This is a genomic window from Streptomyces sp. NPDC048734, assembly GCF_043198675.1.
Taxonomy (GTDB): Bacteria; Actinomycetota; Actinomycetes; order Streptomycetales; family Streptomycetaceae; genus Streptomyces.
This window is the reverse complement of record NZ_JBICUZ010000009.1, coordinates 156,279-210,620: the sequence shown is the minus strand read 5'-3', so window position 1 is coordinate 210,620 and position 54,342 is coordinate 156,279. Positions and strand designations below refer to the sequence as shown.

Here is a 54,342-nt window from a genome sequence, read left to right as displayed (position 1 = left end):
CCGGGCGCCCCCCCCCCCCCCCCCGGGGGCCCCCCCCCCCCGCGGGGGGGGGGGGGGGGCCCCCCGGGGGGCCCGGGGGGGGCGGGGGCCCCCGGGCCCCCCCCCCCCCCCGGGGGGGGCCCCCGCCCGTCTCCCTCGTCTCAGTCCTCGTCGCCCGCCTGGACCACGACGAGGAAGGCGTCCGACTTCAGGTCCATCACCACGGTGGCGGGCTCCCCCTCGGCCCGCCGCCGGGCCGCGGACTCCTCCGCCGGCCACGATCCGCGCGGGGCTCCCGCGGGGAAACGCTCCAACACCTTCGCGCCCATAGCGGCAGACACCTCCCGATTCGATACGAACACGTCCGTCACCTACGCCTGCCCGCTGCCGGCCGAAGCATGTTCAGGACGCGTCCACCCGGGCGACATCCGGGCGGTCGCGGTCCCGGCCGCGGTCGTCGTGACGGCCGAGCCGTCCCGGCCACCAGGCGCGGGCGCCGAGGTCCCGCACCAGGGCGGGCACCAGCAGCGAACGCACCACGAGCGTGTCGAGCAGCACGCCGAAAGCGACGATGAAGGCGATCTGCACGAGGAAGGCCAGCGGGATCACGCCGAGCGCGGCGAAGGTGGCGGCCAGCACCACCCCGGCGGAGGTGATGACACCACCGGTGCTGATCACGCCCCGCAGCACGCCCTCGCGGACCCCGTGCCGCAGGGACTCCTCGCGCACCCGGGACATGAGGAAGATGTTGTAGTCGACGCCCAGCGCCACGAGGAAGACGAACCCGTACAGCGGAACGGACGGATCCGTGCCGGTGAATCCGAAGACGTGCTCGAAGACGAGGCCGGAGATCCCCAGGGTGGCGAGGAAGTTCAGCCCCACGGTGGCCACCAGCAGGGCGGGCGTCAGCAGGGAGCGCAGCAGCACGGTCAGGATGACGAAGATGATGGCGAGGACCACCGGCACGATCAGGGTGCGGTCGCGCTCGGCGGTGCGCAGGGTGTCGTACTGCTGGGCCGTGTAGCCGCCCACCAGGGCGTCCGCGCCGGGGACGGCGTGCAGCGCGGTGCGCAGCCGCGCCACCGTGTCCTTGGCCGCGTCGCTGTCCGCCGCCGCCTTCAGGGTGACGTCGACACGGGTCCGTCCGTCGACGACGAGCGGCTCCCCGCCGGGCGCTCCGGACGCGCTCACCGCCGCGGCCGAGGCCACGCCGTCGGTCGTACGGGACGTCTCGACCACCTTCGTCAGCCGGTCGGCGTCGGCGATGACCACCACCGGGTTGCCCGCACCGCCCGGGAAGTGCCGGGCGAGCGTCTGCTGGGCCGCCACGGACGGGGCGTCGTTGACGAAGGTCTCGTCCAGCGGGACGCCCTTGGAGGTGAGGGTGGGCGCGAACGCGGCGCAGGCGAGCAGTGCGGCCAGCGACACCGCCCACACCTTGCGGGGGGCCCGGTCCACCAGGGCCGCGACCCGGTGCCACACCCGTCCTCCGGCACCCTGCCCGTCGGCCTGCCGCGGCTTGGCGGGCCAGTAGGCGGCGCGGCCGAGGAGAACCAGGACGGCGGGGAGGAAGGTCAGCGTGCTCACCACGGCGGCGATGATGCCGATGGCCCCGACGGGCCCCAGCGCCCGGTTGTTGGTGAGGTCGCTGAGCAGCAGGGCGAGCAGCCCCAGGGCGACGGTCGCGGCACTGGCCACCACGGTGCTCCAGGAGCGGCCCAGCGCGGCTCGCATGGCCGCGAACCGGTCCGTGCGGGAGGCGATTTCCTCGCGGAAGCGGGCGGTCAGGAGCAGGGCGTAGTCGGTGGCCGCGCCGATGACGAGGATCGACAGGATGCCCTGGACCTGCCCGTCCACGCGCACCACGTCGTGGTCGGCGAGCACGTAGACGACGGCGCAGGCGAGGCCGAGCGCGAGGACGGCGCCGACGATGATCACCAGGGGGAGCAGCACACTGCGGTAGACGAGCAGCAGGATCACCAGGACGGTCACCAGCGCGACGGCGAGGAGCAGGCCGTCGATGCCGGCGAACGCGTCGGAGAGGTCGGCCTGGGTCGCGGCCGGTCCGGCCAGCTGGACGGTGGTGCCGGGGACCCGCTCGGCCGCGGCGCGGATCCGCTCCAGGGCCGGGGCCAGTTCCTCCCCGAGGTCGGGGCGCAGCGGCACCACGCCCTCCAGGGCCTTGCCGTCCTCGGAGAGCAGCGCGGGCGAGACCCGGCCCGCCACCCCCGGAGCGTCGGCGAGGGAGGCGAGGGCCTGGGCCGCGGCCTCGCGCCGGTCCGCCACCCGGGTGTCCCGGTCCGACGTCCACACGACGATGGCCGGCAGGGTCTCGTCCTGGCGGAAGGCCCGCTGGGCGCTGATGACCTCGGTCGATTCGGCGCTGCGCGGCAGGAAGGCGGCCTGGTCGTTCGTGGCGACCTCGCCCAGGCGCCCGGCGAACGGGCCGAGGACGCCGCCGAGGACGAGCCATACGGCGACGAGCAGGACCGGGACGAGCCGTCGGGCGCGTCGAAGGGTGGTGGACATCGTTCTCCTGCTGCGAAGGGACAGATATCTCGATGACTAACAATCTCAATCATTGAGTCATCGTGGACGGGGCGATCCTAGACTGCGTCCGTTCTTCTGCCCCTGCGGGGTCGGCGGATGCGCCGGGGCGCGCCCGGTTCTCAGCGGCCGAGGGAGCTGTTCCCCCTCAGCGGCTGAGAGGGGCTGTTCCCGTTCAGCGGCCGAGGGTGGCTATCCCCGAGAGTTCCTCGTTCATCGCCGCCAGGAAGCGCAGCACCACCGACAGCTCCTCCTCGGTGAAACGGGACCGGGCGGCCTGCGTGGCCTCGGCCAGGGGCCGGAAATGGGCCCGCGCCGCGGACCGGGCGTCCGACACGTAGTGCAGGTGCACCACTCTGCGGTCGGCGCTCTCACGGACCCGCCGGACGTGACCGGCGCGCTCCAGCCGGTCGACGCACGCGGTGACGGCACCGGAGGTCAGCCCGAGGTGCTCGCGCAACCGCTTGGGGGTCATGGGCTCCTCGGCGTCGAGGATCGCCGCCAGCGCCTGGACGTCCGTGGCATGCAGCCCCTGGTCGCCCGCGAACCCGTGCACCAGCCGGTTGATCTCGCCGTTCATCCGCCGCAGCCGGACCGCGAAGGCGTACAGGTCGGTCGGTGGCGCGGGCGCGTCCGCGTCCCGTCCCCGTTCGTGCTGCTCCCGATCGTTCCCTGTGGCCACGCGATCAGCGTAGCCGCTGCCCGCGATCACCCGATCGTGCCCTCGGACCGCGTCGCGCATCCGCGGCCCGCCCCCACGGGGAAGACACCCGGGGAAGGCACACCGGGTGGGGACGTCGACGCGAAGGACCGAGGACTCATGACAGCACAGGGCCAAGAGCACGGCCGGGAATCCCTCCGCTGCCTGGTCACCGGCGCCACGGGCTACATCGGCGGCCGGCTCGTCCCGGAACTGCTGGCGGCCGGCCACCGGGTGCGCTGCCTGGCCCGCTCCCCCGAACGGCTGCGCGACCACCCGTGGGCCGGGGAGGTGGAGGTGGCGCGCGGGGACGTCACGGACGCCGCGTCGGTCGCCGAGGCGATGCGGGACGTCGACATCGCCTACTACCTGGTGCACGCCCTGGGCTCGGGCCGGGACTTCGAGGAGACCGACCGGCGGGCGGCGCACGTCTTCGGCGAGCGGGCCCGCGCCGCCGGGGTGCGCCGCATCGTCTACCTCGGGGGCCTCACCCCGCCCGGTGTCCCCGAGCGGGAGCTGTCGCCGCACCTGCGCTCGCGCGCCGAGGTCGGCCGCATCCTGCTGGCCTCGGGGGTGCCGACCACGGTGCTGCGGGCGGCCGTGGTCATCGGCTCGGGCTCGGTCTCCTTCGAGATGCTCCGCTACCTCACCGAACGCCTGCCCGTCATGGTCACGCCGAGCTGGGTGCGCACCAGGATCCAGCCCGTCGCCGTCCGGGACGTGCTGCGCGCCCTGGTCGGCAGCGCCCTGATGCCCGAGGACGTCAACCGGGCCTTCGACATCGGCGGGCCGGAGGTGCTGACGTACCGGGAGATGATGATCCGCTACGCCGCGGTGGCGGGTCTGCCGCGCCGGATCATCGTCCCGGTGCCCGTGCTCACCCCCCGGCTCTCCAGCCACTGGGTGGGTCTCGTGACGCCCGTGCCCGCCTCCATCGCGCGGCCGCTCACCGAGTCGCTGCGCCACGAGGTGGTGTGCCAGGAGCACGACATCGCCCGGTACGTGCCGGACCCGCCGGGGCATCCGGTGGGCTTCGACGAGGCGGTACGGCTGGCGCTGCGGCGGGTCCGCGACGCGGAGGTCGTCACCCGCTGGTCCTCCGCCTCCCTGCCCGGCGCCCCCAGCGACCCGCTGCCGACCGACCCGGACTGGGCGGGCGGCAGCCTGTACACCGACTGCCGGGAGGTGCCCGTGCGCGCGTCCCGGGAGGCGCTGTGGCGGGTGATCGAGGGCGTGGGCGGCGACAACGGCTGGTACTCCTTCCCACTGGCCTGGGCGGTGCGCGGCTGGCTGGACCGGCTGGTCGGCGGGGTGGGACTGCGCCGGGGCCGGCGCGACGCGGCGCGTCTGCGGGTCGGCGACTCGCTGGACTTCTGGCGGGTCGAGGAGATCGAGCCCGGACGCCTGCTCCGGCTGCGGGCCGAGATGCGGCTGCCCGGTCTGGCCTGGCTGGAGATGTCCGCGGAGACGGACGAGGCGGGCGGCACCCACTACCGTCAGCGGGCCCTGTTCCATCCGCACGGGCTGCTCGGCCAGGCCTACTGGTGGAGCGTCTCCCCCTTCCACGCGGTGGTGTTCGGCGGCATGGCCCGCAACATCGCCCGGGCCGCGGCGGCCCAGGCTCCCGGCCGGACGTCCGCCGCGTGAGCGCGCATCCGCCGGGCGCCTCGTCCCGGAAGCACCCGGTGGCCCCTCACCCCCGTCGGAAGTCAACGTCATGAACGTCTCCGTCGTCCTGTTCACTTCCGACCTGCGGCTGCACGACCATCCGCCGCTGCGGGCGGCTCTGGAAGGGGCCCGGGAGGTGGTCCCGCTGTTCGTGCGCGACCGGGCCGTCGACGCCGCCGGGTTCGCCGCGCCCAACCGGCTGGCCTTCCTCTCCGACTGTCTGCGGGATCTGGACGCGGGGCTGCGCGAACGGGGCGGGCGGCTGGTGCTCCGGTCGGGGGACGTGGTCGAGGAGGTGTGCCGGGTCGCCGGCGAGGCGGGCGCCGACGAGGTCCATCTGGCGGCCGACGTCAGCCGGTACGCGCAGCACCGCGAGGAGCGGCTGCGGCACGCCCTGGAGGCGAGGGGCGTACGGCTGCACGTGCACGACGCCGTGACGGCCGCCGTCGCGCCGGGGGCGGTGACACCGGCCGGGTCGGACCGCTTCGCCGTGTTCACGCCGTACTTCCGGCGCTGGTCGCAGGAAGGGCTGCGGGGGGTGCTCGACGCGCCGCGCGCCGTCACCGTCCCGGACGGCGTCGGCTCGGAGGAACTCCCGGCGTACGACGGCGTGTCCGAGGGACTGGCGGCGGGCGGCGAGCGCGAGGGACGGGCACGGCTGGCGGCCTGGCTGCGCCACGGGATCACCGCGTACGAGGACCGGCACGACGACCTGGCCGGCGACGCCACCTCCCGGCTGTCGCCCCACCTGCACTTCGGCACCCTCTCCCCCGTGGAACTGGTGCGCCGGTCCCGCGCGGCGGGCGGCGCGGGCGCCGAGGCGTTCGTACGGCAGGTCGCCTGGCGCGACTTCCACCGTCAGGTGCTGGCGGCCCGTCCGGCGGCCGCCGTCGCCGACTACCGGCCCCGGCACGACGACTGGCGCACCGAGCGGACCGCCCACGACGACATCGAGGCGTGGCGGGAGGGTCGTACCGGCTACCCGATCGTGGACGCGGCGATGCGGCAACTGCGCCACGAGGGCTGGATGCACAACCGGGGCCGGCTGCTGACGGCGAGTTTCCTCACCAAGACGCTGTACGTCGACTGGCGGATCGGCGCGCGCCACTTCCTGGAACTGCTCGTCGACGGGGACCTGGCGAACAACCAGCTCAACTGGCAGTGGGTCGCGGGCACCGGCACCGACAGCCGCCCCAACCGGGTCCTCAACCCGGTGACACAGGCCAGGCGGTACGACCCGGACGGGGCGTACGTGCGGCGCTGGGTGCCGGAACTGGCGGGGATCGAGGGTGCGGCGGTGCACGAGCCGTGGAAGCTGCGCGGCCCGGACCGGGCGGCGGCCGGCTACCCCGACCCGGTGGTCGAGCTGTCCGAGGGGCTGGCCCGCTTCCGGCGGGCGCGCGGACTCGACTGAGGCGCGGGCGGTGCCGGTGGACGGACGGCGGCGCGGGGCGTCGCGCCGTGGGACCGTCGCCGTGTGTGCGGCCCGGTGGCCGCGGCGGCGCCGGCTTCCGTGGTCGTCCGTCTCCCGCCCGGGCGTGCGGATCCGCTCACCACGTGCGGCCCGCGTCCAGCAGCAGTTCGCGGACGCGGGTGACGTCCGGGTTCCCCACCGCTCCGGGCCGCTGGACGAGGAAGGCCGTGTTGATCGGCGGGTCCTCCGGCTCGTGCAGGGCGACGAGGGCGCCCGAGGCCAGCTCGTCGAGGCAGAGATAGCGGGGCAGGACGGTGAAACCCGCGCCCGCGACGACCGCGGCGAGCACACCGCGCAGGTCGGGCACGGTCACGGCGGCGGAACCGGACAGCCGCCGGCCGAAGACGTGCCGCCAGTAGCGGCGGGCGATCGGCAGGTCCTGCGCGTAGGTGACCAGCGGGACCGGGTGCAGGGCCGCCGGCAGTTCGGCGGCCGGCCGGTCGCCGAGCCGCTCGGCCCAGACGGGAGCGGCGACCAGGACGAACTCCTCGTCCATGAAGGGCGTCGAGGTCAGGGTGCGGCCGCGCGGGCGGGTCGTGGCGATGACCAGGTCGTGCCGTCCGGCCCGCAGCTCGTCGAGCAGCGGCTCGGTCAGGCCCGGTGCCACGCGCAGCCGGACGCCCTCGGCCGCCAGCGGCGCGAGGGCGGGCAGTACGCGCAGGCACAGCAGTTCCGCGGGACCGGCGAGGTGCACGGGATCGGCGCGCCCCGCCGTGGCCGGGCCGGGCCCGGCCACCGTGGCCAGCTCGTCGAGCGGCGCCGCGATCCGCGCGGCCAGCGCGTCGGCGACGGCGGTCGGGGCGACACCCCGCGGAAGCCGCTCGAACAGCTCCCGTCCGGCCTGCCGCTCCAGGGTCCGCATCTGTGTCGTCACGGTCGGTTGCGAGAGTCCGAGCAGTTGGGCGGCGCCGGTGAACGACCCCGAGCGGTAGACCGCGAGGAAGGTCCGCAGCAGGTTCAGGTCCAGGTGGTGACTTTGGTCCACCGTGTGCAGTATTCCGTGTGGGCCATCGGGATTCACATACCTGGCATGGGAATTCTCATTGGTCGCCTATGGCTTGACGGCTTAGGTTCGGGGCATCGACACACCGACGCTCCGCACCCTGACGCTCCGCACCCGGAACGTCGGGAACGATCCCTTGGAGAGACCACCATGGCAAAGATCCTTTTCGTGATGACCGGCGCGGACCACTGGACGCTCGCCGACGGCAGCCGGCACCCCACCGGCTTCTGGGCCGAGGAGGCCGTCGCCCCGTACGAGGCGTTCCGCGCGGCGGGCCACGAGGTGGTCGTCGCCACGCCGGGCGGTGTGGTCCCCCCGGTGGACAAGGGCAGCCTCGCGGCCGAGTCGAACGGCGGCCAGGAGGGGGCCGACCGTGTCGCGGCCGGGCTCGAGAAGATGACCGAGCTGCGGCGTCCGGTGCGTCTGGAGGACGTGGACCTCGCCGACTACGCGGCCGTCTTCTACCCCGGCGGGCACGGCCCGATGGAGGACCTGGCCGTCGACGCCACCTCCGGCCGCGTCCTCGCGACGGCCCTGGAGTCCGGTACGCCGCTCGGCGTGGTCTGCCACGGCCCGGCCGCCCTGCTGGCCGCCGTGAGGGAGGACGGCACCAACGTCTTCGCCGGCCGCCGTGTCGCCGCCTTCACCAACGACGAGGAGACGCAGGCAGGCCTCGCCGACAAGGCCAAGTGGCTCCTCCAGGACCGGCTGACCGAGGCGGGCGTCGACGTGCGGATCGGCGAGCCGTGGGCGCCGCACGTGATCGTGGACGGCAACCTCGTCACCGGCCAGAACCCGGCCTCCTCGGCCCCGCTCGCCGCCGAGCTGCTGAAGAAGCTGGCCTGACCCAGCCGTCCGGGCGGCTCCGCGAGGCCCCGGACACCACCTCCGGGTGCCCGCACCAGCCGGATCCGACCTGTCCGGCGGCTCGCGGGCGCCTCCGCGCGTCCCGTGAGCCGCCGGACGCGCAGGGGCCGCCGAGAGGGGAAGGGCCACCGAGACGGAGAAGGCCACAGAAGCGGACGGGCCGCCCTCTCGGCACGGTCGCCGGTCCGGAGGGCGCGCCTGACACCCACCGCCCGGACCCGGCGGGGACCCGCCGGGTCCAGCCGGTCCGCAGCGGTCCTCACCTGCCCGACAGCAGGGTCAGGGCCTCCTTCAGCCCCGCCGGTCGCGGCAGCCCCCGCGCGGAGCGCCCCGCCCACCCGGGGCCACCGAGCACCACCGTCGGCCCGCGCCGCGCGCCGCTGACGCCCCACCGCATGTCCGCGACCTGCCGGGCGAGCGCCGGACTCGCCGTGGAACGGGCCTGCGCCCACAGGACCACGGCGACCGGGCCCAGCCGGCCGACCGCTGCGGCGAGCGCCTCGGCCGGGACGGCCGCCCCGAACATGCGGGTGGCCGTGCCGCTTTCGAGCAGGGCCGCGTTGAGCGCCTCCAGCGGCAGGGTGTGCTGCTCCCCCGGCACGCACGCCAGCATCACGGGCCCGACGCCCTCCGTGCGCCGGTCCGCCGCGGGCGGACCGGTGACGCGGCGCAGGGTGGTCGAGACGTGCCAGGACAGCAGGTGCTCGACCTCCACGTACCGGTCGCCGGAGGACGCCCACTTGCGTCCCACCGCGTGCAGGGCCGGCACCATCACCTCCTCCCAGGCGACGGGCAGCCCGTGCCGTTCGACGGCCTCGGCCAGCAGCTCCTCCACGGCGGGCGCGTCCAGCCGTACCGCGGCACGGGCCAGGCCCCGGCACTCCTGGCGGACGTCGGCGCCCAGGGGCAGCGCACCGGCCGCGCGGGAGCGCGCCGACGGAGCCCCGGCCGGCCGGGGCGGCGCGTCGGCACCCGCCCTCGCGGCTCTGGCCGCCTCCGCGGGCGGCACACCGGCCGACGTCAGCCGGCACATGGCCTCGACCACGGCCACGTCGTCCGGGCGCCAGCGGCGGTGCCGTCCGCCGTCGCGCTCCACCGGTCCGAGGCCGTAGCGGCGGTCCCAGGAACGCAACGTGGTGGGTGCCACGCCCAGCCGGCGAGCCAGCGTGCCGGTCGTCAGGCCGACGTCGTCGGGGTTCGGGGACTCTCGCATGAGCCGACGATACGACGCCGGAACGACGCGGGGTGCGGCGCACCCGCGGACAGGAGCCGGCGGTGCGCAAGGAGCTGCGGCGACATGGCGGGAGCTGCTGCCGTGCGCGCGGGACGGCGGGCGCGAAGCCCTACACATAAAGGAAAAATAAGAGCAGAATGGGATAGCGCGGCGTATACCGCACACCGCATCGAAGCGGTCAGGCCAGCAAGTCGAAGGAGATGGGTCATGGCCAACGTCTCGCACTCCAGAGGCGACATGTCGACTCACCCGGATGTCCCCGAGATGCGGACGAGGTACGACCGCATGCTCGGCGGTCGCGATGTGGCGCTCGTGGACGGACCGGTGTTCCTGCTCGGTCTGTACTGCGCCGTGTCCCCGTGGATACTCCACTACACCGCCAGCCAGCCCGCGCTCGTGACGCACAACCTGATCGTCGGCATCGCGATCGGTCTGCTCGCGCTCGGATTCACCGCGGCTCCGGCCCGTATGTACGGACTGAGCTGGGCCATGTGCGCGCTCGGCACATGGATGATCGTCGCTCCGTGGATCGTCGGCGACAGCCCGGACGCCGGTGTCATCGTCAACAACATCGTCATCGGGGCCCTGGCACTGGTCCTCGGGCTGGTGTGCGCCGGTACGGCGGCGAAGAGCGTCCCTCGCGCGTGACCCCCGTGGCACGAACGGGGGACAGGAAGGCGGTCCGGCCGGGCCGCCTTCCGTCGTCCGCCCTCCGTCATCAGCGCGGCCGGCGGCCGGGCGACGGCCGCGGGTCAGCGGCGGCCGGCCGCCACCGTGGCGTGAGGCGGTGGCAACAGCCCGGAGACGACCTCCGGCGGCCAGACACCGTACGCCGGCAGCAGCGGCTCCGGCGGGCCGGGCGGCGGCCCGGTCCTCGTCGGCGTCGGCGTACCGGTCCTCGTCGGCGTCCCGGCCGAGGCGGGCAGCGCCGTGGGCTCCGGGCCCCGCTCGACGAACGGCGGAAGGTCCTGGGCGCAGCGCACGCCCACCGGCGGCAGCGCACCGGTCAGGAAGTAGCGCACCACGTGCCGCCCCACGCAGGCGCTGGGGTTGTCCAGCGCGGTGTGCCCGTACCCGTCGACCGTCAGCAGGCGCGCACGGCCCAGCTCCATGGCCATCGCGCGGCCCGACCGGTACGGGGTCGAGGGGTCGTGGGTCGAGTTGACCACCAGCACCGGGTGGGCGGTCGGACGGTCCCACGGACCGGTGTACGCCCGCGCCGCCCGGGCCGGCCACCCGGCACACGGCTCGTTGGCCCAGGCCCACCAGCTGCCGAGCGCACCGGCCTCCGCCACCGCCCGTCGTTCCAGGGCGGGGTAGCGGTCCGGCGAGCGCGGGTTGGGGCTCTCCGCGCACAGCACCGCGACCGACTGCTCGAAGCCCGGGTACCGCACCGGTTCCGCCGGCGTGGCGCCGGTTTCGACGGGCGCCCGGCCGTCCCACAGCCCCTGGAGCGTGTCCGCGATCCCGGCCCAGCCGGGGTGCACGGTGTAGAGCCCGCCGCGCACCTCGCTCACCGTCCGCGCGTACGTCCACCCCCCGACCGGCCGCTTCGCCAGGCGTCGCAGCAGGGAGTGGTACTTGGCCCGGGTGGCCGCCGGGCTGCCCGCCGAGAACACGCACTCCGTCACGGGCGCCCGGCCGCAGTGGCCGAGGAACTGCTCCAGCGTGTCGGCCGAGCCCACGTGGGAGCCGAGCCGCAGGAAGGTGTTCGGCCCGGGCTCGCCGGTCGCGCCCCGGTCCACCCACGCCCGCGGGTCCACGTTCCCGTCGAGCACCAGGCGTCCGACCCGCTCGGGGAACAGGTTCGCGTAGGTCGCGCCGAGCAGCGTGCCGTAGGAGATGCCCCAGTAGTCCAGCCGTTCCTGCCCCGTCGCGCGGCGCAGGAGCTCCAGGTCGCGGGCGGTGTCGGCGGTGGAGATGTGGCGCAGCAGCTCCGGGTCGCGCTGTTCGCAGCGCCGCGCGAGGTCGGCGTGGGCGGCGGTGAACGCGCGCTGTTCCCGCTCCCCCACCGGGAACGGGGGCACCTCGGTCTGCCGGGCGGCGGCCTCCTCGGCGGTGGCGAAGCAGCGCACGGCCGTGCTCTCGCCGACGCCCCGCGGGTCCCAGCTGACGATGTCGTAGCGGTCGCGCAGTTCGCGGGGGAACTTCTCGTACAGCTCCGGCAGTCCGACGGTGCCCGGGCCGCCCGGACCGCCGGGGTTGAAGAACAGCGTGCCGGCCCGCCCGGCCGGTTCGGCGGCGCGGTGACGGATGACGGCCAGCTCGATGGTGCGGTGCCCGGGGCGGGTGTGGTCGAGCGGCACGTTCGCCACGGCGCACTCGAACTCGGTCTGCGCCTCCCCCTCACAGGGCTTCCACCGCAGGACGACGCCGACGTCACCGCCGGGGCCGCCCGCGGACGCCGGGCCGACCGCTCCGAGCAGCATCACCAACGCCCCGGCCGCCGCACCGGCGGTTCCTCTGAGCGGCATCCGTACGACGGTCCGTGGCATGGGCGGGCCCTTCCCTGGCGACTGACGGGAGCCGGGCCCTGCGACAGCGGCCCCGCCGCCATACCATCGGCGACCCGGCCTCCGGGCAACCGACACGCGTCCGAACGGGCGATACGGCGTCGTGGTGCGGGCGTCGAGGGCACCGTTGGGTCAGCGGCCCCGGGCCGGGCGCGCCGTCGGTGTGGTCCGGGGCGCACGGCGAAGGTCCGCCGGACGGACGGCCCTACGGCGTGTACACGTACGGCGTCGTCGTGGTCAGGGGCGTGAAGCCGAGGCGCTGGAGGATGGGCCGGCTCTGGTCGGAGGCGTCGACCTGGAGGTGGCGGTAGCCGCGGTCGGCGGCGATGCGGGCGCGGTGGGCGACCAGGGCCCGGTAGATGCCGCGGCCGCGCCAGGCCTCGGAGGTGCCGCCGCCCCACAGACCGGCGAACCGCGTGCCGGGGACGAGTTCCATGCGGGCCGAGCTGACCGGTTCGTCGCCGGCGAGGACGACGAGGGCGACGACGTTGTCCGGGTCCGTGGCGAGACGGTCCCGCATCAGGTCCCGCAGCCAGCCGGCGTCCTTGCCGAACGCCCTCTCGTTCGCCTCGGCCATGAGATCGACGCCCGCCCGGTCGGTGACGGGCACGACGCGCAGCCCCTCGGGCAGTTCGGCGCCGACGAGCTGGTCGGCGGTCTCACCGATCATCAGGGTCTCCTCCGCCTCGGGCACGAACCCGGCCGCCACGAGGCGGTGTCCCAGGTCGGCGGGCCGGTCGTGCCCGTAGAGCTTCCACTCGAAGTCCCGGCCGAGTCCGCCGAAGTACGCGATCTGCCCGGCGATCGCCGCGTCCGCGTCCGCGGCGTCCAGGCCGGACCACACGACGCCGTTCCAACCGCCCTCGGAGCCGATGTGACGGACCACCCGCCCCACGCGTTCGACGCGTGCGCCGGGGCTCTCGGGGAGCGCGCCTTCGCGCATGTCCCGGTCGTACAGGGCGAGTACCGCGGCGTTGTCCATGGGGACACTCCAGCAGCGCGCCCCGGTGCGATCAACGGATTTACCGGGGGCCGACGGTCCTACCCTGGGGCCGGAGAACCGCACGAGGACGAGGAGAGCCGCACACCATGCCGAAGGACGACGAACTCCCGCATCTGTGCCGCTGCGTCGCGCTCGCCGAGGAGGCGTTGCGGGCCGGGGACGAGCCGTTCGGCTCGGTGCTGGTGGGGGCCGACGGGACCGTGCTCGCCGAGGACCACAACCGGGTGGCGTCCGGCGACCGCACCCGCCACCCCGAGTTCGAGCTGGCCCGCTGGTCCGCGGCACACCTGTCGCCCGGGGAACGGGCGGCGGCCACGGTGTACACCTCCGGCGAGCACTGCCCGATGTGCGCGGCCGCCCACGCCTGGGTCGGCCTCGGCCGCATCGTGTACGTCGCCTCGTCCGCCCAGCTGACGACCTGGCTCTCCGAGTGGGGCGTGCCCGCGGCACCCGTACGGGCCCTGCCGGTCCAGGAGATCGCTCCCGGCGTGGCGGTGGAGGGGCCGGTGCCCGCGCTGGTGGAGGAGGTGCGGGCGCTGCACCGGCGGTTCCACGGCGTGCTGGCGGAGCCGGAGCGGCCGTAGGGCCGCGCGGGGCCCACGGCCGCGCGGGGCCCACGGCCGCGCGGGGCCCACGGCCGCGCGGGGCCCACGGCCGCGCGGGGCCCACGGCCGCGCGGTGGCGGCCGGTCAGCGCTCCGCGCCGGGGCGGAACCGGCGGTGGAGGACCGCTCCGCCGAGGATCAGCGCCGCGGCGCCCGCGAGAGCGGGGGCGGTGGCGTCGGTGCCCGTGCGGACGAGGGCGGTGGCCCGCCGCCCCTCCCCAGAACGCGGTGGAACCATGCGGGTCATGGCCGAACGGCCTTTCATCCCCACGGGTGTCGTTCCTGTCGAACCGGTTGTCGAACCGGTGACGGAGCACGTCGTGCCGTCGCCGCCCGCGCGGGACGCGGGCGGGCACCGCCCCCTCGCGCCGTCCGCCCGGCAGGCCTCGCGTGGGGCCGCCCGGCGTCCGAAAGGCGGGTCCCGGGGAGCCCGCCTATCGTGGGCCGGGGCACCGGTCCCCGGTCCGCTGCAAGGCGTCTGGGAGGCATTGATGCTGGCCAAGCTGTCGACGCGACCCGCACTGCGACGTGGCGCGCTCGCCGCCGTCGCCACCCTGGCGCTGCTCGGCGCGGGGCTGCCCACGGCGGCCACGGGCACGGACGCCGTCCGCCCCGCGGACCTGTCCCGGTTCCACGACCAGAGGATCAGGTGGGGGAAGTGCACGGGCGAGGACATGCCCGACGACCTCCAGTGCGCCAAGGCGACCGTCCCCGTGGACTACGCGCGTCCCGACGGCGCCACCCTCGACCTGGCACTCGCCCGTTACCGCGCCACCGGCGACAAGCGCGGGTCCGTCCTGCTGAACTTCGGCGGGCCCGGCGGCCCGGGTGTCCCCGAACTCGCCTACGGCGGAAAGGAGTTCATGGACCTCACCGACGGCTACGACGTGGTGACATTCGACCCGCGGGGCGTCGGCCGGTCCTCCCCGGTCAGCTGCGGGGACGCCGAGGACGACGCGTACGCGGCCGTCGACGACGACCCGGACGAGCTCGACGATCCGCGGGCGCTGCTGGCACGGCTGAAGAAGGCCGCCGCCGCGTGCGCCGAGCACTCCGGGCCGGTCCTGCCGCACATCGGCACGGTGGACGCGGCGCGGGACATGGACGTGATCCGCGCGGCCCTCGGCGACCGGAAACTCAACTACCTGGGCTTCTCCTACGGCACCCGGCTCGGCGCGGTGTACGCCGCCCAGTTCCCCGACCGGGTGGGACGGCTCGTCCTGGACGGCGTGGACACGCTCACCGAGCCGCTCGCCGAGCAGGGCATCGCGGGCGCCCGGGGGCAGCAGGTGGCGCTGGACGACTTCGTGGACTGGTGCGTGAAGGACATCGCCTGTCCGTTCGGGCAGGACGCGCGCACCGCCCGCGAGGAGGTGCGGCGGCTCGTCCGGTCGATGGACGAGGACCCGGTGCCGACCGACTTCGGTGAGGCGTTCACGGGGCAGGACCTGGTGGGCGCGATCGGACAGGGGCTCTACAGCAAGCAGTTGTGGCCGTCCCTGCAGCGGGCGCTGGCCCAGCTCGTCGAGAGCGGGGACACCAGCGGCGTCATGGCGTTCGCGACCGGCGGTCTGTCCCTGCCGGTGCGTGATCCGGGGGGCGGTGATCCGAGCGGGGGGCTGGCCGACGAGGAGGAGATCCCCCTGGACAACCTGCCGGCGGCGCTGATGGCGATCAACTGCGCCGACGACCCCGACCGCCCCACCGCCGAGCGGATCACCGCCGACCTCGGACGGCTGCGCGCCGCCTACGAGGAGGCGTCGCCGGTCTTCGGGCAGTACCGGCTCACCCAGGTCCTGATGTGCTACGGCCGCCCCCCGGGCACGGACTACATACGCGACGAGGTGAAGAACCTCGACACCCCGAAGATGCTGCTCGTCGGCACCCGCGGGGACCCGGCGACGCCGTACCGCTGGACCGTGGAGACGGCGGAGCGGCTCGGGTCGTCGGCCGTGGTGCTGGACAACCGCAGCGAGGGACACACGGGGTACGGCTCCTCGAAGTGCGTGCACCGCAAGGTCGACGACTTCCTCCTCTACGGTTCCCTCCCGCCGAGCGGCAGCTCCTGCGGGGCCGACGAGGACGACTGAGTGGGCCGCCATCTGCCGCTGCTGCTGGTCGCCGTCGGCGCGGCGGGGACGGCACTCGCCGCGTGCGCCGGTTCGGCGTGGTGGTGGCCGGCGGCCGGGCCGCTGCTGGCGCTCACCTGCGCCGGCGTCCGCGATCTGGTGCAGCGCCGCGACTCGCTGCTGCGGGCGTACCCCCTCACCGGGCGTCTGCCGTGGGTGCCCGGGCGCGGTGCCGTCGAACCGGCCGGTGTCGTGGGCGAGTTCCTCGTGTCGTCCCTCGGCCCGGTCGAGCCGCCCGAGGAGACTCCCGTGGTGCGGGTGGGCGGCCCCGACTGCCGGCTGCCGTACGACATGGCGCTGCTGAACGTGTCCGCGATGAGCTTCGGGGCGCTCTCGGCCCGCGCGGTGCACGCCCTCAACCGGGGCGCCGCGCTGGGCGGGTTCGCGCAGGACACCGGCGAGGGCGGGCTGACCGAGCACCATCTGCGCGGCGGCGGCGACCTCGTCTGGGAGATCGGGACGGGCTACTTCGGCTGCCGGACCGACGACGGGGCGTTCGACGCACGGGAGTTCGCGGACAAGGCGGCACTGCCCGAGGTGCGGTGCGTGTCGCTGAAGCTGTCGCAGGGGGCCGCGCCGGGCGGCGGCGCGCTGCTGCCCGGCAGCAAGGCGAGCGCCGCGGTCGCGCGGGAGCGCGGGGTGCCGGTGGGCGAACCGGTGGTGTCGCCGCCAAGACACCGGGAGTTCGCCACGCCGCGGGAGCTGGTGCTGTTCCTGGCGCGGCTGCGGGAGCTGGCGGGCGGCAAGCCGACCGGGTTCAAGCTGTGCGTGGGCTCGCGCCGGGAGTTCCTCGCGGTGTGCCGGGCGATGGTCGCGGAGGGCGTCGCGCCGGACTTCGTGGTGGTGGACGGGTCGGAGGGCGGCTCCGGCGCGGCGCCGCCGTACGCCGGTGAGGTCGGGCTGCCGCTCACCGAGGGGCTGATCACCGTGCACAACGCGCTGGTCGGCGCCGGGCTGCGGGACCGGGTCCGGATCGGGGCGAGCGGCCGGGTGGCCACGGGCACGGACGTGGTCCGGCGGCTCGCCCAGGGCGCCGACTTCACCAACGCGGCGCGCGCGATGATGCGGGCCGTCGGCTGCGTGGAAGCCGGCCGGTGCGCCGCCGGCACCTGCCCGGTCGGCGTCGCGACACAGGACCCGCTGCGGATGCGCGCCCTCGACGTGGCCGACAAGGCCCGGCGGGTGCACCGCTACCAGCGCGAGACGGTCCGCGACGCCGTGCGGGTCATGGCCGCGATGGGCGTCCGGGAGCCTGCCGGGCTCACGCCCGCCCACCTGGTGCGGCGGACGGGCCCGGGGAGGCTCCGGTCGTACGCGGAACTGTACGAGTGGCTGGAGCCGGGAGCGCTGCTGTCCGGGCCGCCGGAGTCCTGGGCGGCGGACTGGAAGGCGGCGGACCCGGACGGTTTCCGCTAGGACCTGTCGGTGCCCGCCGCCGACGGGGCCGTCACAAAGGCGTCGACGGCAGCCGTCAGCTCGGCCGGCTTCTCCACGGGCAGTTCGTGGCCCGCGTCGAGGATGCGGACGGTGGCGTCCGGACAGGCCTTCGCCATCCGCAGCATCTGCCGCACCGGGAGCTGGATGTCGTGGTAGCCGTGGATCATCAGGGTCGGCGTGCGGATCTCCCCGGCCCGGTCCAGGACGTCGAAGGCGCGCATGGCCCCGTACAGCGTCATGACCACCTCGCGCGGGGTGTCCGCGGCGGACCTGACGTAGGCGCGGATCTCCTCGCGCGGGTGGCCGGGGGCGAAGGCGCGCTGGATGTTCGTGGCGACGAACAGCTTGTACGGGACGAGCGTGGAGGCGGCCATCAGCAGGCCTCGGCCGCGGTTGTACGCCATTCGGCCGATGGAGTTCACCAGCACCATGCGCTCGACGCGTTCGGGGTGGGCGAGGGCGATGGTCTGCGCGATCATCCCGCCCATGGAGTGGCCGATCAGCACGAACCGCTCGACCTTCAGGTGGTCGAGGAGGGCGAGGACGTCGTCCGCCAGGTGCCGGACCGTCCGCACGCCCGCCCCGGTGCTGTCACCGTGCCCGCGCAGGTCGAGCCGGATCACCCTGCGCGAGGCCGAGAAGTGCGCCGTCTGGTGGTCCCAGCGGTGCCGGTTCGCCGTCCAGCCGTGGACGAACACCAGAGGCACCCCGCCGCCGTCGCGGGGCCCCTCGTCGTCGTACGTCAGTGCTGCGCCGTCGACTTCGAGCTGCGGCATGGGTGTCTCCCGCGGGTACGTCCGGTCTTCCGGTTACTGACGCGTACCGTAACCGGCCGACGGGGGCGGCGTCACCGTCGTTCGCCGAGGAAGTCGAGGAAGTCGAGGACGGGCCCGGACGCGGCGGGGGGCGCTCCGGCCGAGGGGGCGCGTCCAGGAGGCCGCGGCCCGGCGTCCCGGCGCACCCACGCCGGTTCGCCCTCCTTCATCCCGCTTCATTGCCCCAAATGCCGTACCTCCGATTCAGCCCTATCGTGCTCATATGGAGCACGAACTGAGCCCCGCGACCCTCTCCGAACTGCGCCGTCCGCGGCCCTATCCCGCGGTGTCCGTGCTGACGCCGACACATCGCCGGGAGCCCTACAACACCCAGGACCGGGTCCGGCTGCGCAATGTCGTGGCCGAGGCCAAGAAGCAGCTCGAGGCCGATCCGGCGGTCACCCGGGAGCGGCGCGCGGACGTGGCGGAACAGCTCGACCGGGCCCTCTCGGAGGTCGACCTGACGTACACCGAGGACGGCCTGGTGATCTTCGCCGCACCGGGCGAGCACCAGGTGTGGTCGCTGGCCCGCCCGGTGCCGGAGCGCGTCGTCCTCTCGGACACCTTCCTCACCCGCAACCTCGTCTCGGCGCAGGCCGCCGAGCGGCCGTTCTGGGTGCTGTCGGTCTCCGCCGACCGCGTCACCCTGTGGAGCGGCGGCGCCGACCGGGTCACCGAGGAGCACTCCCACGGCTTCCCGCTCATCAGGAGCCGGGAGAACTTCGACGCCGAGCGGATGGAACGCACCGGCGACCTGCCGAGCACCTTCCGCGACGAGGACACCCGCCACTTCCTGCGCGACGCCGACACCGCCATGGGCCGGCTGCTGCGCGAGGCACCGCGCCGGCTCTACGTCACCGGCGAGACGGCCGCGCTGTCCCTCCTGGACGAGATCGGCGGAGGCACCCGCGACGCCGTGCACGTGCCGCACGGGGGCCTCACCCACGCCACCCCGGAGGCGGTGTGGGAGGCGGTCCGCCCGGTGCACGACGCCGAGGCCCGCCGGGACACCGCCGCCGTGGCCCGGGAGCTGGACTCCGCCCGCGGCCGGCGCACCTTCGCCGCCGGGGTCGACGAGCTGTGGCAGAACGCCCGGGAGGGCCGTGTCCGCCTCCTCGCCGTGGAGGAGAACTACAGCGTCACGGTCCGCGACGACGGCGACCACCTGATCCCGGCCGAGAGCACCGACCTCGACTCCCGCGACGACATCGTGGACGAGATCGTCGAGCAGTGCCTGGAGACGGGCGCCGAGGTCCGCTTCGTCCCGGACGGCACCCTGAGCGACGCCGACGGCATCGCGGGCGTGCTGCGCTACTGAAACCCCCACCCGGTCGGCGTACGCTGCACATGATCGTCGGCCGGGAGGGAGCGCGTACGTGGGTGAACTGCTGGGCGTGGCGGTGCTGGGTGCCGGGCACATGGGCGCCGACCACATACGCCGGATCGACCGGGTGGTGAGCGGTGCCAGGGTCGCCGCCGTGGCCGATCCGGACGCCGCCCGTGCGGAGGAAGCCGTCGCCGGCGTAGAGGGAGCCTCGGTGCACACCACGGCCGAGGCCGCGCTGGACGCGCCCGGCGTGGACGCCGTCCTGATCGCCTCGCCGGGTCCCGCGCACGAGGAGGCGCTGCTGGCGGCGTTCGCCCGCGGCCTTCCGGTGCTGTGCGAGAAGCCGATGGTGCCGGACCCGGCCGGGGCGCTGCGGGTGCTGGAGGCGGAGGCCCGGCTCGGCCGGCGGCTCGCCCAGATCGGGTTCATGCGGCGCTACGACGCCGGGTACCGCAGGCTCAGGGCGCTGCTGGAGGACGGGCGGCTCGGCCGGCCCCTGATGCTGCACTGCACCCACCGCAACGTCTCCTCGCCCCCCGGCTTCACCAGCGCCATGCTGATCGACAGCTCGGTGTCGCACGAGATCGACGCGGCCCGCTGGCTGCTCGGCCAGGAGCTGACCGCGGTCACGGTGCTGCGGCCCCGCCCGTCGTCCGGCGCCCCGCGGGGCCTGCTGGACCCCCAGTTCGTGGTCTTCGAGACCGACGGCGGCGCCCTGGTCGACGTGGAGGTCTTCGTCAACTGCGGCTTCGGCTACCAGGTGCGCTGCGAGGCCGTGTGCGAGGCGGGCAGCGCGCGCGTCGGCGACGACCACGGCCCGCTGGTCACCGCGCGCGGCTCGGCCGGCACGGACGTGCCGCAGGACTATCTCGTCCGGTTCGCCGACGCCTACGACCGCGAGGTGCAGGCCTGGGTCGACGCCGCCCGGCGGGGCCGGGTCACCGGCCCGACCGCCTGGGACGGCTACGCGGCCTCCGTCGTCGCCGAGGCCGGGGTGCGGGCGCTCGACAACGGCACGGACGGCGCGCGCGTGGCCGTCGACCTCGCCCCGCGCCCGGCCCTGTACGGCTGACGCCGGGGCGGTCTCACACGTTGCCGAGCAGTGCGTGCAGACTCTCGTCGACCGCCGCGCCGACGTCCTCCCGGCCCGCGGCGACCACGGCGTAGCTGCGCAGCAGGAAGCGGCGCAGCGCGGCCGTGTCGAACTGCAGCAGGGCGAGCCCGAGCGGCGAGTGGAACTCCACGACCGTCCGGGACCGGCCGCACGGCCAGATGTGCACGTCACCGCCGCCGGCCGGTCCGTCCAGCCCCTCCTCCAGCAGCGCGCGGCCGAACGTCCAGGTGACCGCCTCGCCCTGGAGGGAGACCTCCGGCGGGAAGTCGAGGTGCACGGCGAGCGGGTCGGCGGAGGTGTAGCGGAGCGTCGCGGGGACGGGGAGATCCCGCTCCTCGGCGGTGATGAGCCGGGCGCGGGCGGGCTGTTCGACGGTGACGCGGGCGGGATCCATGGGCGCTCTCCGCAGCGGTGAGTGGTCGGCTGTTTCCGGCGTGTGCTTGTAGGACCTCGCAGGGGCCGATCGCATTACGGGAAAGCCGCGTGAATTATTGTGACCTGCGTCACGGTGGCCCGGCCCGGCGCCGCTTCCCGGCCCCCACCCTGAACACGTGACCGCCGAACACCCGAGTGATCACCTCCAGGTGCCCCCCGGAAGTCACTCAAGTCGCGTACGCCGCCTACGACTCACCCCGACGGGGGCCTACGTCGTCGGCACCCCCCGAGCTGCCCGTGAAGACTGTGGCATATGCCGGACGCATCACCGGATCGTGTGTTGCCAAATCCCTTACACCGCGTGGCGGGCTGTGCCACAGTCGTAACGGCCCCTTCGCCAGTCCGGCCGTCCCGTCCCCATCGGAGTGCGTCATGCCGTCCCCTCTCTCCGCGGACCGCCCAGCCGCCCGGACGCCCGGACGCGGCCAGGTCGACGCGCTGATCACGCAGACGCGACGGCTCATGGGCGACGTGGACGCCGTGCGGCAGGACGCGCAGGAGGACACCTTCGACCCGCGGGGACGCTGGCAGCGCGCACTGTGCGACCTGGCACTGCACCAACTCGAGTACCTCGACGCGCACTTGGCGCAACTGCGGGACGGTCCACCGCCCCCTCCCCCGCGTGAGTCGCCGCTCGGCCGGGTCGGCAGCGCGGAGTGGAACCTGCTGACCGACGAGGTCTCCTGGTCCCCGGAACTGCACGGCATCGTCGGCCGCGACCCGGCCGCTCCGCCGCTCACCCTCGACGAACTCCCGTCCCTCGTCATCGAGGAGGACCGCCCGCACCTGACCGCCATGGTCACCGGCTGCCTCGTCGACGCGAAACCCATCGACGGCGAGTTCCGGGTCGTCCGGCCGGACGGCGAGGTGCGGACCGTGCACATGATGGGCGAGCCCGTGCTCGACGCCCGCGGCAGCACCACCTCGATGTGGGCCGTGCTGCGGGACGTCAGCGAACTGCGCCGCAGCCGGCGCGCGGTGGGCACGACCCGTGACTCGCTCCACCTGCGCCGGCGTCCGGCACCGGCCGAGTACCGGCCCGCGGCCGGGCCGCGGGAGGCCACGCCGTCTTCCCGGCGCGCCTCCCCGCGGCTCCCGCGCACCACCGGCACGCTCGACCTCGCCGCCCGGCACCTGCCCGCCACGCCGAGTTCCCCGACCGACGGCAGCTGGTACGACGCCCTGGAACTACCCGGCGGCGAGACGCTGTTGGGCGCCGGCGCACTCACCGGGCACGGCCCGGACGCCACCGCCACCCCCGCGACGACGCTCGGCGCCCTGCGCGGCATGGCGATGTCCGGCGCCGGCCCGGCCCAACTGCTCTCCTGGCTGGACCAGTTACTGAGCGCCGCCGCCCCGTCGGCCCGGTGCTCCACCGTGTACTGCCGCTACCGGCCCGCCACCCGCACCCTGGCATGGGCACAGGCCGGGCATCCCGGCCCGCTGCTGTTGCGCGCCGGGAGGGGGCGCCGGCTGGACACACCGGACCGCACCCCCCTCGGCGCCGGCCCGGGTGCCGCCCCCGAGCAGGCCGAGACGACCCTGGAGGAGGGCGACGTACTCGTGCTGCACACGGACGGGCTGGTCCCCGCCCGCGGCCCGGACCCCCTCCTGGACCTGGCCCCGCGCCTGGCGGGACTGCGCACGGCACAGGACTGCGCACGGCTGATCGCACGGGAGTGCGGCGACGGCGGCCGCGCGGACGAGGCCTGCGTGCTCGTCGCCCGGGTCACCCGGTGACCGACAGACCGATAACCGTCAACTCATCTACGCCTGAACGGTGTTGTTCTTGCCTCCCCTCGGCTTCGGCAGCGCCTGCCGGATCTCCTCGCGCAGTTCGCTGATCCGCGGGTAGTTCGCGTACTCGGCGGTGAGCCGGTACATCTCGCGCAGCCTGTCCCAGGTACGCCGGGAGGAGTTCGACCCCATCGACATCAGGGCCAGCCGCGCGTACCGGTCGGCCTGTTCGGGGTCGTCCGCGATGAAACAGGCCGAGGCCATGGACAGGTGGTCGAAGATCTTCGACCGCTCCCGCCCGTCGACCCGCAGGGCGAGGGCCTTCTCCGCGTAGTACCGGGCGTGCACGGCCGCCCCCGGCTCGAACTCGGCGAGCGTGCGATAGGCCAGGGCCTGCATGCCGTACAGGTCCTCGTCCTTGAAGGTCTGCATCCAGGACGGCGTCTCCGCGTCGATCCGGCCGGAGACGAACAGGTCCTCCGCCTGCCCGAGCGTGCGGCGCATGGCCTGCCCCTTGCCCATCGAGGCCTGGGCCCAGGCCTCGATGGTGTGGAACATGGCCCGCGTCCGCGGCAGCACCGCGTCACCGGAACCGGACTGGGCCAGCTTCATGAGGTCCAGGGCCTCGTCGGGCCGGCCGATGTGCACCATCTGACGGGCCGCCCGGGAGAGGGCCTCCCCCGCCCGGGGCCGGTCGCCGCCCTCCCGCGCGGCATGGGCGGCGATCACGAAGTACTTCTGGGCGGTGGGCTCCAGGCCGACGTCGTGCGACATCCAGCCCGCGAGCACGGCGAGGTTCGCGGCGACGCCCCACAGGCGCCGCTGGAGATGGGGTGGGTGGCGGTAGGCGAGCATGCCGCCCACCTCGTTGAGCTGGCCCACCACGGCCTTGCGCTGGAGTCCGCCGCCACGGGCGGCGTCCCAGGCCCGGAACACCTCCACCGAGCGCTCCAGTTCGTCGACCTCCTCCGCCCCCACGGGAGCGGCCTCGTAACGGTCGAACCCGGCGGAGTCGGCGTGCAGGAGGGGGTGATCGGCGACGGAAGCGCCGGCGGAGAGGGTGGGGTCGGTGTGCAGCCAGTCGTACATGGCACTGCTGAGTGCTGATCCCGCGGCGAGCGCGGCACCCGCGCCCACCAAGCCGCGTCGGTTGAGCATGAGGTCCATTCCCGTGAATTCGGTGAGGACCTCGGCAGTCCGTTCGGGCGCCCACGGCACGCCGTCGGGATGCTGCGCACTCCCGTCGCGTGGCCGTTTCCCCGCACGCCCGTGCCGGACCAGACCGAGGTCCTCGATGGTCACGACACGGCCGAGACGCTCGGTGAACAGAGCCGCCAGCACCCGCGGCACGGGATCGCGCGGGATCTCTCCCCTGTCGATCCACCGCCGCACCCGGGAGGTGTCGGTCGACAGCTGGGGGTGGCCCATGGCCGCCGCCTGCCGGTTGACCAGCCTCGCGAGTTCCCCTTTGGACCAGCCGGCCAGGCCGAACAGGTCCGCCAGGCGGGTGTTGGGTTGTCCGCTCACGTAAGCCCCCAGGTTCTCGGCTGAGTTGACAGTAGCCCCGTGCAAGTTGCCGGGCGACTATTCGCCAGGGTTCGCCAGGGTGCGCCAGATGGTGTGCCACTGGGCGACAGGTGTCAGGTAGGAGTGCGCCACCCCGCCCCGGTCGCCGAGGGACATTCCCCAGGGTGCACCCGGGAGGCCGGGCCGGGCGGCGCATCGATGTCGCAGGCACACGAAGGGATCTGTTTCGCCCATGTACACAGCATCGTCCTCCGTGTCCGCCCCGCCCCGGTCGCTGCACTCCCGCCCGGGCGGCGGCGGCCCCTACCTCGCCCCCGCCCGGCCGGCACCTCCCGTGCTCGGCGCGGGCCGCGGTGCCCGGCGCCCGGCGGGGCTCGGCACCCAGCCCCTCAGCGGGAGACTCGACCTGTCCGGCCCGCAGGGCGCCCAACTGCGTACGGCGATCGCGTCGGTGCACCGGATCTGCCCGGAGTTCGCCCCCGTGCAGGTACTGCGCCGCAACGGCCGCTCCGTGCTCCTGGTCGGCACGACCGGACGCAGCACGGCCGTCGCCAAGTGTTTACTGGACCACTCCCCCGCGTGGGCCGAGCGGATCCGGCACGAGATAGCTGCGTACCGCACGTTCGTCCGGCACCGCCCCCCTGTGCGGGCACCGAGACTGATCGCGGCGGACCCGGACAACTGCACCCTCGTCATCGAACGGATGCCCGGACGCGTGGCGGCCCTGCAACGGCATCCCGCGGAGGCCCCGCCCCGCGCGGACATCCGGGCGGCGCTCGGCGCGATCTGCCGGCTCAACACCTGGCGGCCCGCGGCCGGCACCTTCGACGCCCCGCTGGACTACGCGGCCCGGATCTCCCGCTACCACGAGCTGGGTCTGCTGACCGACCGGGACCTGGGGGACCTCCAGAAGCTGCTGCACGGCATCGCGGCGACCGCGGGCCGGCAGGGCATGGGCCAGTTCTGCCACGGCGACGCCCTGCTGTCCAACATGCTCCTGTCACCGGCCGGTCCCGTGCTGGTGGACTGGGAGCACGCGGGCTGGTACCTGCCGGGCTACGACCTGGCGACCCTGTGGGCGGTCCTCGGCGAGGCACCGGCGGAGCGCCGCCAGATCAGCCAGATCGCCCAGTCGGCGGGCCCGGCCTCACGCGACGCCTTCCTGGTCAACCTGATGCTGGTGCTGACCCGGGAGATCCGCACCTACGAGATGGCCGTGCAGCGTTCGATGCACGACTCGGCCCCCGCGGCCCCGGGGGCGGCCCACCCGGGCGCCGTGCCGTCCGGCGAGGAGCAGCGGTTGCTGCTGCGGCGGCTGCACGACGACTGCCAGATGGCCCGCCGGGCCGTCCGGGCGGCGGTCGGCACTCGCTGATCGGCTCGAGCGGACAGGCGAGTGGCGAGTGCGGATCGGCCCGCGCCGATCCGCACTCGCCGAGGCGAGAAAGGTCGGTGGTGCGCCAGAACGGCGGCGCACCGCGGACCTTCGCGTGCCGGCCGCCTTCGCGCCGGAGCCACCGGAGCCACCGGTGTACGCCGGTGACGGACCGCAGGCGGCGGAGCCACCCGCCACGAAACTCGCCCGGCCCTCGCTGACATGGGAAATCGCCTTTCCGTGGGCATGATTGACGGAACGTCGGCAGGCCGGTACCACTGAGCCACGTCCGGCCCCGCACGCCCCGCCCGCTCGTCCCAGGAGGCCGCATTGCGAGGATCCCCCACCCACCCCGGACCGGCGCGCACCACCGGTCCCGGACGCACCCGCAGAGCCGCCGGCGCCGTCGCCTCGGCGGCTCTGCTGTTCCCGCTGCTCGCCGCGTCCCCGTCACCGGGCACCGCGGACCGGTCGGCGACGGGGCTGCAGCAGGCGTTCGCCGCCGCGGCCGCCGCGTACGACGTGCCGCAGAGCGTGCTGCTGGGCGTCTCCTACCTCCAGTCCCGCTGGGACGCGCACGGCGGCGCGCCGAGCGTGACCGGCGGCTACGGTCCGATGCACCTCACGGACGCCCGCACCGCCCTGGCAGACGCCCCGCACCACAGCGAGGGCACGGAGGACCCGCGCGGCGACGACGCCCGCGCCGCCCTGCGCCCGAAGGCGCCGCTCCCGGCCGGCACCGAGATCCCGGCCCGCCTCAGGACGCTCCCCGAGGCCGCGGAGCTGACCGGTCTGAGCCCCGGGGAGCTGCGCACCGACCCGGCCGCCAACGTGGCCGGCGGCGCCGCCCTGCTCGCCGCCGCACAGCGGGACCTGGGCGAGCCGCTGACCGACGATCCGGCCGCCTGGTACGGCGCCGTGGCGCGTTTCTCCGGCGCCGACGACACCACGACGGCCGCCCGGTACGCCGACGACGTGTACGACGTGATCCGCACCGGCGAGGAGCGGACCACGGACGCCGGCCAGCTGGTGGCGCTGGCGGCGCGGCCGGGACTGGCGCCCGACACGGGACAGCTGCGGCAAACCGGCCTGCGCACGGCGTCCGCGGCCGGCACCGAGTGCCCGGGGTCGGTCTCCTGCGAGTGGATCCCGGCGCCGTACGAGCAGTTCGGCGACGACGACTACGGCAACCACGACCTGGGGGACCGCCCGGCGTCGCAGTCCGTCAAGTACATCGTCGTGCACGACACCGAGGGCGGCTGGGAGGGGGTCCTGAACCTGGTCCAGGACCCCGCCTACGTGTCCTGGCAGTACTCGCTGCGCTCCACCGACGGCCACATCGCCCAGCACGTGAAGGCGAAGGACGTGGCCTGGCACGCGGGCAACTGGTACGTCAACGCCACGTCGATCGGCCTGGAGCACGAGGGCTTCCTCGCCTCCCCGGACTCCTGGTACACGGAGGCGATGTACCGGTCGTCGGCGCGCCTGGTGAGGTACCTGGCGAAGAAGTACGGCATCCCGCTGGACCGGCAGCACATCCTGGGGCACGACACCGTGCCCGGCCCGACCGCGGCGACCGTGCCGGGCATGCACACCGACCCGGGGCCGTACTGGGACTGGCGGCACTACTTCGAGCTGCTGGGCCGGCCCTTCGAGGCCACGGCCGGCGAGAACGCCGGGGCGGTGACGATCCTGCCGGACCACTCCGCCAACCGGCCGGTGTACACGGACTGCACGGCGAAGGGCGAGCCGTGCGCGGCGCACGGCTCGAGCGCGGTGCGGCTGTACTCCGACCACGACGAGGACTCCGCCCTGATCACGGACCCCGGCCTCGGCACGACCCCGACGACGGGCGTGAACGACCTCTCCTCACGGGTCTCCACCGGCCAGCAGTACGCGGTCGCCGACCGCTTCGGCGACTGGACGGCGATCTGGTACCTGGGCCAGAAGGCCTGGTTCCGCAACCCCCCGGCGCAGCCGACGGCCGTGCCCGCCAAGGCACTGCTGGTGACCGCGAAGGACGGCGCGGAGAGCGTGCCGGTCTACGGGCGCGCCTATCCGGAGGCGTCGGCGTACCCGGAGGGCGTGCCCGTCCAGTCGGTGTCGCCGCTGCCGTACCGGCTGCCTGCGGGACAGAGGTACGTGGTCGGTGACGAGGTGCCCGGCGAGTACTACTACGCGGTCGACTTCACCGCCGACTCGCACCGGGTGGTCGTCGGCGAGGACCTGTACTACGAGATCCAGTACGGGCACCGGGTGGCGTTCGTCCGGGCCGCGGACGTACGGCTGTCGAAGCCGTAGGTCCGTTCAGCCCTGCTGGAAAAGCTCCGCCGGGAGCGGCTTCAGCAGGGCGTACAGGTCGTCGGTGATGGGGCGGTCCCAGGCGGCGATGGTCACCAGGACGTTGTCGCTGCGGTCGAACTGCACGCAGGAGATGCGGCTCTCGGAGAGCTTGAGGCGGCGCACGATGAGGAGGTTGTCGCCCTGCATCACCGGCATGTCCTCGGTGCCGACGACGGTCACCTCCTCCTCGTTCTCCAGCGCGAGCAGCAGTTGGGCCACCTCGAAGGGAATCTCTCCCTGGGCGACCTCACGGGCCGGCGAGCCCTCGGGGAGGTTGCCGATGATCATCGCGGGGCCGCGGCCGCCGAAGAGGTCGTAGCGCAGGAAGACGCCCTGGCACGTGCCGTCGGGGGCGGGCAGCAGGCCGGCGCCGAGGTTGCCGGGCCAGTCACCCGGGTCCATGGCCAGGACGTCGAAGTCGGGCCCGGCGGGCGTGGCACTGCGGCGGCGGAGGAACGACATGGGGCCATGGTACGGGTAGGGGGGCCGTCGGCGTCCTGCGGGCGGTCGCCTGTTCGGGGTGGTCGCGCGGCTCCCGTCGGGGGTGCGGGGCCTTCCGGGCTACGAAGCCTGTCTGTGGCGTTCGTGGTGGCGGGCCACCCGGGCGCGGTTCCCGCAGGACGGCCCGCACCACTCCTGGCGCGGGTGGTCCTTGAGGAAGTAGCGGACGCAGCGCGGGGCGTGGCAGGCGCGCAGGCGCTGCCGGTCCGGGCCGGCCAGGAAGGCGATCACGGCCTGTGCGAGGGCGGCGTCGAGGCCGTCGCCGTCCGGCACGGGCCGCCGGCCCACGCGCGGGGCGGCGCCGTCGGTCCAGTGCAGGACCGGGACGGTGGGCAGGCGGGCGGCGGCCGTGTTGAGGCGGTCCAGGGCTTCGGCCACGGACAGCAGCCGGGCCGCGTCGGCGGGGCTCGGCGCGCCGGGGCGTACGGCGTGCGCGAAGAGGGCCCGGACGGCGGCGCGCAGGTCGCGGACGGCGGCGAGGTCCCGGGCGTCGGCGGCGTAGCCCGGGGCGACCGGAAGGACGTCGGCGTGGGCGCGGACCCAGGCGGTGAGTCCCGCGGGGTCGGTGAGGTCGTCGGCGACCCCACCGTGACCGTCGTGCCGGACGGTCAGTGCGAGGTCGAGGGCGAGGCGGCTGTCGGCGGGGAGCGCGTCCTGCATGCGGCCGATGATAGGCCGCGTGCGGCCGCCGGCAGGAGCGCCTCATTCCTCCGCGGGTGCCGGTGGCACCACCGCCACCGGGCTCGCCGCGTGCAGCAGGACGGCGTGGGTGACGGAGCCCAGCATGCGGGCGGGCGCCAGCAGGCGCCGGCGGTGGCGGCCCACCACGACCAGCTCGGCGTCCCGGGAGGCGGCCACGAGGTGGCCGGCGGCGTCGCCGGGGGCGGGGTACGGCTCCACCCGGACCTCGGGGTGGCGCCGTTGGTGCGCGGCGAGGAAGCCGTCGGTGAGGGTGCGGGTCTCGTGTTCGAGGGCGCCCCGGTCGATGTCGGTCGGAAGGAGCTCGCCGGGTGCGGCCCAGGTCTGGACGGGCCAGGGATAGGCGGCGACCACCTGGAGGCGGGCGTCCCGCAGGGCGGCCTCGGTGAAGGCGAGGGCGAGGGCGGCGTCGTCGGGGCTGTCCACGTTGAGCCCGACGACGACGCGGGGGCCGGGCCCGGGCGGCGGGCCGTCCACCTCGCGGCCGGGCCGGGGCACGATCACGACGGGGCACTCGGCGTCGCGGGCGGCGGTCATGCCGTTGGAGCCGAGCAGCAGGCTGCGGAAACCGCCCCATCCCCGGGACCCGAGCACGAGCAGTTCGGCCTCGGCTCCCAGTTCGGGCAGCAGCGCGCCCGGCGCCCCGTCGAGACCGACGTACTCCACGTCCGTGCCGTCCGCGGTCCTTTCCAGCCGGGCGCGCGCGTCACTGAGGACGGGGTCCTCGTCCGGGGGCGGGGGCAGGGTGATCGGGGCGCCGGGCTGCGTCCACGCGGCGTAGTGGCGGACGTGGCACACGCGCAGTGCCGTCCGGCGTCGGCGTGCGGCGTCCACGGCCCAGTCGAGGGCCCGCCAGCTGTCCTCGGAACCGTCGACCGCCACGGCGACCGGCAGCGTGCTCATGGTCCTCACCTCCGGGATACGAGCGTCGTCCTGCTCGGGGCCAGCCTGGCTCAGGCACCGGCTCCGGCAGGCTCTCCCCGGTCGCGTGTCCGGAAAATGGGGGACGACACCGCCGGTTCGGCCCGACGAGGTGACGATCCGCCGCGCCCGGCCGGGCGCGGCGGCTCTCGGGGCGACCCGGCCCGCCTCGCGGAACGGGCGGGTCGGCAGGCCGGCGGACTCAGTGGGCCGGCGCGGTCGGCGGGGCTCAGGTCAGGTCGAACTCCCCCTCGCGTGCCCCCGAGACGAACGCCCCCCACTCGGCGGGCGTGAAGATCAGGGAAGGGCTCTCGGGACGGCCGCTGTTGCGCATCGCGACGAATCCCTCGACGAAGGCGATCTGGACATCACCCCGGCCCCGGCTGCTGGACTGCCACTCGGCGTTGCTGAGGTCCAGCTCCGGCTTGTCCCAGCTCGCGAGCGGCTGCTGCTGGATCGTGCTCTCGGCCACGTCCGTGCTCCTCCCGGTTCGTCGTCCGCGGCCAGCCTAGCGACCGGTCCCCGACGCCGACAGAGCACGTGAGGGGGACCTTTCGGGACCGCGGCGGCACCGTTCCCGCGAGCCGCGTGGTAAGCGAGCGGGGTTCCGTCGGGTGCGGTGAAGGTCGGCATGCCCAGATCCTCGGGGCCGGTCGGGTTCGGGCGCAACGGCGTTCTTCGAGGTCCCGAAAGCACGGCCCGGCCCCTTGCCTCACCGGCGCGCGTCTGGATCAATGGCCCGTGAGACGTCGACCGAATGATCGGTCGTCCGGATCGGCGCGGTTGGCGAGGAGGCGTCCGTGGTGGCTGTGAGGGATCCGCGGGACGAGGGCGAACGGCTCGGCCCGGACGCGCTGCGTGCGCTGCAACTGGAGCGGCTGCGCGCCTCGTTGCGGCACGCGTACGCCCATGTGCCCTTCTACCGGGACGCGTTCGACAAGGCGGGCGTCCACCCCGACGACTGCCGCGAACTCGCCGACCTGTCCCGGTTCCCCTTCACCACCAAGGCGGACCTGCGCGAGAACTACCCGTACGGGATGTTCGCGGTGCCGCGCGAGCGGATCCGGCGCATCCATGCCTCCAGCGGCACCACCGGCCGTCCCACCGTCGTCGGGTACACGGAGAACGACCTGTCCCTGTGGGCGGACATGGTGGCCCGCTCGATCCGGGCGGCGGGCGGACGCCCCGGCGACACGGTCCACGTGGCCTACGGCTACGGCCTGTTCACCGGCGGCCTGGGCGCCCACTACGGCGCCGAACGGCTCGGCTGCACGGTCGTCCCGGCGTCCGGCGGCATGACGTCGCGGCAGGTCCAGCTGATCCAGGACCTGAAGCCGGGGATCATCATGGTGACCCCGTCCTACATGCTCACCCTCCTCGACGAGTTCGAGCGGCAGGGCGTCGATCCCCGCGGCACCTCCCTGCGGGTGGGGATCTTCGGCGCCGAGCCGTGGACGGAGGAGATGCGCCGGGAGATCGAGGAGCGGTTCGCGATCGACGCCGTCGACATATACGGGCTGTCGGAGGTGATCGGCCCCGGCGTCGCCCAGGAGTGCGTGGAGACCAAGGACGGGCTGCACGTCTGGGAGGACCACTTCTACCCGGAGGTCGTCGACCCGTTCACCGGCGAGGTGCTGCCGGAGGGCGAGGAGGGCGAGCTGGTGTTCACCTCGCTCACCAAGGAGGCGATGCCCGTGGTCCGGTACCGGACCCGGGACCTGACCCGGCTGCTGCCGGGCACGGCGCGGCCGTTCCGGCGGATGCGGAAGGTGACCGGCCGCAGTGACGACATGGTGATCCTGCGCGGGGTGAACCTCTTCCCCACCCAGATCGAGGAGATCGTGCTGCGCACCCCCGCAGTCGCCCCGCACTTCCAGCTGCGACTGACCCGTGAGGGCCGCCTCGACGCCCTCACGGTCCGCGCCGAGGCCCGCCCCGACGCCTCGCCCCGGGACCGTGACACGGCCGCCCGTTCGATCGCCGCGGCCGTGAAGGACGGTGTCGGGGTCTCGGTCGCCGTCGAGGTCGTGGACCCGGAGTCGCTGGAGCGGTCGGTGGGGAAGATCCGCCGGATCGTCGACCTGCGCCCGCGCGGGTAGCCGGCACGGGCAGCCGGCCTGCGCCGGCACGGGAAGCGGCGGCCGGGAAGGCCGGGGCGACGCGTCAGGCGCCGGAGAAGCGGTCGCGCAGCTCCCGTTTGAGGATCTTCCCGCTGGCGTTGCGCGGCAGTTCGTCCACGAACAGCACCCGCTTGGGCGCCTTGAACGCGGCGAGCTTCTCGCGGGCGTGGGCGACGAGTTCGTCCTCCGTGACCTCGCGGCGGGGGACGACGACGGCGGTGACCGCCTCGATCCACCTCTCGTCGGGCAGGCCGATCACGGCGGCCTCGGCGACGGCCTCGTGTGCGTAGAGGGCGTCCTCGACCTGCCGCGAGGCGACCAGCACACCACCGGAGTTGATGACGTCCTTCACCCGGTCGACGATCGTGAAGTAGCCGTGGGCGTCCCGTACGGCGAGGTCACCGGAGTGGAACCAGCCGTCGCGGAAGGCCTCGGCGGTCTCCTCGGGCTTGTCCCAGTAGCCCTCGCACAACTGCGGGGAACGGTAGACGATCTCGCCCGGCGTGCCGTCGGGCACGTCCTCGCCGTTCCCGTCGACCACGCGCGCGTCCACGAACAGGACGGTGCGCCCGCAGGAGTCCATGCGGCCCTTGTGCTCGTCGGGGGCCAGGACGGTGGCGAGGGGGCCGATCTCGCTCTGCCCGAAGCAGTTGTAGAAGGCGAGCTTCGGCAGGCGCTCGCGCAGCCGTTCCAGGACCGGCACCGGCATGACCGACGCCCCGTAGTACGCCTTGCGCAGCCCGCCGAGGTCGCGGGTGGCGAAGTCCGGCCGGTTGGTCAGGCCGATCCACACGGTGGGCGGGGCGAAGACGCTGTCGACCCGGCCCGCCTCGATCAGGTCGAACAGGCGGTCGCCGTCGGGTGCGTCGAGGATGAGGTTGGTGGCGCCCACCGCGAGGTACGGGAGCAGGAACACGTGCATCTGCGCCGAGTGGTAGAGCGGCAGCGCGTGGGCGGGGCGGTCGCCGGCGCTCAGGTCGAGGGCGGTGATCGCGCTGAGGTACTCGTGGACCAGGGCGCGGTGCGTCATCATCGCGCCCTTGGGAAGGGCCGTCGTGCCGGAGGTGTAGAGGAGCTGGACCAGGTCCTCGGAGCGCGGCTCGGGGCCGTCGTACGCGGGGGCGGCCGCCAGCAGGTCGAGGAGCGAGCCGTCGGCGTCGCGCAGCGGCAGGGTCCGCACGCCGTCGGGGAGCCGTCCGGCGAGGCCGGGGTCGGTGAGGACCAGGTCACTGCCCGACTGGCCGACGATGTAGGCGAGGTCGTCGCCGGTGAGGTTCTGGTTGACGGGGACGTGGACCAGGCCGGCGCGGGCGCAGGCCAGGAACGCGATGAGGTAGGCGTCGGAGTTGTGGCCGTAGGCGCCCACCCGGTCGCCGGGGGCGAGGCCCCGGCCGAGCAGGACGCCCGCCGCGCGGGAGACCGCCTCGTCCAGTTCCCCGTAGGTCCAGGTGCGGTCGCGGTACTCCACCGCGACGCGTGCGGGAGTGCGTCGGGCGCTGCGGCGCAGCACCCCGTCGACGGTGCTGCCGTGTCCGGGCGTCATGGCACATGATCCTCGGCGGACCGCCGGGACAGGTCAAGCCGGCGGAGCGGGAGCATACCCGCGCCCGGCGGCCGACGTCCGTCCGCCGGGTGCCGATCACGGACGGCAGCCGCAGCGCCTCCTCCGAGGGGGAGTCGGGATGGCCGTGCAGAGGACGACCCGCTGGTCGCGGTCGGTGATGTCCAGGACGTCGTGGTCGACGGTGACCGGACCGACGAGGGGGTGGTCGGAGGTCTTGCACGGGATGGGCCGGGCGGTGATCTCGTGGACGGCTCACAGCCGGTCCAACTCCTCGCTGTCGTCGAGGAGTTGGCCGATCAGAGCGCTCAGCTCCGGGCGTCGGGGGCATGCGGTCCGGAAGGGCCGCTCCGGAACCGGGCCCCGCCGGGCCGTGCGGGCGGGTTTCGTCCGGCGAGGCCTCATTCGGCGGGATCCCGCCGGGCGAGGTCCTCCAGGACCGCCATCGCCGCGTTGTGCCCCGGCACCCCGCTGACCCCTCCCCCGCGCACCGCGCCGGCGCCGCACAGCAGCACGTTGGCGTGCGCGGTCTCGACGCCCCAGCGGCCGACGCCGTCCTGGGCGTACGGCCAGGCCAGGTCACGGTGGAAGATGTGGCCGCCGGGCAGCCCGAGGTCGCGCTCCAGGTCCAGCGGGGTCCTCGCCTCGATGCAGGGGCGGCCGTCGGCGTCGGTGGCCAGGCAGTCGGCGAGCGGCTCGGCGAGGTGCGCGTCCAGTTGGGCGAGGGTGGCTTCGAGCAGTTCCTCGCGTACGGCGTCGTTGTCCCGTTCGAACAGCCGGGCGGGGGTGTGCAGACCGAACAGGGTGAGCGTCTGGCAGCCCCGCCGGGCCAGGTCCGGGCCGAGGATCGTCGGGTCGGTCAGGGAGTGGCAGTAGATCTCCGACGGCGGGGCGGTGGGCAGGTCGCCGGCCGCGGCCCTGGCGTGGGCGGCGGCCAGTTGGGCGTAGCCCTCGGCGATGTGGAAGGTGCCGGCGAAGGCCTCGCGCGGGTCGACGGAGGTGTCGCGGAGCCGGGGCAGCCGTCTCAGCAGCATGTTCACCTTGAGCTGGGCGCCCTCGGCGGGGGCCGGCGGGGTGTCTGCGGTGAGGGCGGCGAGCGCCTGCGGGGAGGCGTTGACCAGGACGTGGCGGGCGGCGGTGACGCCCTCGCCGTCGGCGGTGCGGTGGACGACCTCGGCGCCGCGGCCGTCGGTGTCGATCCGGACGGCCTCGTGGCCGGTGGCGAGGACGGCGCCCGCGCTCCGGGCGGCATCGGCCAGGGCGTCGGTGAGCGCCCCCATCCCTCCGACGGGCACGTCCCAGGCGCCGGTGCCGCCGCCGATCACGTGGTAGAGGAAGCAGCGGTTCTGCTTGAGGGAGGCGTCGTGGGCGTCGGCGAAGGTGCCGATCAACGCGTCCGTCAGGACGACGCCGCGCACCAGGTCGTCCGCGAAGTGCTCCTCGACGGCGAGGCCGAGGGGCTCCTCGAAGAGCATCCGCCAGGTCTCCTCGTCGTCGACGCGACGGCGCAGCTCCTCGCGGGTGGGCAGCGGTTCGGTGAGCGTGGGGAAGACGCGTTCGGCGAGGCGCCCGGTCATGCCGTAGAAGCGCTGCCAGGCCGCGTACTCCCGCTCACCGCCGGTCAGCCGCGCGAACGCCTCGCGGGTGCGTGCCTCGCCGCCGCCCACGAGCAGCCCGGTCGGCCGCCCGTCACGCTCCACGGGCGTGTACGAGGAGATGGTGCGCCCCCGGACCCGGAAGTCCAGCCCGAGATCCCGCACGATCTTCGACGGCAGCAGGCTGACCAGGTACGAGTAGCGCGACAGCCGGGCGTCCACGCCGGCGAACGGCCGGGTGGAGACGGCGGCGCCCCCGGTGTGGTCCAGCCGCTCCAGCACCAGCACGGACCGCCCGGCCCGCGCCAGATAGGCGGCGGCGACCAGCCCGTTGTGACCGCCGCCGACGATGACGACGTCGTAGGAACGACGTCCGGGGTCTCCCTGGTGTGCAGGCATGGTTCTTCGTAACACGGGGCGATCAGGACCGGCCAGAGGCGGACCGGCACCGGCGCGGCACCGCTTCCCGGCCGGCCACCGCGAGCGGGGGCGGCGGCCTGCCCCGGTGGTGGCTCCCGGCGCCCTGCCTACCGGGCGGCCCGGTACGGCGCCGGACGCGCCCCGGGGCCGAGCCGTGCCACGGCCCGCAGGATGTGCCGGGGCGGCACCTGCCAGCGCAGACGTGCCGGGACGGCGCGCAGGACGGCGCCCGTAGCCCGCAGCCGCCGGGTGACGGTCGCGGGCGGCGGGGCGGGGCGGCCGTACAACTCGTGCGCGTACGGCGGCAGGGAGCCGTACGCCAGGTCCGCCACGTGCCGCCACAGCACGGCGCGGGCCGGGACGAGCAGGGGGTGCGTCGGCGGGCGGCGCAGGAAGTCGTCCACCGCGTGCGCGTCGTCCCCGGCGGCGAGTTCGGGCCGCACCTTCTCGAAGTAGGCGGCCATCGCCGCCCTGTCGGCGGGTACGGCGTCGGGGTCGAGGCCCACCAGGCGGGCCGCGACGCGGTGTTCGGCGAGGTAGCGGTCGGCGGCCGTGTCGGTGAGGGGGTAGCCGGAGCGGCGCAGGACGTGCAGGTAGGAGTCGATCTCGGCGCAGTGCACCCACAGCAGCAGGGCGGGGTCGTCGATGCCGTACCGCTCCCCCGTGTCCGGGTCGTTCGCGGACAGCAGGCGGTGGATCCGGCGGACCCGCGCCCCGGCCTTCTCGGCCGCCTCGGCGGTGCCGTAGGTGGTGGTGCCGACGAAGTCCGCGGTGCGCATGAGGCGTCCCCAGGCGTCGCGGCGGAAGTCGGAGTTCTGCAGGACGCCGCGTACGGCGCGCGGGTGCAGCGCCTGGAGGTGGAGCGCGCGGATCCCGGCGACCCACATCATGGGATCGCCGTGCGCCTGCCACGTCACGCTGGCCGGGCCGTACAAGCCGGGGTCGGCGCTCATACCGGCAGTGTGGCCGGGATCGGCGGCCGACGCCACCGTCCGGACCGGCCGAATGCGGTGCGGGCGCTCCCCTCAGGCGTGCGGGACGACGGCCACCGGGCAGCCGACGTGGTGGATCGCGGCGTGCGTGACGGGTCCGGTGCGGGGGCCGACCGGGCGTTCGGCGACGCGGTGGCCGACGACGAGGAGACCCGCTCCGGTCGCCGCCCTCACGAGCGCGCTCGACGGCCTGTCCTCCACCACCGTCTCCAGGACCTCCACGTCGGGGTACTTGTCGCGCCACACCTGGAGCGCGGCCTTGAGGACGCCCAGCCATTCCTCGCCCTGCCAGGACTCCCGCACCAGGCCTATGTCGCCGGCGCCGAGGCCGACCGGGCCGGCCGTGTGCCAGGCGTGCACGGCGCGCAGGCGCGCGTTGCGGAGCCGGGCCGCCTCGAAGGCGAACTCGATGACCTCGTCGCAGGCCTCGCCGAGGTCGACGGCGAGCACGACGTCCCGGTATCCGGTGTCCGTCGAGGCGCCCCCGTCGTCGGCCGGCAGGTGTTCGTCCGCCGCCTCCTCGTCCGCCCGCACGAGGACGACGGGGCACGCGGCCCGCGCGACGACGCCGAGCGCGACGGAGCCGACGAGGAATCCGGTGAAACCGCTCAGCCCGCGGGAGCCGAGGACCAACAGGCCGGACCGGTCCGCGGCCTTGAGCAGGGCGGCGGTGGCCGGGCCTTCCAGCTGCTCGTCGGTGAGGCGCACGCCGGGGCGTTCGGCGCGGACCCGTTCCTCCGCCTGTCGCAGTGCGCGCCGGGCCAGATGCCGCCGGGCGGCGCCCGTGCTGTCGCCGTCCTGGTGCCGGGGTTGCCAGGCCAGGGCGTGCACCAGGTGCAGTGGCCGGTCCTGCCGGGCGGCCTCGCGGGCCGCCCAGGCGGTGGCGGCCAGGCTCTCGGCGGATCCGTCGACTCCGGCGGTCACGGGCAGAAGCATCTCCGCACCTCCCACATTCGCTCTGTCTTCCGGTGCCAGCGTCGCCCGGCGGGCGGTGCGGCGGCAGAGGCTGCCCGGTCCCCTCCGGGGGGCCGTCCGGCCCTTTTCCGTGACACCCCGTCAGACCTTGCCGGACTGACCGCGGTTCCGGCCGGGCGTCCGTACCGGCGGGCGCGGACCGGGAGGACGCGGAACGGGAGGACGCGGACCGGAGGACGGCGGACCGGGAGGACGCGGAACGGGAGGACGCGGACCGGAGGACGGCGGACCGCCGGGCCGGACGGAGCGGGTGAGGGAACGCCGCGCCCGCCGGCGGCTCCCGGGAACACCGCCGGGCGGGCGGCGGCCACGCCGCGGTGCCTCCGGGGCCGGGCCGAACGGTCCGGCGGGCCCCGCCGGACCTCCTGGCCGCGCCGGCGTGGGCGGTCCGCCGGAGACCGCCCGCCTGCGCGGGTCAGTCGTGCGGGACCACCGCGACCGGCGCGGAGGCGTGCTGCAGCACCGCGTGTGTCACCGGACCGATGCGTCCGCCGACCGGTGCCTGGCGCCTCCTGCGTCCGACGACGACCAGGGACGCGTCCCTCGACGCGTGCACGAGGTGACGGCCGGCGCCGCCGATGACGGCCTGCTCCCGCACCTCCACGCCCGGGAACTTGTCCTGCCAGGGCCGCAGGACGTCGCTGAGTCCGTGCCGTGCCTCTTCCGTCGGTTCGGCGTCGAGTCCCGATTCCAGGACGGCGCCGTAGCCCTGGTCGACCGCCGGGTTCCAGCCGTGGACCACCCGCAGGCCTGCCGCACGACGGCGGGCGGCCTCGAACGCGAACTCGACGACGGCGTCGGCCGGGCTCCGCGGGTCCAGCCCCAGCACGACCTCGCGGTAGGGAGTGGTGGTCGCGCCGGCGCCCGTGGCGTCCGGCAGGTGCTCGTCCTCGGGGTGGCCGTCGGCCCGTACCAGGACGACGGGGCGTTCGGTACGCGCCACCGTGGCGAGGGCGACGGAGCCGACCAGGAAGCCCGACACCGTGCCGAGGCGCCGGGACCCGAGGACCAGCAGTTCGGTGTCCTCCTCGGCCGCCAGCAGGGCGGGGACCACCGGGTCCTCGGTCTGCCGGGTGGTGATCCGCAGGCCGGGGTGGCGCTCCGCGAGCCGGGAGGCGGTCTCGCTCAGCAGCCGGGTCGCCCACGCGCGTTGCGCGTCGAGCACGCCCGGTGCCGGAAGGCCCGCGAGCGGCGCGTAGAGAGGGCGCGGCGATTCCCCGGCATGCAGGAGGCACAGGGGCGTCTCTCGTTGTGCCGCCTCGCGAGCGGCCCAGTCGGCGGCGGCGAGGCTTTCGGGCGAGCCGTCGAGACCGACGGTGATGGCGAGCATGTACGGACCTCCTTCAGGGGTGCGTCCCCAGTCTGGCGGGCCGCGCGCGCGGGCCGGCAGGGCCGGAGGTCCCCGTCGGGAGCCGAACGGTCCCGACGCGTCGCCGATGCGGCCGCGCGCGGCGGTCGTCCGGCCGCGGCCGGTGCGGTCAGGAAGAGCACGCACACGTCGGGGCGGACGCCGTGCAGCGAGCGCAGCACGGAGAAGCCGTCGGTGTCCGGGGGCATCACGTCGAGGACGACGGCGTCGGGGAGCAGCTCGCGGGCCTCGGCGACGGCCGAGACGCCGTCGCCGGCCGTGCGCACCTCCCAGCCCTCGTAGCGCAGGGCGCCGGAGAGCACCTCCGCGAGGTCGGGGTCGTCGTCGACGACGAGGCCCCGGACGGGAGCGCCGTCGGTCCGGGTGAGGGCGGGCCGGCCGGGACCATCGGACGTCCCACAGGGCCGGTCGGCCCTGGTGAGACGGGCGTCCGCCCGGTTCGAATGGCCCGGTCAGGCGCACGCGCGGCCGCGGGAGACAAAGACCTGTGATTGACCCGACGATACGGATACTTGCGATGGCCGGTGACGACGACCAGCCGAACGCCCCGGAGACACGGACGAGTGTCGAGCTGGACGCTGCCGAGGCGCTACGGCTGCTGGGCGGCGTGTCCCTGGGACGGATCGTCTTCACCCGGCACGCGCTGCCGACCGTCCGCCCCGTCAACCACGTCCTGGTCGACGGCGACATCGTCATCCGCACCCACGGAGACGCCGCGCTGACCCGGTACACCCGGCAGACCGGGGCCGAGGGGGCCGTCGTCGCCTACGAGGCCGACGACATCGACCCCGACACCCATCTCGGCTGGAGCGTGGTCGTCACGGGCTATGCGCGGCTGGTCACCGACCCGGGCGAACTCGCCCGCTACCGGGCCCTGCTGCGGCCCTGGGCGACGCAGAGGATGGATCACGCCGTCCGCATCGGCCCCGATCTGATCACCGGAGTCCGCCTGACGGCGCACGATCCGTCCCCGCTCGTGTGAGGCCCCGGGGGCGGGCCGGTTCCGCTCCCCCTGCCCGCGGGTCGGTGCGTCGGCGAGGCCGGTCACCCGGCTGGTCACCCGGCCGTCCGTCCCGGCCACGACGGGCCGGCGGCCCGAACGGCCGTGAGAGGCGAGGGCCCGGCCGGCGGGCGCGGGAGGGGGCGGGTCCCACCGGGGCGGGGCGGGCCGACCGGCCGGGTACGCCCGCCCCGCCCCCTCGCGGCGCGTCTCCGCCCGGCCGGCCGCGGCCCCTCACGGCCGTTCGGGTACGACCGCCACCGCGCAGGCGGCGTGGTGCAGCACCGAGTGGGCGACGCGCCCCAGCTGCAGCCCGAGGTGTCCCGGGTTGCGCCGGGCGCCGACCACCAGCAGGTCGGCCTCGTGCGAGGCCGCCAGGAGCACCCCGCGAGCGGGGCCCTCCACCGTGCGACGGCGCAGTTCCACGTCGGCGGGCACGTCCTCGAGTGCCTGCTCCAGGATTTCGGCGGCACGCAGTTCGTGCAGCCTGGCGGGTTCCCCGACGAGCAGGGGGTGGTCGGTGGTCTCGTGCGCGGGGCACCGCCAGGCCCGTACGGCCTCCAGCGTCGCGCCGCGCAGCCCGGCTTCCTGGACGGCGAAGCGCAGCGCGGCGGAGTCCGTGCCCTTGTCGCCGATGCCGACGACGACGCGGCCGTGTCTCGCGGCCCGGACCTGGTTGTCGTGACTGCCGCGCAGCACGATCACCGGGCAGTCGGCGTGGGCGGCGACGCTCAGGCCGACGGAGCCGAGCAGCATCTCCACGAGGCCGCTGCGGCCCCGGTGGCCGAGGACCAGGGCACAGGCGTTGCGTCCCTCGCGGACGAGCGCGGACTCGGGTTCCTCGGGCAGCACGTCGGTGGATACCTTGACGTCGGGGCGGCGCAGCGCGGCCCGGTTCGCGGCGACTCGCACGACGGCCTCGGCCGTCACCTGCTCGGCCGACCCGCCCAGGTCGTCGGTGAGGTCCTCGGCGAGGGAGTCGCCCTCGTACCGCTCCCAGAGGGAGGCGTACACCAGCCGGAGCGGGACCCCGCGCAGGGCGGCCTCGTCGGCCGCCCAGTCCACGGCCCGCAGGCTCGGCTCGGAGCCGTCCACGCCCACCACGAGGGGGAGCTCCACCGTGCTCACCGCCCCTCGTCCGGGGCGACGACGGCACCGGCCCGGACCTCGGCGGCGAGGGGCTCGGCGAGCGCTCGGACGACCGCTGCGTTCATGGCTTCTCCTCCTCGGGAGGGTCAGGCGTGGGGGACCACGGCGACGGGGGCCGTCGAGTGGTGGAGGACCGCGTGCGTCGCGTGACCGATGTGGGCGCCGAACGGGCTGCGGCGGATCCGGCGGCCCACGACGACGAGCGAGGCCTCGCGGGCGGCTTTCACGACGTGGACGGCCGCGCTGCCGTGGCGGGAGATCTCGACGACCTCGACGTCCGGGAACTTCTGCCGCCACGGCAGCAGCGCCTCGGAGAGGGTCTGGGCCGCGCTCAGGCCCAGGGCCTCGTCACGCGCGGGGTTGGCGGGCATGGCGTACGCGTAGTACGGCGGCGGGCTCCAGCCGTGGACGACCCGCAGGGACGTGTCGCGGAGCCGGGCGGCCTCGAAGGCGAACTCGATCAGCGTCTCGTCCGGGTCGTCGACGTCGAGTCCGAGCACCACGGGCCAAAACGGTGTCGCGGCGGACGGTATCCCCGCCGGGTCCGGCTCGTGCTCGTCGGCGGCCGCCTCCAGCGCGCGGACCAGGACGACGGGGCGTTCCGCGTGCGCGACGGCGGACAGGGCCACGGAGCCGATCATGAACCCGCCGATCCCGCTGAAGCCGCGGGAGCCCAGGACGAGCAGCTCGGCGCTCTTGGCCGCTTCGGCGAGGACGTCACCGGCCTGTCCGGGGATCTGCTCGCTGATCACCTCGACGCCGGGATGGCGCAGGGCGACGCCCGCGGCGGCCTCCCGGGGAATGCGCTCGGTCCAGTGCGCCTGTGTCTCGCCGCCGAGCAGCGGTGCCTGGGCCATCGGCTCCGGGGCCGGCTGCCAGACGTGCACGATCTTCAGCGGCAGGCCGCGCAACTTCGCCTCGCGTGCCGCCCATTCCACGGCGGCGCGGCTCTCACGCGAGCCGTCGAGACCTACGGTGACGGTGCGGAGCATGGCCTCCACCTCCTCGTCGAGGGATCTTGGGCTCAGGATCCGGGACAAGGGATCCGGGACGGGGGCCCACCACCAGCGTCGCCCTCGGGGGCGTTGCCGGGCAGAGGCCACTGGTCCCGGGGTGGCGCCGACCGACCCCCGCCCGGTGCGGTGCGCCGGTACGCGGCGCGGCGGCCGTGCGGGGTCGCGGGCGGAGGACGCCCGGCCCGGTACGGGCCCGCCCGCGGGCCTGTGCCCATCCTCCTGCCGGACGGGAGTCGGCGCCATACGCGGGGCGTTCCGGGGGCGGTCCAGGAGATGATCGCCCGCTGGATCTCGTCGGTCGCCGCCGAAGGTGAGGAGCGCGGCCGAACGGCGGCCGCGTTCGAGTCCGCCGTGCGGGACGGCGCGCATCGTGGAAGGCGTTGCGAAATCGATCAGGCGGTGATCGGCCGGGGACACCCGTCACCGGCCGGGCGGGGGCGGCGGCCGTCCGGGCCCCGCTCCGGTCATCGCCTCCGTCGTCGTGCCGGTCGGCACCGGGAGGTCACCACTTCACTCCAGCGTCTGGAGGAAGTCGGTGCAGGCCTGGGCGCATGCGCGGCACGCCGCCGCGCCGTCCTCGGCGCCCGGGTGCCGGTCGAAGGCGTGTGCGGTCTCCAGGCAGACGGTCCGGCACCACTCCACCTGGACCCGGATGCTCGCCTCGTCCACCCGGTTGTCCTCGGACAGCACACGGCAGGTCGCGTCGCAGACCTCCGCGCACATGATCCCCTTGCGGCGCACGAATTCCTGCTCTTCGGTTCCGTCCGGATCCACCTGGCTCGCGCGCAGCGCGCTGGCCCGCGCGCACTCGGTGCACGCCTGGGCGCATGCGAAGCGGTCCTCCAGAAACCGGAAGAGTTCCTGTTGGGATGTCGTCGAAGTCACACAGCGCGGGTAGCCGCGGCGAGCCGCGCCAAACCCGGCGGCGGGCGGGGCCGCACCGGGCGCGGCCCCGCCCGACACCGGCCCGGCACCGCCCCCACCGCGGAGAGCGACGGGGTCCGTGAAGCGGTTCGCGACCGATTAGTGGGGTATTCACCTGATATGACTAGCGCAGACATGCAGTTGGCCGCCGCGAGCGGCCTGCTCAGCGTGGCCATGTTCGTGGTCGGCGTGGCCCTCGTGACCCTGCTCGCCGGCAGCTTCTGGCTGGGCGCGCGCGTCAAGCAGCGCGAGCTGCCCCGGCCCCGCCCCGAGGAGCAGCCGCACCTGCCCCCGGAGGGACCCGTACGCGAGGTCCAGGAGGCCCGGGAGCCCGACGAGGTGCCGCGGACCGGGAAGGGGGGCCACGCCCTCACACCGTACGAACTGACCAACATGCAGACCCGGCCGAGCACGTCCACGTCGCGGCCGCGCTGGAGCCGTGGCAGCAGCGGCTCCTTCGGCGGGGGCGGACTGGGCGGGCACTGACCCTCCCCGCGACCGAGGTCCTGACGTCCCGCCCGGAGCGGCTGGAGCCGGGGGCGGAGCCGCCGCGGACCGCTCCTGGCGCGCCGCGCCAGGAGCGGTCCGCGGCCACATCACCGGCCGGCCGTTCCCGTCCCCATCCGTCATGCACGTCCACGTCAGCCAGGGCCCGGGCCGGTGCGCCCGGGCCCTGGCGTCTTCGGAGGCGCGGGCCCCAAGGCACGGCGGTGACCCGGCGCGCCGGCCGGGATCACGGTGCCCCGGCGGCGGCCGGGCGGGGCGTCAGGCGCCGACGTACGCCGCAAGGTGCTCGCCGGTGAGGGTGGAGCGGGCGGCGACGAGGTCGGCCGGAGTGCCCTCGAAGACGATCCTGCCGCCGTCGTGACCCGCGCCGGGACCGAGGTCGATGATCCAGTCGGCGTGCGCCATGACCGCCGGGTGGTGCTCGACGACGACGACCGACTTGCCCGCGTCGACCAGCCGGTCCAGCAGTCCGAGCAGTTGCTCCACATCGGCGAGGTGCAGGCCGGTGGTCGGCTCGTCGAGGACGTGGACGCCGCCCTTGTCTCCCATGCGGGTGGCGAGCTTGAGCCGCTGCCGCTCGCCGCCGGACAGCGTGGTGAGCGGCTGGCCGAGGGTGAGATAGCCGAGCCCGACGTCGGCGAGCCGGCCGAGGATGCGCCGCGCGGCCGGGATGTGCGCCTCGCCGGAGCCGAAGAACTCCTCGGCCCTGGCCACCGGCATCGCGAGCACCTCGCTGATGTCCCGGCCGCCGAGGCGGTGTTCGAGCACCGCCGCCTGGTACCGCTTGCCCTCGCAGTCCTCGCAGGGGGCGGCGACGCCGGCCATCATCGCCAGGTCGGTGTAGACGACACCCGCGCCGTTGCAGGCGGGGCAGGCGCCCGCGGAGTTGGCGCTGAACAGGGCCGGCTTCACGCCGTTGGCCTTGGCGAACGCCTTGCGGATCGGGTCGAGCAGTCCGGTGTAGGTCGCCGGGTTGCTGCGCCGCGACCCCCTGATGGGGCTCTGGTCGACCGTCACCACTCCCGCGTCGGCGGGGATCGACCCGTGGACGAGCGAACTCTTGCCGGAACCGGCGACCCCCGTGACGACGACGAGCACGCCGAGCGGGATGTCCACGTCGACGCCCTGGAGGTTGTGCGCCGTCGCACCGCGGATCTCCAGCGCCCCGGTCGGCCTGCGCACGGACTCCTTCAGGGCGGCCCGGTCGTCGAGGTGGCGGCCGGTGACGGTGCCGCCGGCTCGCAGCCCCTCGACGGTGCCCTCGTAGCAGACGGTGCCGCCCGCGGCGCCGGCGCCGGGGCCGAGGTCGACGACGTGGTCGGCGATCGCGATCGTCTGCGGCTTGTGCTCCACGACGAGCACGGTGTTGCCCTTGTCGCGCAGGCGCAGCAGCAGGTCGTTCATCCGCTGGATGTCATGGGGGTGCAGGCCGACGGTGGGCTCGTCGAAGACGTAGGTGACGTCGGTGAGCGAGGAGCCGAGGTGGCGGATCATCTTGACGCGCTGCGCCTCACCGCCCGACAGGGTGCCCGCCGGCCGGTCGAGCGAGAGGTAGCCGAGGCCGATCTCCGCGAACGAGTCGAGGGTCCGGCGCAACGTCGTCAGCAGCGGCGCCACCGACGGCACGTCGAGCTTGCGGACCCATTCGGCGAGGTCGGTGATCTGCATGGCGCAGGCGTCGGCGATGCTGATCCCGTCGATCCTCGACGAGCGGGCGCCCTCGCTGAGGCGGGTGCCGTCGCACTCGGGGCAGAAGGTGAAGGTCATGGCGCGCTCCACGAAGGCGCGCACATGGGGCTGGAGCGCGTCGACGTCCTTGGCGAGCATCGACTTCTGGATCTTCGGGATCAGTCCCTCGTACGTCAGGTTGATGCCGTCGACCTTGATCTTGGTCGGTTCCCGGTGAAGGAGATCGCGCAGTTCCTGCTCCGTGAACCTGCGGATCGGCTTGTCCGGGTCGAAGAAGCCGCAGCCGCTGAAGATACGTCCGTACCAGCCGTCCATGCTGTAGCCGGGGATCGTGAGCGCGCCCTCGTTGAGGGACTTGCTGTCGTCGTAGAGCTGGGTGAGGTCGATGTCGGAGACCGTGCCCCGGCCCTCGCAGCGGGTGCACATGCCGCCGGTGCGCTGGTAGGTCGCCTTCACCGTCTCCTTGGCGCCGCGCTCGACGGTGATGCCGCCGCTGGCCCGCACCGAGGCGGTGTTGAAGGAGTAGGCGCTGGGCGGGCCGATGTGCGGCTCGCCCAGCCGGCTGAAGAGGATGCGCAGCATCGCGTTGGCGTCGGTGGCGGTGCCGACCGTGGAACGGGGGTCGGCGCCCATCCGCTGCTGGTCGACGATGATCGCGGTCGTCAGCCCGTCGAGCACGTCGACGTCGGGCCTCGCGAGCGTCGGCATGAAGCCCTGCACGAAGGCGCTGTACGTCTCGTTGATCAGCCGTTGCGACTCGGCGGCGATCGTGTCGAAGACCAGCGAGCTCTTGCCCGAGCCGGACACCCCCGTGAAGACGGTCAGCCGGCGCTTCGGGATCTCGACGCTGACGTCCTTGAGGTTGTTCACGCGCGCGCTGTGCACACGGATCACGTCGTGGGTGTCGGCGGCGTGGGGCGCGGACGGCCGGTCGTCCGTCCTGTTCGCAGGGCTCATCAACTGTCTCCGTCCGTGTTCCTGGGCATCGTCCCCACGCTATGTGCCGCCGGTGGCCCGACGCTTCCCGTTTCCTGACCGCATCGGACCGTTCCTGTCCGGCCGGGCGGCGCGAAACCATGCCATACCGTACGTACCGGCGGTGAAGCGGCGCCCGGACGGCCCGGGTCGCACACCCGGACGACGATCGGCCAGCTTCGGGCGTGAACGGTCAGTAAGCGACATCCCGGAGCGGGGCGGGTGCGAAGGCGCTGAGATGGCTTGAATCGTCGCGCAAGGTGAGGTGGAACATGGCCGACTTGGTGCAGGCGGAACCGGTGGAACGACGGTACGGCTGCCGCGCCCCTGTGCGCGAGAAGGCTCCGGGCGGGGCGGAGGAACGGTTCCGGGGGCTGCTGGAGGCGGCACCGGACGCGATGGTCATCGTCGACGACCGGGGCACCATCCGGCTCGTCAACGCCCAGACCGAGGCCCTCTTCGGCTATCGCCGCGAGGAACTCCTCGACCAGCCGGTCGAGTTGCTGCTGCCGCACCGCTTCCGCGCGCAGCACACCGGGCACCGCGGCGGATACACGGCCAACCGCCAGGTCCGGCCCATGGGCGCCGGACTCGAACTGCTCGGGCTGCGCAAGGACGGCACCGAGTTCCCCGTCGAGATCAGTCTGAGCCCCCTGGAGACCACCGACGGGCTGCTGGTGTCGGCGGCGGTCCGCGACGTCTCCGACCGCAAGGCCGCCGAGGCCCGCATCAACGAGCTGGCCGCCCTCGTGGAATCCTCGCAGGACGCCATCCTCGCCCACACCCTGGACGGATACGTCACCTACTGGAACGCGGCGGCACAGCGCCTGTACGGCTACACCGCCGACGAGGCCATCGGCCAACACGTCTCCCTGCTGGCCCCGCCCGAGCTGCGCGGCGAGGTCAGGGCGCTGCTGCGGCGGCTCCGGCGGGGCCGGAAGGTGGAGCACTTCGAGACGCTGAAGGTCACCAGCGGCGGTGCGCTGCTGGACGTCGACGTGACCCTGTGGCCGACCCGGGACACCCGCGGCACGGTGGTCGGGGCGTGCGCGATCGTGCGGGACATCAGCGACCGCAAGCGCGCCCAGGCCGAGCTGACCGAACTGTACGAGCAGCAGCGGCACATCGCCCTCACGCTCCAGCGCAGCCTGATGGGCACACCGCCCGCGCTGCCCGGCCTGGCCACCGCCAGTCGTTACCGGCCCGCCACCCAGGGCGCCGGGGTGGGCGGCGACTGGTTCGACCTCGTGCCGCTGGGCGGCGGCCGGGTGGGGGTGCTGATAGGCGACGTGATGGGACGGGGTCTGGAGGCCGCCGCCGTGATGGGCCAGTTGCGCTCGGCCGCGCACGCGCTGGCGAAGACCGGCATGCAGCCGCGGCAGCTGATGCGGGCGCTGGACACCTGCGTCGCCGACCTGGACGTGCCCGACCAGCTCGTGACCTGCTGCTACCTGGTCATCGCCCCGAAGACGGGCACGGTGACGATCTGCTCGGCGGGCCATCTGCCGGTCCTGGTCGCCGGGGCCGGCAAGGGGGTGCGGGCGCTCGACTGCCCGGTCAACATGCCCCTCGGGGTCGGCGACGGCCCGTTCGAGCAGGCCCGCGCGCAGATACCGCCGGGAGCCACCCTGGTGCTGTACACGGACGGCCTGATCGAGACGCCGGGCAGCGACATAGAACTGCGCATCGGTGAACTCACCCTCCTGCTAAACGAGTTGTTCACCGACGCACCCTGTCTGGAGACAGCCGCCGACCAGGTGCTCGCCGGCCTCCTGCCGGACCCGGAGAGCCACAACGACGACGTGACCCTCCTGCTGGCGCAGCTTCCGGCGGCCCAGGGGTCGTCTTCAAGGTCAGATCCGGAGCAGGATTGAGGTGATGGGGACGGCGGCCTGGCAGGACTCGCGGGTCCTGTCGTGGCCAGTGGGCGGTCCGCGCCCCTGCCGGGGGCGGCTGAAGCAGCGCTCGACGACGTCGCGGCGGTGCCGACGGGCGCGCGGAGGCCGTGGGTTGTGGGCCTGCCGAGGCAGAACGCAACCGGACTCCCTGAAGGCAGCCGTCACCCGGCGCCGACGCCCACACGGGCACCGACGGGGGTGCCGACGCCCTCGTCGAAGCCCTTGCCGAGCAGCCGGACGGCCAGCGCCACCTCCCAGGCGAACACCGGAAGGGCCGCGAGCACCCCGACCCCAGTGACCTGCTCGTAGACTCCGAACAGCACGGCGGTCGCCGAGGCGCAGATCATCGTCCCGCCGACCAGTCCCAGCAGGGCGATGAACCGCGGCACGAGCCGCGAGGTGTACATCAGGGCGGCCAGTACCAGGGTGTTGGCCCCGAGGACGAAGTTCGGCCCGAACAGGAACGTCCAGTCGTGGAATGCCACCAGGGCCCTGCCGACCGTCACCAGTGAGGCGTCATCAGCGCCCGCCGCGCCCTCGGCCTGCTGCCTGAGCGTCGCAACCGACAGCACGCTGATGATGCCGACGACGATGACGGTGGCCTCCAGTAGACGCCCGCAGACGTAGCCGAGCGCCGCCCACTCGCTCCGCCTCTTCAGCACCGGGTACAACACGACCCCGGTGCCCGTGACGGCCAGCGCGAGCACGAACTCGCACAGCGCCCCCAGGAACACCCGGGTGTCGGCGCCGGGACCGACGACGTACTCGGTGTCGTGCAGAACGGGGCGGTAGAGCGCGAGCCCGCCGATCGCGGTGACCTCGGTGATGAGGAACAGCACAGCCACGACGACCGCGGTTCTCCTGCTTGTGCTCATGCGGAACAGACCCCCTCCGTAGGTGTACGGCGTACACCCGCCAGTTGACGCTCACCTTAGGTGTACGCCGTACACTCGTCAAGGCGGGACTCGAGCGCCCGCCATCCGCACCAACCGAGCCACCCCGGAACGGATCGAGGGAGAAACCCACGTGTCGGAGCAGCAGCGGGAACCACGCCGGACCCCCCTGAGCCGGAACCGGCTGCTGCACGCCGCCGTCGCCTTCGCCGACGGCTCCGGGATCGAGGCCTTGAGCATGCGTCGACTCGCCCAGGAACTCGGCGTCGTGCCGATGGCCCTCTACAAGCACGTGGCCAACAAGGAAGAACTCCTGGACGGCATGGTGGAGGTCGTCGTCGCGGAGATCGAGGGTCAGGTCCTCGGATCCGACTGGAAGAGCGCGGTCCGCGGACGGATCCTCGGGGCACGCGACGCCCTCCTGGCACACAGCTGGGCGGCTCAGGTGATCCGGTCGCGCACCAGTCCGACGCCGGCCGTGCTTGCGTACCTGGACTCCGTGATCGGCATGTTCCGGGACGGCGGCTTCTCACTCGACCTCACCCACCACGCGATGCACGCCCTCGGCAGCCGCGTGCTCGGCTTCACCGAGGAGCTGTTCGACGACCCGCCGAACACCGCGCCGCAGGACGGCCGGGCGCAGGTGGCCGCGTACGAGGCGATGGCCCGGCGGTACCCCCACGTCACCGAGCTGGCCCGGGCGGTGGCCCACGACCGGCGGACAGTCATCGGCCAGGGCTGCGACGACCGCTTCGAGTTCGAGTTCGCACTGGACCTTCTCCTGGACGGATTCGAACGGCTCCACGCCCAGGGCTGGACGTCCACGCCCTGAGCCGGCCGACGGTTCCCACCGCGTCCCGGTCACCGAACGAGTCCCCGGCCCCAGCCGGCCGCGGCGCCGCCCCTCCCGCTCCTCCTGGACCCAAGCGGCCCGCTCGTCCCCCGAGCCGGACGCGGCCCACGACATCGCCGGGATCAAGGACCCGACGGTCGTCGGTACGACGGCGAGCACCGGGTGTTCACCGGCACCCCGAGCGCCGCCGGCTACAACCCGGTGCACCTGAACTCCAGCGACCGGTCCCAGGCCGGCGGCGAGATGACCCGTGCCGGCTACGACCAGACCCCCACCATTCCCGCCCGCCGGCTCCAGCACCTCCACCAGGGCTTGAACCTCAACGCGAGCGGTGACCACAACAGCCTCCGTGGCGGCTCGGCCTCCTCACCCGGACAGTGGGTCGGTCACCGCGTCGGCAGCTGCGTCCGGTCACGGTCAGGCGCTGGAGCGGACGACCAAGCGGGTCGGAAGGATCAGCGGAGTGGGGTCCTGCCCGTTGAGGAGCGCGACGAGCATGCGTGCCATCTCCCGCCCCAAGGCCTCTATGGGCTGATGAACGGTGGTGAGCGGCGGGTCGGCGATCCGGGCGACCGTCAGGTCGTCGAAGCCGACCACGGCGACGTCGGCGGGAACTCGTCGGCCGGCCTCCCGCAACGTGCGCAGCACTCCCGCCGCCATGTTGTCGTTGGCGGAGACCACCCCGTCCACGTCGGGGTGGTCCGCCAGCAGTGCGGCCATGGCGCCGGCCCCGCTGGGCTCGGTGAAGTCGCCTCCCCTGGGAGGGAACGGATCGAGACCGGCGCCCAGCATGGCGTCCCGGTAGCCGCGGTACCGGGCACGCCCGGCCTCGGTGTCCAGACGCCCGCAGATCGCGGCCACGCGCCTCCGGCCGCGCGAGATGAGGTACTCGGTCGCCTCACGCGCTCCGCCGACGTTGTCGACGTCCACGTACCACCGGGGGGTCGAACCGACCGGACGGCCACCGAACACGACGGGCACCTGCGCCTCGTCGGCCATACGGGCCAGCGGATCGTCCTCGCGCAGCGCCATCAGCATGACTCCGTCCGCACCCTGGGACCGAAGGAGCTCCTCGACCCGCTTGCGGCCCCGGTCGGAAGCGGCCAGGCACAGCATCAGATGCAAGTCGGCCTCCTCCAGGGCGGCCCACGCCCCCACGATCACCTGGGCGAAGAACGGATCGGCGAAGATCGACGGGTCCTCTCCCGAGACGACCAGGGCGGCCGCTCCCGTCTGCCGTGTGGCCAGAGCGCGCGCGGTCGAATTACGCACGTACCCAAGTTGCCGGACGGCCCGTTCGACCGCCTCGCGCTTGGCGCGGCTGACGTGCGGAGCGTTGTTGAGGGCGCGGGAGGCCACGGAGCGGGAGACACCGGCGCGTTCGGCGACCTCGTCGAGCGTCGGTTGCCGACGCGGCGCATCTTCTGCCATGAGCCGTGAGTCTTCCACAGGCAGGGAGCCCTGCACGGCGCACATACTGGAAGCGCTTCCAGTCACCCCGGCCCTGGTGTCTGCACATTGTCGGTCAACGTCGAATCCCGTGCCGACTATTGACAGTCCCATCAGCCAGTTCCACGATTGGGACCGCTTCCGGTGGGAGCGCTCCCAGCCCCTGTGTCTCCGTCAGAAACCGAGGTACTGTCATGCGCCATGGACTCCGCGCACTGGTGGCAGGGCTCTGTGCTCTGCCGCTGGCGTTCGCCGCCGCACCGTCCGCCCACGCGGCCGACCCGACGACCATGACCAGTGGGTTCTACGCGGACCCCGACTCCAGTGCGAAGAGGTGGGTGGCCGCCAACCCTGGCGACGGCCGGGCGGCCGCGATCAACGCCTCCATCGCCAACACGCCGATGGCCCGTTGGTTCGGCTCCTGGAGCGGCACCATCGGTACCGCCACGGGTGCCTATGTCGGGGCGGCGGACCAACGGGACAAGCTGCCCCTCCTCGTCGCCTACAACGTCTACAACCGCGACTACTGCGGCGGGCACTCCGCCGGCGGAGCCGCTTCGCCGTCCGCCTACGCCGACTGGATCGCGCAGTTCGCCGGCGGGATCGGCAACCGTCCTGCCGTCGTCATCCTCGAACCGGACTCCCTCGGGGACTACGGCTGCATGACCCAGGCGCAGATCGACGAACGCGAGGGCATGCTCACCGGCGCCATCGCCCAGTTCAACCGCCAGGCCCCCAACACCTGGGTCTACATGGACGCCGGCAACCCGCGATGGGTCGACGCGGCGACCATGGCCCGGCGACTCCACGAAGCCGGCATCCGTCAAGCCCACGGCTTCTCGCTCAACGTCTCCAACTACTTCACCACTGCGGAGAACACCGCCTACGGCAACGCCGTCAACAGCGAACTCAGCGCCCGCTACGGCTACACCAAGCCGTTCGTCGTGGACACCAGCCGCAACGGCAACGGCTCCGACGGACAGTGGTGCAACCCCTCGGGCCGCCGCCTCGGCACGCCCACCCGGATGGGCGGAGGAGCCGAGATGCTCCTGTGGATCAAAACCCCGGGCGAGTCGGACGGCAACTGCGGCGTCGGATCCGGCTCCACGGCCGGGCAGTTCCTCCCCGAGGTCGCCTACAAGATGATCTACGGCTACTGATCCGGGACTCCCTCCGCCGCCCGGGCGATCGGCAGTCCGCCGGGCGGCGGACAGCGGGCGGCGGGCAGCGGGCAGCGGGCAGCGGGCAGCGGGTGCCTCCCTCCCCCGACCGGCTCATCGACCAGGAAGCAGCCATGAATCCACGCAGCCCACGGCACCGCGCGGCCGCCGTCGCCGCGGCCCTCACCGCCCGCGCCGCTCTCATCACGACGCAGGCGCAGGCCGCATCCGCACAGGACGTGATCACTCCGGCCACGAAGTTCTACGTGGACCCGCACAGCAAGGCCGCGAAGCAGACGCTCACGGACTTCGGCAACGGCGACATCGACGATGCCGTGGACATGACCAAGCTCGCGAGCTGGCCGCAGGCCAAGTGGCTCACCGAGGGCACGCCCAGCGAGGTGCGCTCCAAGGTGAGCGGGCTCGTCCATCGGGTCCCGGCCGTCAACCGGGCGCCCGTCCTGGTCGTCTACGACGTCCCGGGCCGGGACCGCACGCAGTACCCCAGCGGCGGAGCCGCGTCCTCCGCCGCCTACGGCAGTGGATCGACGCCCTTCGCCTCCGGCATCGAAAACAGCCCGGGTGCGGGCCGAGAAGGCGTACGACTCTCGCAGTCACCGCTCCTACCTGCGCGGACGCAGGATCAAGGCCGCGATCCCGGTCCCGGCGGACCGGGTCCGCAACCGGCTCAAGCACGGATCGCGTGGCGGGCGACCGCCGACGTTCGACAAGCACGGCTACAAGCAGCGGCACGCGGCCGAATGTGGGGTCAACCGCCTCGAGCGCCACCGGGCCGTCACCACGAGGCACGACACGTTCGCCGTCCGCCACGAAGCGACCGTGCTGGTCGCAGGGTACGCCGCCGCCCGGCTCGTCGCGCTCGGAGCTCCACGGCCGCGTCCCGGCGGTGACCCGACCCTCTGGCTGCGCGAAGCCTCGACCACGGCCGGGGCCCGCGATGTGCGCCACCGCTGCGCGTACCGTTTCCGCGGACGGTTGTCGTGTGTTGCCGCTTCGCCGGCGACGTTTGCAAACCTGCCCCCCGGGCGGCGGGGAGCATGGAATGGTCAGCCGCTGAAGTCGGCGCGGATGTGACCGGTGGCCGGTGGTCGGCGGGGGGAGACGAGGGGGACGGCGCCGTGGCGGCGTTGGCGTCGGCCGTACTCGGTGATGGCCTGCCACAGGTCACGCCGGTCGACGTCGGGCCAGTAGCCGGGGGTGAAGTGGAGCTCGGCGTAGGTGGCGTGCCAGGGGAGGAAGTTGGAGGTGCGCTGTTCGTCTCCGGTGCGCCACAGCAGGTCGACGTCCGGCATGTCGGGGTGGGGCAGATGGCGGGTGAAGTCGTCCTCACCGATGAGGTGAGGGTCGACGTCGCCTGCTTGGGCTGCCTGGACGAGGGCTGCTGCGGTCCGGGTGATCTCGTCGCGGCCGCCGTAGTTGATGCACACGGTGAGGGTCAGTCCGGTGCGGCCGCGGGTGCGGCGCTCCTCACGCAGGAGGGCCTGGACGAGTTCTTCGGGCAGTTCGTCGGGGCGGCCGGACCAGCGCTGGCGTACGTCGAGGTCACGGAGGGGGCCCTCGTCCAGGTCGCGCCGAATCGCTTCCAGGATGGTGCTGACTTCCTCGGTATCGCGTTTCCAGTTCTCGGTGGAGAACGCGTAGAGGGTCAGATGGCGCAGGCCGATCTCCAGTGCGCCGTAAACCATCTCGCGGACGGCGGCGGTGCCGGCGCGGTGGCCTTCCGGGCGGGGCAGGCCGCGCTGCTCGGCCCAGCGGCCGTTTCCGTCCATGATGACCGCCACGTGGGAAGGCATCCGGTCGGCAGCGATCTGCGGGGGCCGGGCG

Annotated in this window: 46 protein-coding genes and 2 pseudogenes (1 of these 48 cut by a window edge); 19 read left to right on the top strand and 29 right to left on the bottom strand. The window is 74.1% G+C overall.

The window, feature by feature from the left end; all coding sequences use genetic code 11:
* Positions 1-140: 140 nt before the first annotated feature.
* The 3 genes from ACGFQC_RS24025 to ACGFQC_RS24015 all read right to left on the bottom strand — a co-directional run bounded on the left by ACGFQC_RS24025 (position 141) and on the right by ACGFQC_RS24015 (position 3,208).
* Complete coding sequence (locus ACGFQC_RS24025) at positions 141-308, bottom strand: hypothetical protein (protein ID WP_363089407.1); 168 nt, start codon at positions 306-308, stop codon at positions 141-143.
* Between the two features lie 73 nt (positions 309-381).
* Positions 382-2,508: an MMPL family transporter gene (locus tag ACGFQC_RS24020; RefSeq protein WP_363089408.1), complete on the bottom strand. Its 2,127-nt coding sequence runs from the start codon at positions 2,506-2,508 to the stop codon at positions 382-384.
* Positions 2,509-2,701: 193 nt separating this feature from the next.
* Positions 2,702-3,208: a MarR family transcriptional regulator gene (locus tag ACGFQC_RS24015; protein ID WP_363089409.1), complete on the bottom strand. Its 507-nt coding sequence runs from the start codon at positions 3,206-3,208 to the stop codon at positions 2,702-2,704.
* A gap of 138 nt (positions 3,209-3,346) precedes the next feature.
* Here ACGFQC_RS24015 and ACGFQC_RS24010 point away from each other — a divergent pair, with 138 nt between their 5' ends.
* Together ACGFQC_RS24010 and ACGFQC_RS24005 are read left to right on the top strand one after the other, a co-directional pair.
* On the top strand, positions 3,347-4,873 hold the full coding sequence (locus ACGFQC_RS24010; protein WP_363089410.1) for an SDR family oxidoreductase: 1,527 nt from the start codon (positions 3,347-3,349) through the stop codon (positions 4,871-4,873).
* A 70-nt stretch (positions 4,874-4,943) separates the two neighbouring features.
* Positions 4,944-6,308 (top strand): deoxyribodipyrimidine photo-lyase, encoded by a 1,365-nt coding sequence (locus ACGFQC_RS24005; RefSeq protein WP_363089411.1) that lies wholly within the window; start codon positions 4,944-4,946, stop codon positions 6,306-6,308.
* Positions 6,309-6,444: 136 nt separating this feature from the next.
* Here ACGFQC_RS24005 and ACGFQC_RS24000 read toward each other — a convergent pair whose 3' ends face one another.
* Entirely contained in the window at positions 6,445-7,353 is a 909-nt protein-coding gene (locus ACGFQC_RS24000) for a LysR family transcriptional regulator (protein ID WP_363089412.1), read from the bottom strand.
* 168 nt (positions 7,354-7,521) lie between these two features.
* Between ACGFQC_RS24000 and ACGFQC_RS23995 the strand changes: the two genes are divergently transcribed.
* On the top strand, positions 7,522-8,217 hold the full coding sequence (locus ACGFQC_RS23995; protein ID WP_363089413.1) for a type 1 glutamine amidotransferase domain-containing protein: 696 nt from the start codon (positions 7,522-7,524) through the stop codon (positions 8,215-8,217).
* A gap of 280 nt (positions 8,218-8,497) precedes the next feature.
* Here ACGFQC_RS23995 and ACGFQC_RS23990 read toward each other — a convergent pair whose 3' ends face one another.
* A complete protein-coding gene (locus ACGFQC_RS23990) occupies positions 8,498-9,451 on the bottom strand; it encodes a MerR family transcriptional regulator (RefSeq protein WP_363089414.1) in 954 nt (317 codons plus the stop codon).
* 228 nt (positions 9,452-9,679) lie between these two features.
* Here ACGFQC_RS23990 and ACGFQC_RS23985 point away from each other — a divergent pair, with 228 nt between their 5' ends.
* Complete coding sequence (locus ACGFQC_RS23985) at positions 9,680-10,120, top strand: SPW repeat protein (RefSeq protein WP_363089415.1); 441 nt, start codon at positions 9,680-9,682, stop codon at positions 10,118-10,120.
* Positions 10,121-10,224: 104 nt separating this feature from the next.
* Here the strand turns inward: ACGFQC_RS23985 and ACGFQC_RS23980 are convergent, their stop codons facing one another.
* Positions 10,225-11,967: an alpha/beta hydrolase gene (locus ACGFQC_RS23980; RefSeq protein ID WP_363089416.1), complete on the bottom strand. Its 1,743-nt coding sequence runs from the start codon at positions 11,965-11,967 to the stop codon at positions 10,225-10,227.
* A 223-nt stretch (positions 11,968-12,190) separates the two neighbouring features.
* A complete protein-coding gene (locus ACGFQC_RS23975; protein ID WP_363089417.1) occupies positions 12,191-12,967 on the bottom strand; it encodes a GNAT family N-acetyltransferase in 777 nt (258 codons plus the stop codon).
* 107 nt (positions 12,968-13,074) lie between these two features.
* On the opposite strand from ACGFQC_RS23975, the gene ACGFQC_RS23970 reads away from it, so the two are divergent.
* Positions 13,075-13,572, top strand: coding sequence for a nucleoside deaminase (locus ACGFQC_RS23970; protein ID WP_363089418.1), 498 nt, complete (start codon positions 13,075-13,077; stop codon positions 13,570-13,572).
* Between the two features lie 105 nt (positions 13,573-13,677).
* Here ACGFQC_RS23970 and ACGFQC_RS23965 read toward each other — a convergent pair whose 3' ends face one another.
* Positions 13,678-13,839, bottom strand: a complete 162-nt coding sequence (locus ACGFQC_RS23965; protein WP_363089419.1) for an LPXTG cell wall anchor domain-containing protein — start codon at positions 13,837-13,839, stop codon at positions 13,678-13,680.
* A 244-nt stretch (positions 13,840-14,083) separates the two neighbouring features.
* On the opposite strand from ACGFQC_RS23965, the gene ACGFQC_RS23960 reads away from it, so the two are divergent.
* Positions 14,084-15,682 (top strand): alpha/beta hydrolase, encoded by a 1,599-nt coding sequence (locus ACGFQC_RS23960; protein WP_363089420.1) that lies wholly within the window; start codon positions 14,084-14,086, stop codon positions 15,680-15,682.
* Complete coding sequence (locus ACGFQC_RS23955; RefSeq protein ID WP_363089421.1) at positions 15,683-17,137, top strand: FMN-binding glutamate synthase family protein; 1,455 nt, start codon at positions 15,683-15,685, stop codon at positions 17,135-17,137.
* Here ACGFQC_RS23955 and ACGFQC_RS23950 read toward each other — a convergent pair.
* Positions 17,134-17,934 carry an alpha/beta fold hydrolase gene (locus ACGFQC_RS23950; RefSeq protein WP_363089422.1) on the bottom strand — a complete coding sequence of 267 codons (801 nt, stop codon included), beginning with the start codon at positions 17,932-17,934 and terminating at the stop codon, positions 17,134-17,136. The two genes, ACGFQC_RS23955 and ACGFQC_RS23950, sit on opposite strands and share 4 nt — an antisense overlap.
* Positions 17,935-18,196: 262 nt before the next feature.
* Between ACGFQC_RS23950 and ACGFQC_RS23945 the strand changes: the two genes are divergently transcribed.
* Positions 18,197-19,291 carry a chemotaxis protein gene (locus tag ACGFQC_RS23945; protein WP_363089423.1) on the top strand — a complete coding sequence of 365 codons (1,095 nt, stop codon included), beginning with the start codon at positions 18,197-18,199 and terminating at the stop codon, positions 19,289-19,291.
* 58 nt (positions 19,292-19,349) lie between these two features.
* Positions 19,350-20,372: a Gfo/Idh/MocA family oxidoreductase gene (locus tag ACGFQC_RS23940; protein WP_363089424.1), complete on the top strand. Its 1,023-nt coding sequence runs from the start codon at positions 19,350-19,352 to the stop codon at positions 20,370-20,372.
* Positions 20,373-20,385: 13 nt separating this feature from the next.
* On the opposite strand, the gene ACGFQC_RS23935 is transcribed toward ACGFQC_RS23940, so the two are convergent.
* On the bottom strand, positions 20,386-20,808 hold the full coding sequence (locus ACGFQC_RS23935) for an SsgA family sporulation/cell division regulator (RefSeq protein ID WP_363089425.1): 423 nt from the start codon (positions 20,806-20,808) through the stop codon (positions 20,386-20,388).
* A 413-nt stretch (positions 20,809-21,221) separates the two neighbouring features.
* Here ACGFQC_RS23935 and ACGFQC_RS23930 point away from each other — a divergent pair, with 413 nt between their 5' ends.
* On the top strand, positions 21,222-22,589 hold the full coding sequence (locus ACGFQC_RS23930) for a SpoIIE family protein phosphatase (protein ID WP_363089426.1): 1,368 nt from the start codon (positions 21,222-21,224) through the stop codon (positions 22,587-22,589).
* A 27-nt stretch (positions 22,590-22,616) separates the two neighbouring features.
* On the opposite strand, the gene ACGFQC_RS23925 is transcribed toward ACGFQC_RS23930, so the two are convergent.
* Positions 22,617-24,113, bottom strand: coding sequence for a hypothetical protein (locus ACGFQC_RS23925; protein ID WP_363089427.1), 1,497 nt, complete (start codon positions 24,111-24,113; stop codon positions 22,617-22,619).
* A gap of 232 nt (positions 24,114-24,345) precedes the next feature.
* Between ACGFQC_RS23925 and ACGFQC_RS23920 the strand changes: the two genes are divergently transcribed.
* Both ACGFQC_RS23920 and ACGFQC_RS23915 read left to right on the top strand, forming a co-directional pair.
* Positions 24,346-25,488 (top strand): aminoglycoside phosphotransferase family protein, encoded by a 1,143-nt coding sequence (locus ACGFQC_RS23920; protein WP_363089428.1) that lies wholly within the window; start codon positions 24,346-24,348, stop codon positions 25,486-25,488.
* A gap of 330 nt (positions 25,489-25,818) precedes the next feature.
* On the top strand, positions 25,819-27,789 hold the full coding sequence (locus tag ACGFQC_RS23915; RefSeq protein WP_363089429.1) for an N-acetylmuramoyl-L-alanine amidase: 1,971 nt from the start codon (positions 25,819-25,821) through the stop codon (positions 27,787-27,789).
* 6 nt (positions 27,790-27,795) lie between these two features.
* Here ACGFQC_RS23915 and ACGFQC_RS23910 read toward each other — a convergent pair whose 3' ends face one another.
* From ACGFQC_RS23910 to ACGFQC_RS23895, 4 genes are all read right to left on the bottom strand, one after another.
* A complete protein-coding gene (locus ACGFQC_RS23910) occupies positions 27,796-28,293 on the bottom strand; it encodes a hypothetical protein (protein ID WP_363089430.1) in 498 nt (165 codons plus the stop codon).
* A 99-nt stretch (positions 28,294-28,392) separates the two neighbouring features.
* A complete protein-coding gene (locus ACGFQC_RS23905) occupies positions 28,393-28,992 on the bottom strand; it encodes an ABATE domain-containing protein (protein ID WP_363089431.1) in 600 nt (199 codons plus the stop codon).
* Between the two features lie 42 nt (positions 28,993-29,034).
* A complete protein-coding gene (locus ACGFQC_RS23900; RefSeq protein WP_363089432.1) occupies positions 29,035-29,934 on the bottom strand; it encodes a universal stress protein in 900 nt (299 codons plus the stop codon).
* 247 nt (positions 29,935-30,181) lie between these two features.
* The gene (locus ACGFQC_RS23895; protein WP_363089433.1) at positions 30,182-30,424 is read right to left on the bottom strand and encodes a DUF397 domain-containing protein; all 243 of its coding nucleotides are present in this window, start codon (positions 30,422-30,424) and stop codon (positions 30,182-30,184) included.
* Between the two features lie 328 nt (positions 30,425-30,752).
* On the opposite strand from ACGFQC_RS23895, the gene paaK reads away from it, so the two are divergent.
* Entirely contained in the window at positions 30,753-32,051 is a 1,299-nt protein-coding gene (paaK, locus tag ACGFQC_RS23890) for a phenylacetate--CoA ligase PaaK (protein WP_363089434.1), read from the top strand.
* 64 nt (positions 32,052-32,115) lie between these two features.
* Here paaK and ACGFQC_RS23885 read toward each other — a convergent pair whose 3' ends face one another.
* The 7 genes and pseudogenes from ACGFQC_RS23885 to ACGFQC_RS23855 form a co-directional block, all read right to left on the bottom strand.
* The gene (locus ACGFQC_RS23885; RefSeq protein WP_363089435.1) at positions 32,116-33,615 is read right to left on the bottom strand and encodes an acyl-CoA synthetase; all 1,500 of its coding nucleotides are present in this window, start codon (positions 33,613-33,615) and stop codon (positions 32,116-32,118) included.
* A 73-nt stretch (positions 33,616-33,688) separates the two neighbouring features.
* Positions 33,689-33,960, bottom strand: a pseudogene (locus ACGFQC_RS23880) (transcriptional regulator); the annotation flags it as partial.
* A gap of 74 nt (positions 33,961-34,034) precedes the next feature.
* Positions 34,035-35,627 carry an NAD(P)/FAD-dependent oxidoreductase gene (locus ACGFQC_RS23875; protein ID WP_363089436.1) on the bottom strand — a complete coding sequence of 531 codons (1,593 nt, stop codon included), beginning with the start codon at positions 35,625-35,627 and terminating at the stop codon, positions 34,035-34,037.
* A gap of 128 nt (positions 35,628-35,755) precedes the next feature.
* Positions 35,756-36,601: an oxygenase MpaB family protein gene (locus ACGFQC_RS23870; protein ID WP_363089437.1), complete on the bottom strand. Its 846-nt coding sequence runs from the start codon at positions 36,599-36,601 to the stop codon at positions 35,756-35,758.
* 72 nt (positions 36,602-36,673) lie between these two features.
* Complete coding sequence (locus ACGFQC_RS23865) at positions 36,674-37,576, bottom strand: universal stress protein (RefSeq protein WP_363089438.1); 903 nt, start codon at positions 37,574-37,576, stop codon at positions 36,674-36,676.
* Between the two features lie 454 nt (positions 37,577-38,030).
* Positions 38,031-38,945 (bottom strand): universal stress protein, encoded by a 915-nt coding sequence (locus ACGFQC_RS23860; RefSeq protein WP_363089439.1) that lies wholly within the window; start codon positions 38,943-38,945, stop codon positions 38,031-38,033.
* 143 nt (positions 38,946-39,088) lie between these two features.
* Positions 39,089-39,364: pseudogene (locus ACGFQC_RS23855) on the bottom strand (response regulator); the annotation flags it as partial.
* A gap of 137 nt (positions 39,365-39,501) precedes the next feature.
* On the opposite strand from ACGFQC_RS23855, the gene ACGFQC_RS23850 reads away from it, so the two are divergent.
* Positions 39,502-39,966: a pyridoxamine 5'-phosphate oxidase family protein gene (locus tag ACGFQC_RS23850; protein ID WP_363089440.1), complete on the top strand. Its 465-nt coding sequence runs from the start codon at positions 39,502-39,504 to the stop codon at positions 39,964-39,966.
* A gap of 252 nt (positions 39,967-40,218) precedes the next feature.
* On the opposite strand, the gene ACGFQC_RS23845 is transcribed toward ACGFQC_RS23850, so the two are convergent.
* The 3 genes from ACGFQC_RS23845 to ACGFQC_RS23835 all read right to left on the bottom strand — a co-directional run bounded on the left by ACGFQC_RS23845 (position 40,219) and on the right by ACGFQC_RS23835 (position 43,034).
* A complete protein-coding gene (locus tag ACGFQC_RS23845) occupies positions 40,219-41,103 on the bottom strand; it encodes a universal stress protein (protein ID WP_363089519.1) in 885 nt (294 codons plus the stop codon).
* A 116-nt stretch (positions 41,104-41,219) separates the two neighbouring features.
* A complete protein-coding gene (locus ACGFQC_RS23840; RefSeq protein ID WP_363089441.1) occupies positions 41,220-42,125 on the bottom strand; it encodes a universal stress protein in 906 nt (301 codons plus the stop codon).
* Positions 42,126-42,659: 534 nt separating this feature from the next.
* Positions 42,660-43,034, bottom strand: coding sequence for a ferredoxin (locus tag ACGFQC_RS23835; RefSeq protein ID WP_363089442.1), 375 nt, complete (start codon positions 43,032-43,034; stop codon positions 42,660-42,662).
* A 159-nt stretch (positions 43,035-43,193) separates the two neighbouring features.
* On the opposite strand from ACGFQC_RS23835, the gene ACGFQC_RS23830 reads away from it, so the two are divergent.
* A complete protein-coding gene (locus tag ACGFQC_RS23830; protein ID WP_363089443.1) occupies positions 43,194-43,559 on the top strand; it encodes a DUF6479 family protein in 366 nt (121 codons plus the stop codon).
* A 279-nt stretch (positions 43,560-43,838) separates the two neighbouring features.
* Here the strand turns inward: ACGFQC_RS23830 and ACGFQC_RS23825 are convergent, their stop codons facing one another.
* Positions 43,839-46,226 (bottom strand): excinuclease ABC subunit UvrA, encoded by a 2,388-nt coding sequence (locus ACGFQC_RS23825; protein WP_363089444.1) that lies wholly within the window; start codon positions 46,224-46,226, stop codon positions 43,839-43,841.
* A gap of 317 nt (positions 46,227-46,543) precedes the next feature.
* On the opposite strand from ACGFQC_RS23825, the gene ACGFQC_RS23820 reads away from it, so the two are divergent.
* Positions 46,544-48,118 carry a PAS domain S-box protein gene (locus tag ACGFQC_RS23820; protein ID WP_363089520.1) on the top strand — a complete coding sequence of 525 codons (1,575 nt, stop codon included), beginning with the start codon at positions 46,544-46,546 and terminating at the stop codon, positions 48,116-48,118.
* Between the two features lie 185 nt (positions 48,119-48,303).
* On the opposite strand, the gene ACGFQC_RS23815 is transcribed toward ACGFQC_RS23820, so the two are convergent.
* Positions 48,304-49,017 (bottom strand): DUF4386 domain-containing protein, encoded by a 714-nt coding sequence (locus ACGFQC_RS23815; RefSeq protein ID WP_363089445.1) that lies wholly within the window; start codon positions 49,015-49,017, stop codon positions 48,304-48,306.
* Between the two features lie 151 nt (positions 49,018-49,168).
* On the opposite strand from ACGFQC_RS23815, the gene ACGFQC_RS23810 reads away from it, so the two are divergent.
* Positions 49,169-49,867, top strand: a complete 699-nt coding sequence (locus ACGFQC_RS23810) for a TetR/AcrR family transcriptional regulator C-terminal domain-containing protein (RefSeq protein ID WP_363089446.1) — start codon at positions 49,169-49,171, stop codon at positions 49,865-49,867.
* A 438-nt stretch (positions 49,868-50,305) separates the two neighbouring features.
* Here ACGFQC_RS23810 and ACGFQC_RS23805 read toward each other — a convergent pair whose 3' ends face one another.
* On the bottom strand, positions 50,306-51,319 hold the full coding sequence (locus ACGFQC_RS23805; protein WP_363089447.1) for a LacI family DNA-binding transcriptional regulator: 1,014 nt from the start codon (positions 51,317-51,319) through the stop codon (positions 50,306-50,308).
* A 212-nt stretch (positions 51,320-51,531) separates the two neighbouring features.
* On the opposite strand from ACGFQC_RS23805, the gene ACGFQC_RS23800 reads away from it, so the two are divergent.
* Both ACGFQC_RS23800 and ACGFQC_RS23795 read left to right on the top strand, forming a co-directional pair.
* Positions 51,532-52,497, top strand: coding sequence for a glycoside hydrolase family 6 protein (locus ACGFQC_RS23800; RefSeq protein ID WP_363089448.1), 966 nt, complete (start codon positions 51,532-51,534; stop codon positions 52,495-52,497).
* A gap of 134 nt (positions 52,498-52,631) precedes the next feature.
* On the top strand, positions 52,632-53,408 hold the full coding sequence (locus ACGFQC_RS23795; protein WP_393288614.1) for a glycoside hydrolase family 6 protein: 777 nt from the start codon (positions 52,632-52,634) through the stop codon (positions 53,406-53,408).
* Positions 53,409-53,564: 156 nt separating this feature from the next.
* Here the strand turns inward: ACGFQC_RS23795 and uppS are convergent, their stop codons facing one another.
* Positions 53,565-54,342: the 3' portion of a polyprenyl diphosphate synthase gene (uppS, locus tag ACGFQC_RS23790; RefSeq protein ID WP_393288612.1), read on the bottom strand. Its footprint extends 905 nt past the window's final position; 778 of the gene's 1,683 nt are visible here — the last part of the coding sequence; the start codon falls outside the window, past its right edge; it ends in the stop codon at positions 53,565-53,567.

What these genes read in the sequence shown, in the direction of transcription:
- ACGFQC_RS24025 (WP_363089407.1), bottom strand. Translation starts at nt 308, where the DNA reads ATGGGCGCGAAGGTGTTGGAGCGTTTCCCCGCGGGAGCCCCGCGCGGA.
- ACGFQC_RS24020 (WP_363089408.1), bottom strand. Translation starts at nt 2,508, where the DNA reads ATGTCCACCACCCTTCGACGCGCCCGACGGCTCGTCCCGGTCCTGCTC.
- ACGFQC_RS24010 (WP_363089410.1), top strand. Translation starts at nt 3,347, where the DNA reads ATGACAGCACAGGGCCAAGAGCACGGCCGGGAATCCCTCCGCTGCCTG.
- ACGFQC_RS24005 (WP_363089411.1), top strand. Translation starts at nt 4,944, where the DNA reads ATGAACGTCTCCGTCGTCCTGTTCACTTCCGACCTGCGGCTGCACGAC.
- ACGFQC_RS23995 (WP_363089413.1), top strand. Translation starts at nt 7,522, where the DNA reads ATGGCAAAGATCCTTTTCGTGATGACCGGCGCGGACCACTGGACGCTC.
- ACGFQC_RS23990 (WP_363089414.1), bottom strand. Translation starts at nt 9,451, where the DNA reads ATGCGAGAGTCCCCGAACCCCGACGACGTCGGCCTGACGACCGGCACG.
- ACGFQC_RS23985 (WP_363089415.1), top strand. Translation starts at nt 9,680, where the DNA reads ATGGCCAACGTCTCGCACTCCAGAGGCGACATGTCGACTCACCCGGAT.
- ACGFQC_RS23980 (WP_363089416.1), bottom strand. Translation starts at nt 11,967, where the DNA reads ATGCCACGGACCGTCGTACGGATGCCGCTCAGAGGAACCGCCGGTGCG.
- ACGFQC_RS23975 (WP_363089417.1), bottom strand. Translation starts at nt 12,967, where the DNA reads ATGGACAACGCCGCGGTACTCGCCCTGTACGACCGGGACATGCGCGAA.
- ACGFQC_RS23970 (WP_363089418.1), top strand. Translation starts at nt 13,075, where the DNA reads ATGCCGAAGGACGACGAACTCCCGCATCTGTGCCGCTGCGTCGCGCTC.
- ACGFQC_RS23965 (WP_363089419.1), bottom strand. Translation starts at nt 13,839, where the DNA reads ATGACCCGCATGGTTCCACCGCGTTCTGGGGAGGGGCGGCGGGCCACC.
- ACGFQC_RS23960 (WP_363089420.1), top strand. Translation starts at nt 14,084, where the DNA reads ATGCTGGCCAAGCTGTCGACGCGACCCGCACTGCGACGTGGCGCGCTC.
- ACGFQC_RS23950 (WP_363089422.1), bottom strand. Translation starts at nt 17,934, where the DNA reads ATGCCGCAGCTCGAAGTCGACGGCGCAGCACTGACGTACGACGACGAG.
- ACGFQC_RS23945 (WP_363089423.1), top strand. Translation starts at nt 18,197, where the DNA reads ATGGAGCACGAACTGAGCCCCGCGACCCTCTCCGAACTGCGCCGTCCG.
- ACGFQC_RS23935 (WP_363089425.1), bottom strand. Translation starts at nt 20,808, where the DNA reads ATGGATCCCGCCCGCGTCACCGTCGAACAGCCCGCCCGCGCCCGGCTC.
- ACGFQC_RS23930 (WP_363089426.1), top strand. Translation starts at nt 21,222, where the DNA reads ATGCCGTCCCCTCTCTCCGCGGACCGCCCAGCCGCCCGGACGCCCGGA.
- ACGFQC_RS23920 (WP_363089428.1), top strand. Translation starts at nt 24,346, where the DNA reads ATGTACACAGCATCGTCCTCCGTGTCCGCCCCGCCCCGGTCGCTGCAC.
- ACGFQC_RS23910 (WP_363089430.1), bottom strand. Translation starts at nt 28,293, where the DNA reads ATGTCGTTCCTCCGCCGCCGCAGTGCCACGCCCGCCGGGCCCGACTTC.
- ACGFQC_RS23905 (WP_363089431.1), bottom strand. Translation starts at nt 28,992, where the DNA reads ATGCAGGACGCGCTCCCCGCCGACAGCCGCCTCGCCCTCGACCTCGCA.
- ACGFQC_RS23900 (WP_363089432.1), bottom strand. Translation starts at nt 29,934, where the DNA reads ATGAGCACGCTGCCGGTCGCCGTGGCGGTCGACGGTTCCGAGGACAGC.
- ACGFQC_RS23885 (WP_363089435.1), bottom strand. Translation starts at nt 33,615, where the DNA reads ATGACGCCCGGACACGGCAGCACCGTCGACGGGGTGCTGCGCCGCAGC.
- ACGFQC_RS23875 (WP_363089436.1), bottom strand. Translation starts at nt 35,627, where the DNA reads ATGCCTGCACACCAGGGAGACCCCGGACGTCGTTCCTACGACGTCGTC.
- ACGFQC_RS23870 (WP_363089437.1), bottom strand. Translation starts at nt 36,601, where the DNA reads ATGAGCGCCGACCCCGGCTTGTACGGCCCGGCCAGCGTGACGTGGCAG.
- ACGFQC_RS23865 (WP_363089438.1), bottom strand. Translation starts at nt 37,576, where the DNA reads ATGCTTCTGCCCGTGACCGCCGGAGTCGACGGATCCGCCGAGAGCCTG.
- ACGFQC_RS23860 (WP_363089439.1), bottom strand. Translation starts at nt 38,945, where the DNA reads ATGCTCGCCATCACCGTCGGTCTCGACGGCTCGCCCGAAAGCCTCGCC.
- ACGFQC_RS23850 (WP_363089440.1), top strand. Translation starts at nt 39,502, where the DNA reads ATGGCCGGTGACGACGACCAGCCGAACGCCCCGGAGACACGGACGAGT.
- ACGFQC_RS23840 (WP_363089441.1), bottom strand. Translation starts at nt 42,125, where the DNA reads ATGCTCCGCACCGTCACCGTAGGTCTCGACGGCTCGCGTGAGAGCCGC.
- ACGFQC_RS23830 (WP_363089443.1), top strand. Translation starts at nt 43,194, where the DNA reads ATGACTAGCGCAGACATGCAGTTGGCCGCCGCGAGCGGCCTGCTCAGC.
- ACGFQC_RS23825 (WP_363089444.1), bottom strand. Translation starts at nt 46,226, where the DNA reads ATGAGCCCTGCGAACAGGACGGACGACCGGCCGTCCGCGCCCCACGCC.
- ACGFQC_RS23815 (WP_363089445.1), bottom strand. Translation starts at nt 49,017, where the DNA reads ATGAGCACAAGCAGGAGAACCGCGGTCGTCGTGGCTGTGCTGTTCCTC.
- ACGFQC_RS23805 (WP_363089447.1), bottom strand. Translation starts at nt 51,319, where the DNA reads ATGGCAGAAGATGCGCCGCGTCGGCAACCGACGCTCGACGAGGTCGCC.
- ACGFQC_RS23800 (WP_363089448.1), top strand. Translation starts at nt 51,532, where the DNA reads ATGCGCCATGGACTCCGCGCACTGGTGGCAGGGCTCTGTGCTCTGCCG.
- ACGFQC_RS23795 (WP_393288614.1), top strand. Translation starts at nt 52,632, where the DNA reads ATGAATCCACGCAGCCCACGGCACCGCGCGGCCGCCGTCGCCGCGGCC.